Below are 57,671 nucleotides of genomic sequence, written 5' to 3'. Positions count from 1 at the left end.
CCGAGCACGATGGCCCCCGCCAGCATCAGGAACGCGCCCCACCAACCCGTCTCCAGGTGGATCAGCTCCACCCGGATCAGTTGCAGGGTCAGGCCGAGCAGCGCCCCGGTCAACGCGAGCAGCGCCACCGCCCGGTGCAGGCCCCGGGCCAGCGGGTGGGCGGCGCGCCAGCCGTAGGTGCCGAACACCGCCAGGCAGGGCAGCACCACCATGAGCGGCCAACCCCGCCCCATCACGCCGAACATCAGCAGTGCGCCCACAGCGAAGACCATCGTGCCGACACAGGCCAGCATGTACCCGGCGAAGGCCCGGCCGCCGCCGCGAGCGAGCAACGGCCCACCGCTGGCCGCGATCAACGCGGCCGGGATCAGGATGAACACCGCCCACCAGTGGAACTGACCGCTACCCTGAGCCGCCGTGGCGACGGTGGCACAGGCCAGCCCGGCGACGGCCAGGCTGGTCAGCCACGGCCGGCTGCTCCGGGAGTATGGCTCAGCCAACGACGTCCGCTCCGCTTCGACGCTCACGCCCACCAGCCTGGCCCGAGGTGGCCCGACCGGTCCATCCGGCCAGCCCTACCGCCGCGCGGGGGCTGGCCGGAACAGCGTCCCGCACGGCTGTCAGCTCGTCTCGCCAGCCACGCTGAACGAACGCAGGCGGTCGATGGCGAGCACTGTGAAGCCGACGCTGACCAGCGCGGTCATCACCGACGCCACCGGCACCGACACGCTGGTCTCCAGCAGCCCGGTGGGGGCGATCCGGTCGGCGAGGGCGATCACGTACTGCTGGATGGAGAGCACCTTGGTGCCGCTGACGAAGTTGCCCAGCAGCCCCTCCCAGATCAGCACGTAGACCAGCCCGAGCAGCACCGGCCGCCTGGTGACCAGGCTGAGCGCGAGGAACAACGCCGAGTACGCCAGCGCGCCGAGCGCCGCCGCGACCGCCAGCGCCAGTCCGAGGCGTACCGAATCGGCGAGCACGCCCGCGACGTAGAGCGGCACCGCCACGGTGACCGCGGTGACCCCGGCGGCCACCGCGAGCTTCGGCAGCACGATCTGCCAGCGCGGCAGCGGCTTGGTCAGGATGTGCACCACGGTGCCGTCGTCGATCTCGGCGCCCAGCACGCCGGTGCCGATGATCAGCGCGACCACCGGCAGCACCACGGCCAGCCCGAGGCCGACAAGCACCGGCGGGCCCCACTGGCCCGGGTCCACCCCGAGCGACCGGCAGAGCACGGCCAGCCCGAGCAGCACCAACGGCAGCGGTAGCAGCAGCAGGAACCGACGTCGGCCGAACAACCCGCGCGCGGTGATCCAGGTAACTGTCGACATGTCAGGCCTCCACCAGGTAGGAGAAGACGCTCTCCAGGGACTCGTCGGACGGCACCAGCTGGCGTACCCGAATGCCTTTGTTCAGCGCGATCCGGGGTAGCGCCCGGGTGAACGCGCCGTAGTCACCGGCCCGCACGGTCAGGCCGGTCGGGTCCAGTTCGACCCCACTGACCGACGCCTCGGCGATCAGCGCGACGGCCAGCGCCCGGTCGTCGGTGGAGCGCACCGCGAACACGTGCGGGCGGTTGGTCATCAACCGGCGGATGGTCCGGAAGTCGCCAGAGGCTGCCAAGCGGCCGGCCACCATCACCTGCACCGTCCCGGAGACCTGTTCGACCTCCTCCAGGATGTGCGAGCTGAACAGGATCGTCCGGCCGGCATCACCCAGGGTGTGCAACAGCTGCATCATGTGCAGCCGCTGACGCGGATCCATGCCGTTGAACGGCTCGTCGAGCAGCAACACCTGCGGGTCGTGCACCAGCGCGGCGGCCACCCGGGCGCGCTGGCGCATGCCCTTGGAGTACGTGCCGATCCGGCGGTCCTGCGCCGACTCCAGCTCCACCAGATCGATCGCCCGCCGGGCCGCCGCCGCCGGATCGGGCAGCCGGTGCAGCTTCGCGCTGGCCAGCACGAACTCGTACGCGGTGAGGAAACCCTGCACCGCCTCCCGCTCGCTGACCAGCCCCAGCCGCCGGTAGACGTCGGGGTTGCGCCAGGTCGGCTCGTCGTCGAGGGTGACGGTGCCACGCGACGGAGCGAGGAACCCGGCCATCATGTGCAGCAGCGTGGTCTTGCCGGCGCCGTTCGGGCCGAGCAGCCCGGTCACGCCCGGGCCGAGGGCCATGCTGATGTCGTTGACAGCGACCACGTTGCCGTACCACCGGGACACCCCGGTCAGGCTCAGCGTGCTCATCAGGAGGCGACCTTCCGGTAGCGGGCCAGCAGGAGGGCGGTCGCGCCGGCGACCAGCAGCACCGCGGCCAGGGCGTAGACCGGGCCGAACCCGCCGATCATCATCTCGCCCGGATCGCCCTCGACCAACAGGTCGCCCAGCGACCAGATGCCCACCCCCTGCACAAGCGTGGAGGGTGAGGCGAGCCCGGCCAGCTCGTTGGCGGCGCGCGACGGCAGGATGCTCAGCACGCCCACGATCGGGGTGGTCATCAGGAAGACAGCGACCACGCCGCCGGCGGCGAAGGCGCGCTTACCGGTCAGCGACGCGACCAGCAGGCCGATCGAGGCGAAGACCACCGCCCACAGCCCGGCGTAGAGCAGCCCGGGCAGCAGGTCGAGCAGCTCGTTCCACACCCCGCGCATGCCCTGCTTGGTGGTGAACGCGGCACCCAGGAACATCAGCAGCTGCGGCCCGCCGAGCAGCAGCCAGAGCGCCGTGACCAGCGCCAGCAGCTTGGCCAACGCGTAGTCGGTGCGCGGCAGCGGCCGGGAGAAGTACAGCGGCAGCACACCGCTGCGCAGATCCCGGGAGACCAGTTCCGGGGCGACGACCGCGACGAAGAAGATGACCAGCCAGCTCATCGCGTCGGCGAACTGGGCGTACGTGGCTACCGGCTCGCCGATCTGGCTGCGTACCGCGGCCAGGGCCACCGCGACCAGGGTGACGATGCCGACCACCAGCCACGGGAAGATCTTGGCCTTGGCGCTGCGCCCGAAACCGAACGCGGTGCGCAGACCGTGCAGGTAGAGCGCGCCGAAGACCTGCCGGCGGCCGAGCCTCGGGCCCTCGTAGCGTTGGTAGCCGATGTCGTGGATGACGCCCGTCGGCGTGGGGCGCACTGCGGCGGTGGACGGCTCAGGCATGAGTGAGCTCCCTCGTGGCGAAGAGTTCGGCCACCCGGTGCCGGCGCTGGTCCAGTCGGTGCAGTGGCAGGTCCAGTTCGGCGACCGCACCGAGGATCAGGTCGTAGGTGCCGTCGTCGGCGAGCGGCACGAGGAGTAGCCGCCCGTCCCGGGCGACAGGCAGTTTCAGTTCGGCGAGTCGGGCGGCGAGTTCCTCCGTGCCCTCGCTGACCTCCACGGCGAGCACGTCAGTGGCCGAGGTCATCGCGGAGATGTTGTCGGCGCGCAGCAACCGGCCGCCGTCGATGGCGATCAGCGTGTCGCAGATCCGCTCCACCTCGCCGAGCAGGTGCGAACAGACCAGCACGGAGATGCCGAACTCGGTGCCGATCCGGTGTACCAGGGCCAGCATGGCGTCGCGTCCGGCCGGGTCCAGGCCGTTGGTCGGCTCGTCCAGCAACAGCAGGTCGGGGTCGTGCACCAGCGCCTGGGCCAGCTTGACGCGCTGCTTCATGCCGGTCGAGTAGCCACCGACCGGGCGATAGCGCTCCTCGTAGAGCCCCACGTGCCGCAGCGCCTCCGAGGCCCGCTCACGAGCCGCGGTGCGGGGAAGGCCGCTCATGCGACCAAGGTGGGTGACCAGTTCGGCGGCGGACAGGTCCGGTGGGAGACAGTCGTGTTCCGGCATGTAGCCGACACGGTTGCGGACAGCCGCCGGGTCTGCGGTCGGGTCGATGCCGAGCACCGAGACCTGACCGCTGGTTGGTGCGATCAGGCCGAGCAGAATCTTGATCAACGTGGATTTGCCGGCGCCGTTCGCGCCCACCAGGCCGATGATCCCGGGCTCGACGGCGACGGTGAGGTCGGCCAACGCGGTGACCCGACCTCCGTACGTCTTGGTGAGCGACTGGGTCGCGATCAGTGTCACGGGCCCAGCGTAGGGAGTCGATGCCCAGCAGGGACACCGGCACGCCCCCGGCACTCCCCTGATCCTTTCCCGGCCGGACCCCTAAGGTCCCCGGCTGAGGCTCCCGCGACGTTTGCGCCGGTCCCGCGTTCGGCCCGACCCCGCCTTGGAAAAGACCCGTCCAAGGTGACACCATTCACCTCCCGTTCACCAGGCAGCGACAGGCCCGGTGATCGACCGACGACGCGGGAGGGATCCTGATGGCCGAGGTGGGCGTCCCCAAGGTGAGCGTCGTGGTGCCGGCGTACAACTCCGGCCGACACATCGAGAAGCTCGCTGCCTCGCTGCTGCGCCAGTCACTGCCCGCCGACGAGTTCGAAGCCATCTTCGTCGACGACGGCTCGACCGACGACACCGCGAAGCGCCTGGACCGGCTGGCCGCCGAGCACCCACACATCAGGGTGCTGCACATCGAGAACTCCGGCTGGCCGTCGCGTCCGCGCAACCTCGGCATCGACCACGCCCGCGGCGAGTACGTCTTCTTCGCCGACGACGACGACTGGTTCGCCGACGAGGCACTGGAGCGGCTCTACGCCTGCGCGACGGCGAACGACGCCGACATCGTGGTGGGGAAGATGGCCGGGTACGGACGCCCCGTGCCGCGGGAACTGTTCCGCAAGAACCGCTTCAACGCCACCCTGGCGAACGCGCCACTGATCGACAGCCTGACCTGTCACAAGCTGTTCCGGCGCGCGTTCCTCAACGAACACGGTCTGCGGTTTCCGGAGGGCGGCAAGCGTCGGCTGGAGGACCACGCGATGGTCGCGCGGGCCTACTTCCTGTCCCGACACACATCGGTGCTGTCCGACTACATCTGCTACCACCACGTCCAGAGGACCGACGCGCGCAACGTCACCGCGAGCCCGCTGGAGCCGTCGAGCTACTACCGCGCCGTGCGGGACGCGTTGGACATCGTCGACGCGCACACCGAGCCCGGTCCGCTGCGGGACCGGTTGCACCGACGCTGGCTGCGCAACGAGATGCTCAGCCGACTGCGCGGCAAGCGGCTGCTGGAGGCCCCCGAGGCGTGGCTGGAGGAGGTCGCGCTGGAGATCCAGAAGATCATTCAGGACCGCTTCGCCCCTGGCGTCGCCGCCGGGTTGCCGACCCTGCTGCGGGCCGTGGCTTACCTGGCGGAGCGGGGCCGCGTCGCGGACCTGCGCAAGCTGGCCCACTGGGAGGCGGGCATCGCCGCGCACGGCACGATCGACGAACTCCAGCACGCGGACCACGCCGTCACGGTGACCCTCGCCGCCGAGCTGCGCTCGGAGAACCAGCCGGTCGGCTTCCGCGCCGACGATGGTCGCGACGTGCTGGTGCTCCCGATGGACGAGATCGCCGCCGAGGTGCTTGACGCCACCGCGCAGGTGCGCAAGGCCCGCCTGGACCTGGTGGCCCGCCACAGGGAGACCGGCGCCGAGATCTTTCTTCCGAACACCTTCCAGACCGAGCGGATCACCGGTGGGACCGGAGCGGACACCGTCCACCTGGTGCACCGGGCCACCGCCACTATCGACTTCGCCGCCCTCAACGGCGGCCGGACCAGGGGCAGCTGGCAGCTCAAGGCCCGGATCAGCAACGTGGGCTGGACCGAGGACGCACGACTGCCGCTGGTGTTCATCTGCCGGGCCGACGGCTCGCGACCCCGGATCCGCGACGAGCGGAAGGTGTGGAACCGGGTGCGGTCGGCGGTAGGCCGACGGATCAAGCGCTGATCCGCCCGCTGGGGTCTTGGAGTGGCGCCCTCGACCGATCGGCGGTCGGCTGCGAAACTGTGTGCCGGTCAGCGAGTGGGGGGTGTGGATGAGCAACGGCTGGGTGCTGCCCGACGAGGTGCTACGGGACGCACCGGCGTACACGCCACGTCCCGGTGAGCTCGCGGATCTGGAGCTGCTGCTGACCGGCGCGTACGCCCCTCTGACCGGTTTCATGACCCGCGCCGACCTGGTGTCGGTCAGCCGACGCGCTCGGCTGGCCGACGGCACACCGTGGCAGGTCGCTGTCGTTCTCCAGGTGCCGGCCGCCCTGGCGCAGAGCTTCGATCCGCGCGACCCGGCCCGCCGGGCGCTCGTGCTGACCGACGGGGAGGGCGCCCCGGCGGCCGCCCTGGACGTGGCCGACGTCTGGCCGGTCCGCGAGGGTGTGGCGGGAGTGGGCGGCCAGGTTCGACGGCTGGGCGACGGTGGGCACGGTCCGTTCCAGCGACTGCGGCGTAACCCGGAGGAGGTCCGTGCGCTGCTGCCTCCGGGCCGGGTGCTCGGGGTGATCGCCGATCGGCCGCTGCATCGTCCACAGCTCGCCCAGATCGCTCACGCCGCCCGCACCCTCGCCGCCCATCTACTCGTGATGATCCCGGTCGGCGAGGGCGGCGCAGACGGGCTCCCGCCGGAGGCGCTGGTCCGTACGATCTTCGCCGCGCGGGACCGGATGCCACCCGCCACCCTGGTCGCGGTGCCGCTGTCGCACCGACGCGAGGAGATCAGCGACGCGTTGCTGCGCGCCCGGGTCTCGGCCGCGTACGGGGTCACCCACCTGCTCTCCACCGGCGAGATGCTCTCCGGCGCCGGGCTGCGTGTGCTGGTGCCGCGCGAACTCGCCTACGACAACCGGGACGGGCAGTGGCGTTGGCGGGAGGACATCCCTCCGCGCAACCGCCGGCTCGCGCTGACCCAGCCGGAGATCGACGATCTGCTCGACCGGGGCTTCCCGCTGCCGGAGTGGCACACCCCGCCCGCTGTGGCGCGGGAGTTGGCCCGGGCCCGGCCGCCGCGTCGGCAGCGAGGGCTGGTGGTCTTCCTGACCGGCCTCTCCGGCTCCGGCAAGTCGACGATCGCCCGAGGGCTGGCGGACGCGTTGCGGGAGAGTGGCGACCGCACGGTGACCCTGCTCGACGGGGACGTGGTGCGTCGGGAACTCTCCGCCGGGCTGGGCTTCAGCAAGACCGACAGGGATCTCAACGTCCGGCGGATCGGCTGGGTGGCCGCCGAGATCGCCCGGCACCGTGGGATGGGCATCTGCTGTCCGATCGCCCCGTACGCGGCGGCTCGGGCCACCGCCCGGGAGATGGCCCTCGCCGCCGGATCGGGTTTCGTGCTGGTGCACGTGGCCACCCCGCTGGAGGTGTGCGAGCAGCGGGATCGCAAGGGCCTGTACGCGCGGGCGCGCGCCGGCCTGCTCACCGGGATGACCGGCATCGACGACCCGTACGAGGAGCCGACCGACGCCGATCTGGTGCTCGACACCACCGACCTGAGTGTGGCGGACGCGGTGCAGGCCGTGCTGCACCATCTGACCGAGACCGGCTGGGTGGAGCTGAAGATCGCCACCGCCTGAGACGTCGCCGTACCCCGTTCCTTCCACCGCTGAGCGGCACGCGCTAGTGTTCATCTTTGTTGGAACACGTTTGACCGCGTGAGGGTACGTGGACGTCCGGGGAGGCACGGCGGATGCTCGCTCAGCAGCGGCAGGCGGCCATCCTGGAGCGGGTCCGCTCGACCGGCGGCGTCCGGGTCAGCGAGTTGGCAGGCGAGTTCGGCGTTTCCGACATGACCATCCGGCGTGACCTCGATGCGCTGCACGAGCGCGGCCTGCTGGCCAAGGTGCACGGCGGCGCGACCACGACCGGGCCAAGCTCGACCGACGAGCCGGGCTTCCGCGCCAAGTCGGTCCGCCAACTGCCGGAGAAGGCCGCCATCGCCGACCGGGCGGCCCAGCTGGTCCGGCCGGGAGCGGCGGTCGCTCTCTCCGCCGGCACCACCACCGCCGAGCTGGCCCGCCGGCTGGTGGACGTGCCCGAGCTGACAGTCGTCACCAACTCGCTGCCGGTGGCCGAGATCATGCACGCCGGCGGCCGCCCGGACCAGACGGTGGTGCTCACCGGCGGCGTACGCACACCGTCGGACGCGCTGGTCGGCCCACTCGCGGTCGGGGCCGTCCGGTCACTGCACCTGGATCTGCTCTTCCTGGGCGTACACGGGATCACCGAACGGGCCGGCTTCACCACCCCGAACCTGATGGAGGCGGAGACCGATCGGGCCCTCGTGGCGGCGGCGGACCAGCTGGTGGTCCTCGCCGACCACACCAAGTGGGGCACTGTCGGCATCTCCTCGATCGTCGGGTTGACGGCGGCCCACGTACTGGTCAGCGACGACCGGTTGCCTCCACCCGCACGACGGGTACTCGGCGAACACGTGGGCGAACTGATCATGGTCAAGGCGACAGGGGCGGGCCGCGCGACGCGCACGCCGACAACCGAGGGGACGGCGCCGTGAAGCGCACCGCGATCGACCTGGCCGACGGCCGGGAGCTGATCTACTTCGACGAGCGCGACGACGCGGTTCGCGACCAGCCGGACCGCCGGGACCTGCCGCCCCCTCCTCCCGCGTCGCAGCTGCGCTACGACCCGTTGACCGACGAGTGGGTGGCGGTCGCCGTACACCGGCAGACCCGCACCTTCCTCCCGCCAGCGAACGAGTGCCCTCTCGACCCGTCGGTGGGCGACCGGCTGACCGAGATTCCCGCACCCGACTACGACGTGGTGGTCTTCGAGAATCGGTTCCCGTCGCTGAGCGGTCGGGTGGCCGAGGAGCCCGGGGAAATCACCCCGTTCACACCGGTCCGGCCGGGCCTCGGCCGCTGCGAGGTGGTCTGCTTCACGTCGGACCACAACGCCTCCTTCGCCAGCCTGCCCCCGCGCCGGGTCCGCACCGTGCTGGATGCCCTCGCCGACCGCACCGAGGTGCTCGGCGCGCTGCCCGGCGTCGAGCAGATCTTCTGCTTCGAGAACCGGGGCGTGGAAATCGGTGTCACGCTGCACCATCCGCACGGCCAGATCTACGCGTACCCCTTCGTGACGCCGCGCACCCGCGCGCTGCTGGCCGCGGCACGCCGGCACGCCGAGCGGACCGGCGGGGGCAACCTGTACGCGGACGTGCTGGCCGCCGAGCGCGCCACCGGCGACCGGGTGGTCACGGAGAACGAGCACTGGACGGCGTTCGTCCCGGCGGCCGCCCGCTGGCCGTTCGAGGTGCACGTCGCGCCGCACCGCGTGGTGCCGGACATCCCGGCGCTCAGCGACAGCGAGCGGGACGCCTTCGGGCCGCTCTACCTGGATCTCCTGCGCCGCTTCGACGGCCTGTTCGACATGCCGATGCCGTACATCTCGGCCTGGCACCAGGCTCCCGTGCGGATCGACCGCGAGCTGGGCCACCTGCACCTACAGCTGTTCAGCATCCGGCGGGCCGCTGACAAGCTGAAGTACCTGGCGGGCTCCGAGTCCGGGATGGGCGTCTTCATCAACGACATCGCCCCGGAACGCGCCGCCGACCTGCTGCGCGCCGCCTGAACGCCCCCGGCCGCCAACCTCGGCCCGCTCCGGGCTCCGGGCTTGCGGGCGTTCGGGCTCGCGGGCGTTCGGGCTCGCGGGCGTTCGGGCTCGCGGGCGTTCCGCACGGCCGTGAGCGCGGCCCGACCTCGCACCCCACACGGCAGGAAGCGTGATGTCTGAGAGTCATCACGATGACTCACAGACATCACGCTCTCTGGAGTGTCCGCCGGCCGGCACCGTCGTGCTCTGCCACCAAACCTGGCCTCGGGGAACGGTCTCGGCGGTCGAGGCCAATCCCCGCTCGGCCGCCGCGGGGGACACGGGTCATGGCGGCGTCGCGCGCTGCCAAGACGGCATCAGCCCTGCTGTGCGCGTGCCCTGAGCTTGGCGCGGCCTGAGCTTGGTGGGAAACAGGGCGCGGGGGGCCCGGGACAGGGCCCCCCGCAGGGAAGGGACGGCTGGCTGTGCGCGGCACAGCCGGGAAGGCTGGCTGATCGGCGCACGGGTGCCGCGGGTCGACCGTGGTCAACCTTCCTGGACGCGACTGGCATCTCGTCCATCCTGGTCAACGAGGCGCGCCGGTCGCAGTGACGCCGATCGGCGCGGCGGCGCCGGACACGCCGAAGCCCGCCGGCAGGAATGCCGGCGGGCTTCGATGACGCGGTACGCCTGAATCAGGCGGCGATCTTGCGGGCCAGGTTCTCGTCGAGCGCGTTCATGAACTCGTCGGTGGTCAGCCACGGGGCGTCGCGCGAGATGAGCAGCGCGAGGTCCTTGGTCATCTGGCCACCCTCGACGGTGTCGACGATGACCTGCTCCAGGGTGTTGGCGAACTCGGTGACCGCCGGGGTGCCGTCCAGCTTGCCCCGGTGGGCCAGGCCCCGGGTCCAGGCGTAGATCGACGCGATCGGGTTGGTCGAGGTCTTCTCGCCCTTCTGGTACTGCCGGTAGTGCCGGGTGACGGTGCCATGCGCGGCCTCGGCCTCGACGGTCCGGCCGTCCGGGGAGAGCAGGACGGAGGTCATCAGACCCAGCGAGCCGAAGCCCTGCGCGACGGTGTCGGACTGCACGTCACCGTCGTAGTTCTTGCAGGCCCAGACGTAGCCGCCCTCCCACTTGAGCGCGGCGGCGACCATGTCGTCGATGAGCCGATGCTCGTAGGTGATGCCGGCAGCGGCGAACTCGGCCTTGAACTCGGTCTCGAACACCTCGGCGAAGATGTCCTTGAACCGGCCGTCGTACGCCTTGAGGATGGTGTTCTTGGTGGACAGGTAGACCGGGTAGTTGCGGTCCAGTCCGTACCGGAACGACGCCCGGGCGAAGTCCCGGATCGACTCGTCGTAGTTGTACATGCCCATGGCGATGCCGCCGCCGGGGAAGTTGGCGACCTCCATCTCCATCGGCGCGCCGCCGTCGGCCGGGGTGTAGGTGATGGTCACCGTGCCCGGGCCGGGGACGACGAAGTCGGTGGCCTTGTACTGGTCACCGTGGGCGTGCCGGCCGATGATGATCGGCTTGGTCCAGCCGGGGACCAGCCGCGGCACGTTGGACATGATGATCGGCTCGCGGAAGACGACACCGCCGAGGATGTTGCGGATGGTGCCGTTTGGCGACCGCCACATCTTCTTCAGGCCGAACTCCTCGACCCGGGCCTCGTCCGGGGTGATGGTCGCGCACTTGACGCCGACGCCGTGCTCCTTGATGGCGTTGGCGGCGTCGATCGTGACCTGGTCGTCGGTCTCGTCACGGTGCTGGATCGACAGGTCGTAGTAGTGCAGGTCGACGTCGAGGTAGGGCAGGATCAGCTGCTCCCGGATCTGCTTCCAGATGATCCGGGTCATCTCGTCGCCGTCGAGTTCTACGACCGGGTTGTTTACCTTGATCTTCGCCATCGGCCGGCGCTCCTCTCGGGGGACACGTGCTCAAGCAGTACGAGCGTACTGCAATTGGGCCGGCAGCCCCCAGCCGGCCTCGACCGGCCGGCGGAACCGGGCTGCGCGGAACAGGAATGCCCTGGAATCATCGTCCGATGCCACTGAACCGCACCCTCGGGTCTATCACGGTCACCGCACTCACCGACGGTGAGGGTGCCTTCTTCCAGCCCCGGGCGGACGCGTTTGCGCAGGCCACAGCGGCGCACTGGGCGGAGGCCGACCGGCGCGACCCCGGCTCCGTGACCGCCGACGGGCAGTGGTGGCTGCCGTTCCGCAGCTTCGCGATCCGCGCCGGCGACGGGCCGGTCACGCTGGTCGACGCCGGAATCGGCCCAGTCGACGCACCCGCCGCGAGCTGGGCGCCCGTGCCAGGGCGGATGCCCGCCGAGTTGACCGCCGCGGGCATCGACCCCGCCGATGTCGACACCGTCGTCCTGACCCACCTGCACAGCGACCACATCGGCTGGGCGGTCACCGGCACGCCGGGGCGGCCGTACTTCCCGAACGCGAGCTACCTGGTGCAACGCGCCGAAATCGACGCGGCGGAGACGCTCAACCCCGGGCTGCCGGCCGGGCTCGTCGCACCCTTGCGCGCCGCCGGCCAGCTCCGGGTGGTCGACGGCGAGACCGCCCTCACCCCAGCGCTACGTCTGCTGCCCACCCCGGGCCACACCCCCGGTCACCAGTCGGTGCTCCTGACGTCGGCCGACGAGCGGATGCTGCTCACCGGGGACCTGCTGGTGCACATGGTGCAACTCGTCGACCCCGACCTGGCGTACGCCCACGAGGAGGACCCGGACCTCGCCCGCGCCTCCCGGCTGAACGCCCTGCGCGCCCACTCCCCCACCATCCTGGCCACCCCTCACCTCGGCACCCCCTTCACACCCCACCCCAGCCCGGTTGATCACCAGTCGGCCAGTCAAGATCCCGCTCGATCCTGGATGTAGGGGCAACCCCAGCCCAGAAGACCACTACAACCAGGATCGAGCGCGATCTCGACCGAAGATCCGCGCCACATCAGCAAAAGCGCTGCCTCCGGAGCCCTCACCTGGTTGATCAAGAGGTTTGCGTCACCACAACCGCGATTCCTGACGTAAACCTCTTGATCAACCAGGGCGGGGGCGGGGCGGGTGGGTGGGGGTGGGTGGGTGGGGCCGGGTGGGGTGGTCAGGCCCGGCCGGGTGGGGCGGGGTGGGGCTGGACGGCGAAGGGCGCCCCGGCGAAGCCGGCGCGCCCTTCGGTGGTGCTGTGGTTCGGGGGAACTACATGCTGGAGATGTCGCCCTGCTTGGCGCGGACGGCCTCGGCGGCCTCCAGGAGGCTGGCCCGCTCGTCGGCGTCCAGGTCGGTCTCGACGACCCGCTTGACGCCCTCGGCGCCGATCTCGGCCTCGACCCCCAGGTAGACACCGGAGATGCCGTACTCGCCGTCGACCCAGGCGCAGACCGGCATGACCTCGCCGGAGTCCTCAGCGACGGCCTTCGCCATCCGGGCCGCGGCGGCGGACGGGGCGTAGTAGGCCGACCCGGTCTTGAGCAGCGCGACCACCTCGGCGCCACCGTTGCGGGTCTTGACGACCAGCTCCTCGATCTGCTCGGCCGGCATGGCGTCGCGCAGCGGCTTGCCGTTGACGGTGCTCTTCGACGGCACCGGCACCATGGTGTCGCCGTGCGAGCCCAGGGTCAGCGTGCGTACCGAGGCCACCGGCACGTTCAGCGCCTCGGCGACGAAGTTGCTGAACCGGGCGGTGTCGAGCATGCCGGCCTGGCCGAGCACCCGGTTCTTCGGGAACTGGGTGGCGAGCTGGGCCAGCGCGGTCATCTCGTCCAGCGGGTTGGAGACCACGATGACGACGGCGTTCGGGGCGTACTTGGCGACGTTCTCGGCGACCTGGCGGACGATCTTGGCGTTGGTCTCCAGAAGGTCCATCCGGCTCATGCCGGGCTTGCGCGGCAGACCAGCGGTGATCACGACGACGTCGGAGCCCTCGATGCTCTCGTAGCCCTCACCGTTGGGGCCGGTGGTCACGCCGACCACCTTGGTCTCGAAGCCCTCGATGGCCCGGGACTGGTTGAGGTCGAGCGCGAGGCCCGCGGGCTTGCCCTCCACGATGTCGGTGATCACTACGGTGTCGAAGACGTCGTACTCGGCCAGGCGCTGTGCGGTGGTGGAGCCGTAGAAGCCAGCCCCGACGACAGTGACCTTCTTACCCATGGTCGTCCCACTCCCTGATACCAGTCGGTTTTCCGGACCGTATCAGTCATCCTGGCACCGATCAGGCCAGGGGCGGCGGCCATCGCCGGGATGGGGCGAACGTCACCGCCGTCCTGGTTCGGCGCGGCCGAGGCGCGGGTCAGCCGCGCTCGGCGCGCTCGACGACGTTGGTGAGCAGCATGGCCCGGGTCATCGGGCCCACGCCGCCGGGCATGGGGACCAGCGCGCCGGCCGTCTCGGCTACCTCCGGGTCCACGTCGCCGGTGTAGCGGCCCTTGCCGTCCGCGCCGATCACGCGGGTGATGCCGACGTCCACCACCACAGCGCCAGGGTTGATCATGTCGGCGGTCAGCAGACCCGGTACGCCGGCCGCGACGATGACGATGTCGGCGGCCCGGGTGTGCGAGGCGAGGTCGAGGGTGCCGGTGTGGCAGAGGGTGACAGTGGCGTTCTCGCTGCGCCTGGTGAGCAGCAGGCCGAGCGGTCGGCCAACCGTGTTGCCGCGACCGACGACCGCGACGGTGGCCCCGCGCAGCGCCACGTCGTGCCGGCGGAGCAGCTCGACGATGCCGCGCGGCGTGCACGGCAGCGGCCCGTCGTAGCCGAGCACGAGCCGACCCAGGTTGACCGGGTGCAGGCCGTCGGCGTCCTTGTCCGGGTCGATCAACTCCAGCACCCGCTGGGTGTCGAGGTGGGCCGGCAGCGGCAGTTGAACGATGTAGCCGTGGCAAGCCGGGTCGGCGTTCAGCTCGGCCAGGACGTCGTCGACCTGCTGTTGGGTGGCGTCGGCCGGCAGTTCGCGGCGGATCGAGGCGATGCCCACCTCGGCGCAGTCGCGGTGCTTGCCGTTGACGTACGCCTGGCTGCCCGGGTCCGCCCCGACGAGGACCGTGCCGAGCCCGGGGATGATCCCGCGTTCCGCGAGTGCCTTCACCCGGATGCGCAGCTCGTCCTTGATCTCCGCTGCGGTTGCCTTGCCGTCCAGAAGCGTCGCCGTCACGACCAGATCGTCTCACGACCACCGCCTGCGGATCAGACGACCCAGCTCGGGCCGTCCGCCGCCCACCGCGTGTGAGGGGCCATCGGGCCGACCCGGCCACGATGGGGTGACCGCCCCGGGAGTAACCGTGTGTGAGGTGTTGCTAGTCACTTTCGGTGACAATCTGTGGATTCGATCACTGTCGAACCAGACAGACCTCACCGTCGTCATCGAGACGGGACGCCAGGCTCAGGCGGCGCCGCAGCGGCCGGGCGGCGCCATACGGGTCGTGAACCGGCGCGATTTCCGCAGGTCAACGTCGATAGATCCGGTTTGGATTAGCAGATTCTTTCGCCCCCGACAAGGGAGGCACCCCCGGACCGTTACCCACCCGCAACCGGGTCGTTGTCGAAGGCCAGTCGCCGACCTACCGTTACCGCTTGTTGCGCAGCGTAACCCAGCGTCGGGCCTGACTGCGCAGCGTGAGGAGATGAGGAGGCTCAATGCGAGTTCGTAGACTCGCCGCCTGGACCGCCCTCCCGCTCGCGGTGACGCTGGGCCTCGCGGCCTGCGGCAGCGGCGGAGACGGTGGATCCGGTGGCAGCGACAGTTCGGTGGTCAGCATTCAGATCGCCGAGCCGAAGCACCTGGTTCCCACAAACACCACCGAGACGTCCGGGTCGCAGGTGATCGCCGGCCTGTTCAGCCCGCTCGTCGACTACGACGCCCAGAACAAGCCGTACGAGGTCGCCGCTCAGTCGATCACCTCGTCCGACAACAAGGTCTGGACGATCAAGATCAAGGACGGCTTCACCTTCCACAACGGTGAGAAGGTCACGTCCCAGAACTACATCAACGCCTGGAACTACGGCGCGTACGCCCCGAACGGTCAGGACACCAACCCCTTCTTCGAGAAGGTCGCTGGTTACGCCGACCTGCAGGGCAAGGCGCCGAAGGCCAAGGAGATGTCCGGTCTGAAGAAGGTCGACGACCTCACCTTCACCGCGACGCTCTCCGAGCCGTACATCGACTTCAAGACGACGCTGGGCTACAACGCGTTCTTCCCGATGCCGGATGCCGCGTTCTCGGCTCCGGGCGTGCTCAAGGACTCCTACGAGCAGGCGCCGATCGGGCAGGGCCCCTTCAAGATGAAGGGCACCTGGCAGCACGACAGCAAGATCGACGTCGAGCGCTACGACGCGTACCCGGGCGAGAAGCCCAAGGTCAAGAACATCGAGTTCCGGATCTACCAGCAGCTCACCGCTGCCTACGCGGACGTCCTGGCGGACAACCTGGACGTGCTGCCCACGATCCCGACCGAGAGCCTGAGCACCGCGCCGAGCGACCTGGGTGACCGGTACAAGACCAGCCCGATGTCGTCGTTCCAGTTCCTCGCGTTCCCGACGTTCGACAAGGACTACAGCAGCCCGGACGTGCGCAAGGCCATCTCGATGGCGATCGACCGTGACGAGATCACCAAGTCGGTCTTCAAGGGTTCGCAGACGTCGGCGCGCTCCTTCGTCGCGCCGGTCCTGCCGGGCTACCGGGAGGACACCGCGGGCAAGGCCGCCGAGTTCAACCCGACCGAGGCCAAGAAGCTCTACCAGGCCGCCGGCGGTCCGTCGAAGATCGTCATCTCGTACAACGGCGATGGCGGGCACAAGGACTGGGTCGACGCCACTGTCAACCAGCTCAAGACCAACCTGGGCGTGGACGCGGTCGGCTCGGTCGAGCCGAAGTTCGCCGACCTGCTGACCAAGGTCGAGAAGAAGACGCCGGTGGGTGCGTTCCGGATGGGTTGGGTCATGGACTACCCGACCATGGAGGACTACCTCGGCCCGCTGTACAGCACGAACGGCTCGTCGAACTACTACGGCTACAGCAACCCGGAGTTCGACAAGCTGGTCAAGGAGGGTTCCGCCGCCAAGACGCAGGACGAGGCGATCGCCAAGTACCAGCAGGCGGAGGACATCCTGGCCAAGGACATGCCGGTGATCCCGCTCCGCTTCGGCGAGAACGTGTTCGGCCACTCGTCCAAGGTCAAGAACGTGGAGATGGACCTGTTCCAGCGGGTCAACCTCGTCAAGATCGAAGCAGCCAGCTGAGCTGACCATGGTGCGGGCCACCCGGGCGACGAAGCCCGGGTGGCCCGGACCGCACCACCGGGGCCGGGCCGCAGCAGCGGACCCGGCGTCGGTGGTGCCGGCTCCCCCGGGCCGGACGGCACGTCTCGGATATTTCGGGTACGACCAGAGATGCCGTCCTGCGACCCTTTCGCACATTTCCGGAGAGACTGCTAAGCATGTTCCGCTACATCCTGCGGCGCCTACTGCAGATGGTCCTGGCGTTCTTCGGGACCACCCTGATCGTCTACGCGCTGACATTCGCCGGACAGGGCGACCCGATCCAGGCGCTCGCCGGCGAGCGGCCGGTGACGCCAGCCCAACGGGCCTACCTGACCGAGAAGTACAACCTGGATCAGACGGGCGTCGGCGGCTTCTTCTACCGCTACTTCGACTACGTGAAGGACCTGCTCCAGGGCAACCTGGGCGAGTCGCTCACCGGTCGGAGCATCGGTGACATCCTCCAGCAGGCCTGGCCGGTCACCGTGCGCCTCGCGCTCATCGCGCTCGCCGTGGCGATCATCTTCGGCGTCACCGCCGGGGTGCTCGCCGGCATCCGCCGGGCCAGCATCTTCGACAACTCGACGCTGGTGCTGACCCTGCTGGTGCTGGGCATCCCGACCATCGTGCTGGCGCCGCTGGCGCAGTACTTCCTGGGCGTCAAGTGGCAGCTCTTCCCGCCCACCGCCGGCTCCGACCCGAGTTTCTACGCGCTCCTGCTGCCGGGCATCGTGCTCGGCTCGCTGTCGCTGGCGACCGCCCTACGGCTCACCCGGGCCTCGGTGGCGGAGAACCTGCGCGCGGACTACGTCCGGACCGCCCGGTCCAAGGGCCTGGTCAAGCGGCGCATCGTCGTCGTCCACGTGCTGCGCAACTCGCTGATCCCGGTGGTCACCTTCCTCGGTGTGGAACTGGGCAACCTGATGAGCGGCGCGATCATCACCGAGGGCGTCTTCAACATCCCCGGCGTGGGCTTCAACCTCTTCCGCGGCATCCGCACCGAGGACGGCCCCCTGGTGGTGGGCATCGTCAGCGTGCTCGTCGTGGTCTACCTGGTCTCGAACCTGGTGGTGGACGTCCTGTACGCCGTACTCGACCCGAGGATCCGCTATGAGTGAGCGCAGCGAACGAATCATCAGCGCAGCGTGCCTGGGCTCTCATGCCGGCGCCGAGCGCAGCGAGGTGGCGGCATGAGTGACTTTGAAACTGTGGCGGCCACCGAGAACCAGGCCGCGCGACGTGGCCCCTCGGGGGAGCCGGGCACGCCCAACCAGGTCGGCGCCGCGAACAAGCCCCGCAGCCTGGCCGGTGACGCCTGGCGGGACCTGCGCCGCAACCCGATCTTCTGGATCTCGCTGGCGCTGGTCGTCATCTTCACCCTGATGGCGCTGCTCCCCGGGGTCTTCACTGCCAACAACCCGAACGACTGCCTGCTCTCCCGGCAGCACGCCGGGCCGTCGGGCGGGGCCATCTTCGGGTACGACTTCCAGGGCTGCGACACGTACTCCCGGGCGGTCTACGGCACCCGGGCCTCGCTGCTGGTCGGTGCGCTCGCCGCGTTGGGCACGGGAATCATCGCGCTGGTGATCGGCATGTTGGCCGGTTACTTCGGCCGCTGGGTCGACGCTGTGCTCTCCCGGGTGATCGACGTGGTGCTCGGCATCCCGCTGCTGCTGGCCGCGATCGTGCTGCTCAAGCGCGTGTCCAGTGACAGCCAGTGGGCCCGGATCGGCGCTGTCGTCTTCGTTCTGGCTCTCCTCGGCTGGACCACCGCCGCCCGCGTGGTCCGGTCCTCGGTGATCACCGCGAAGGAGCAGGACTACGTCGCGGCGGCCCGGATGCTCGGCGCCGGCAACAGCCGGATCATGTGGCGGCACATCCTGCCGAACTCGCTGGCCCCGGCCATCGTCGTACTGACCATCGCGCTCGGCTCGTTCATCGCGGCCGAGGCGACGCTCTCCTTCCTCGGCATCGGCCTGAAGGCGCCCACCATCTCGTGGGGGCAGGACATCGACACCGGCCGGATCCACATGCGGGAGGCGGCCACCCCGTTGATCGTCCCGTCGGCCTTCCTGGCGCTGACCGTGCTGGCGTTCATCATGCTCGGCGACGCGATCCGTGACGCCTTCGACCCGAAGCTGCGGTGAGAACATCCGTGCGAGCGCGAGGAGTGAGCGGAGCGAGCCCCGCAGTCGCGAGCGAAAGGCAAGCACAGTTATGACTGTCAATCCAACTCCCGCCTCTGCCACACCCGAGGGCGGTCACCTGCTGGAGTTGCGGGACCTGCACGTCGAGTTCCGCACCAACGAGGGCGTCGCCCGGGTGATCAACGGTGTGTCGTACCACCTGGACGCCGGCGAGACCCTTGCCGTGCTCGGCGAATCCGGCTCAGGTAAGTCGGTCACCGCCCAGGCGATCATGGGCATCCTGGACACCCCGCCCGCGTTCGTCCGCTCCGGCCAGATCCTCTACCAGGGTGAGGACCTGCTGACCCGCTCCGAGGAGCAGCGCCGGCAGGTACGCGGCAAGGAGATCGCGATGATCTTCCAGGACGCGCTCTCCGCCCTCAACCCGGTCTTCCCGGTCGGCTGGCAGATCGGTGAGACGCTTCGCCAGCGCGCCGGCATGTCCCGGGCCGACGCTCGACGTCGTGCCGTCGAACTGATGGATCTGGTCAAGATCCCGGGTGCCGCCAAGCGGATCGGCGACTACCCACACCAGTTCTCCGGCGGCATGCGACAGCGCGTCATGATCGCCATGGCGTTGGCACTGGACCCGAAGGTCCTGATCGCGGACGAGCCCACCACGGCCCTCGACGTGACAGTGCAGGCCCAGATCATGGACCTGCTGGCCGACCTGCGCCGGGAACTCAACATGGCGATGATCCTGATCACCCACGACCTGGGTGTGGTCGCCGGTGTCGCGGACCGGATCGCTGTCATGTACGCCGGCCGGATCGTCGAGCACGCCGACGTCCGCTCGCTCTACAAGGCGCCCGCCCACCCGTACACCAAGGGGTTGTTGGAGTCGATCCCGCGCCTGGACGTTCGCGGCCAGGAACTGTCGACGATCAAGGGGTTGCCGCCGAACCTGATGCGCATCCCGTCCGGCTGCCCGTTCCACCCACGGTGCCCGTACGTCCAGCAGGTCTGCGTGGACGAGGTGCCGCACGACCTGGTCCTCGGCGATGGCCGGACCAGCGCTTGCCACTTCGCGCAGGAGGTCCGTGATGACAGCGTCGCCCGCTAACCCCACAAAGGTCCGCGGCGAGACCATCCTCTCCGTCGACAACCTGGTGAAGCACTTCCCGATCACTCAGGGCGTGCTCTTCCAGCGGCAGATCGGGGCGGTCAAGGCCGTCGACGGGGTGAGCTTCGAGCTGCGCCGGGGCGAGACGCTCGGCGTGGTCGGCGAGTCCGGCTGCGGCAAGTCCACCCTCGCCCGGTTGCTGATGCGGTTGGAGACGCCCACCTCCGGACGCGCGACCCTTGAGGGCAAGGACCTGTTCAAGGCTTCCGGGGGTGAGCTGCGCCGGCTGCGCCGCAACATGCAGATGGTGATGCAGGACCCGTACACGTCGCTGAACCCGCGGATGACCGTCGGCGACATCATCGGCGAGCCGTTCGAGATCCACCCGGACGCCGCGCCGAAGGGCAGCAAGGCCAAGCGGGTCCAGGAGCTGTTGGACCTGGTCGGGCTCAACCCGGAGCACATCAACAGGTACCCGCACCAGTTCTCCGGCGGTCAGCGTCAGCGCATCGGCATCGCCCGCGCCCTCGCGCTGAAGCCCGAGGTGATCGTCTGCGACGAGCCGGTGTCGGCGCTCGACGTCTCCATCCAGGCCCAGGTGATCAACCTGCTCAAGCAGCTACAGGGCGAGCTGGGGCTGTCGTACATCTTCATCGCGCACGACCTGTCGGTGGTGCGGCACATCGCCGACCGCGTCGCGGTGATGTACCTCGGCCGGATCGTCGAGATCGGCACCGAGGACGAGATCTACGAGCGGGCCACCCACCCGTACACCCAGGCTCTGCTCTCTGCCGTGCCGGTGCCGGACCCCGAGGCCCGCGACCAGCGCAACATGATCCGGCTGGTCGGCGACGTGCCGAGCCCGGCCGACCCGCCGAGCGGGTGCCATTTCCGGACCCGCTGCTGGAAGGCCCAGGACATCTGCGCCACCGAGGACCCGGCGACCGTTCCCCGGGCAGCGGACCCCCACCCGTCCGCCTGCCACTTCGCCGAACTCCGCCCCACCACCCCGGCCTAACCGACCCAGCCCCTGCGGTTGATCATGAAGTTATTGCCCTGACACGCCGACGTGCAGGGCAATAACTTCATGATCGACGGGGTCTGGCCCCCGGGGGTTAGTGGAAGAAGTGGCGGGTACCGGTTAGGTACATCGTTACGTTGGCCTTCTTGGCCGCTTCGATGACCTCTTCGTCGCGGATGGAGCCGCCGGGCTGCACGATGGCGCGGACGCCGGCGTCGATGAGGATCTGCGGGCCGTCGGCGAACGGGAAGAACGCGTCCGAGGCGGCGACCGAGCCGCGGACCCGGTCGGCGCCGGCGCGGCTGACCGCGAGCTGCGCCGAGTCGACCCGGTTGACCTGACCCATGCCCACGCCGACGGTGGCGCCGTCCTTGGCGAGCAGGATCGCGTTGCTCTTCACGGCGCGGACCGCCCGCCAGGCGAACGCGAGGTCCCGCAGCAGCTCCTCGTCGGCGGCCTCGCCGGTCGCCAACTGCCAGTTGGCCGGGTCGTCGCCGGGGGCGTTGACCCGGTCGGCGACCTGGGCCAACACGCCACCGGTCACCTGCCGCAACTCCACCAGCGCCGGCTTCCAGGCCGGTGCCCGCAGCAGCCGGATGTTCTTCTTGCCCTGCAACACCTCGACCGCGCCCTCGTCGAAGCCGGGGGCGACCACCACCTCGGTGAAGATCTCGGCGACCTGCCGGGCCAGCTCGACCGAGACCGACCGGTTGACAGCGATGACACCGCCGTACGCCGACACCGGGTCGCAGGCGTGCGCCCTGCGGTGGGCCTCGGCGACGTCCGCGCCGACCGCGATGCCGCACGGGTTGGCGTGCTTGATGATCGCCACCGCCGGCTGGTCGGCGAAGTCGTTGGCGGCCCGCCAGGCGGCGTCGGCGTCGACGTAGTTGTTGTACGACATCTCCTTGCCGTGCAGCTGCTCGGCCTGGGCCAGCCCGGCCGGGGCGTCGGGGTCGGTGTAGAGAGCGGCGGGCTGGTGCGGGTTCTCGCCGTAGCGCAGCGCTGTCGACTTGCGCAGCGCCAACCCCGCGAACTGCGGCCACGAGTCGTCGGCGGGTGCCAGCTCCTGGGCGCACCACTGGGCCACCGCGACGTCGTACTCGGCGATGTCGGCGAACGCCCGGGCGGCCAGCGCGCGACGCTGGGCCATCGTGAAGCCACCCTCGCTGAGCGCACCGATCAGCGCCGGGTAGCCGGCCGGGTCGGTGAGCACGGCAACCGAGGCGTGGTTCTTGGCGGCGGCCCGCACCATGGCCGGGCCACCGATGTCGATCTGCTCCACGCACTCCTCGACGCCGGCGCCGGAGGCGACGGTCGCCTGGAACGGGTAGAGGTTGGAGACCAGCAGGTCGAACGCCGCCACGCCCAGCTCGTCGAGCTGTGCCACGTGCGTGTCCTTGCGCAGGTCCGCGAGGAGACCCGCGTGCACCTTCGGGTGCAGGGTCTTGACCCGGCCGTCGAGCACCTCGGGGAACCCGGTCACCGTCTCCACCGGCGTCACCGGCACCCCGGCGGCGGCGATGGTGCCCGCCGTGCTGCCGGTGGACACGATCTCCACACCGGCCGCGTGCAGGGCCTGAGCCAGCTCGACCAGCCCGGTCTTGTCGTAGACGCTGACCAGCGCCCGCCTGATCGGGCGGCGCCCGTCCTGAGTGGGACTCACGGAACCGTGACCTTCCTTCCGGTGATGGTCCAGCCTTCGCGGACCAGCCGACCGACCTGCTCGACGAGCTGGCGTCGCTCGGCTTCCTTGATGCGCTCGGTGAGCGTGTCGACGTCGTCGTCGTCAAGCACCGGCACCGCTACCTGCGCGACGATCGGCCCGGTGTCCATGCCGGCGTCGACGAAGAAGAGGGTGGCTCCGGTGAGCTTCACGCCGTAGGCGAGGGCGTCACGCGGGCCGTGGATGCCGGGAAACGCCGGCAGCAGCGTGTTGTGGGTGTTCAGGTAGCGGTCGCCGAAGGCGGCGAGGAAGTGCGGGCCGACCAGCTTGAGGAAACCGGCGGAGATGACCAGGTCGGGTTGGTGCTTCGCGACGTGCGCGGTGAGCGCGCGGTCCCAGTCCTCCCGGGTGTCGTGGTCGCGGACCCGTTCGACGAAGGTCGGCACCCCCGCCGCGTCGGCCCGGTCCAGGCCCGCGATGCCGTCGCGGTCCGCGCCGACCGCGACGACCTGTGCGCCGTACGCGGGGTCGGCGGCGGCATCCAGCAGCGACTGAAGGTTGCTCCCGGAGCCGGAGATGAGGACGACGATGCGGGCGACAGGCGCGGGCTCGGTCACCGGGCCACCCTATCGGGCAGGTCAGGGACGCCCTTCGACTGGGCGGTGCGCCGATCTTCGACGGTGCCGACGTGCGTCGACCCGGTACGCTGCCGCTCGCTCGGGCCGAACGCCGCGCCGGCCCACACACCGCCCCTGATCCGGCACACGAAGCGGTCGACAAGGGCAAGTTTGCCTGCTTTGGGAGACATGTCGTCCTGTTGCTGTACTGGGCTTTGGGAGGACTGACCGCGATCATGGATGGAAATAAAGAGCACCAACTGACGGAACCAGTCCAAGGAGCTTCTCGAATGCAGCCCGGTAACCCCGGTCAGGACCCGTACGGCCAGCAGCCCAACCAGGACCCGACCGCTCCGCAGCCGCCGGCCGCCCCGTACGGCCAGCAGCCCACCTCCGGCCAGCCGTACGGCCAGCAGCCGCAGGACCCGTACGCCGCGCCGCAGGCCCCGTACGGCCAGCAGCCCACCTCGGGGCAGCCGTACGGTCAGCAGCCGCCGTACCAGGACCCGTACGCGCAGCAGCAGCCCCCGTACGGTGCCGGCCCGACCTACCCGAACGCCGGGTACCCGCAGGCACAGGGGCAGAACAACACCCTCGGCCTGGTGTCGATGATCCTCGGTATCGCGTCGATCCCGCTGATCTGCTGCCTGTACCTGGGCATCCCGGTCGGCATCGCGGGCATCGTGACCGGCTACCTCGCCAAGCAGAAGGTGGCCCAGGGCCAGGCCAACAACGCCGGCCAGGCCAAGGCCGGTCTGATCTGCGGCGCGGTTGGCGTCGGGCTGGGCATCCTGCTGCTCATCCTGAGCGTCGTGGCGCAGGTCAACCTGCCCACCCAGCCCTGACGGGCGCGGATTCGGCGGGGCGCTCCGGGTTCGCCCGGGGCGCCCCGCGCTCGTCTACGGCACGGGTCGGCAGGTCAGCGCCCGGGTGGCGGCGGCGCTACTGCGTGGGCCCGCGGGTCAGCGCCCGGGTGGCGGCGGCACCGAGCAGCGCGCCGACCGCTATGACACCGGCCGCCACCGCCCCGACCTGCCAACCCACAGGCCCGACCTGGGACAGCCGACCGGCGCCGAGCGGCCCGCCGGAAATCGCCGCGGCCGCGCCGAGCACCACGCCGGCCACCGGCCCGGCCAGCACCGCCGGCGCCAGCAACTCGGCCCAGCGCTGCGCGGCCCGCTCCGGGACGGCGAGTCGAGCCACCCGCCGGGCGAGCAGCCAACCGGCGACCATCCCGGCCAGCACTGGCACCGCGAGCAGCAGGGCGCCCAAGCCGTCCACCGGGCCACGCGGCAGGCCAGCGAGCAGCGGCACGGCCGGCAGCGCGCCGACCGACACCTCGCTGGTACGGACCGCGGTGTCGGTCCCGACCGCGAACCCCGGCCCGAGCAGGTAACTGGTCGACCAGACCGCCGCGTTGGGTGCGTACGCGGCGCTGACCAGGGTGATGCCGGCCTGCCCGGCGACCCCGGTCCGGTACGCCCCGATCATGTCGGCCGCGTCGCCGCCGCCGGTGGCCACCGCAAGGCCGGCCGCGCCCGCGCCCGCGCCGAGCAGCAGCAGCCCGGCCACCAGGCCGGTGCGAACGCCGTCGCGCACCGGCCCCGGAAGCCGGGTGACGAGCAGCCGGGTCACTGCGGTGATCCGGACCGCGCCGACCAGCGCGGCGAGTGTGCCGACCGCCGCGAACGTGGCGCCCGCCCGGATCAGCGACACAGTCGGCCCACCCGTGCCGACCAGCACCGCCGCGAGCGCGCCGAGCAGCGCGTACGCGATACCGACCGCTACCGCGGCGAGCAGTGCCCGGCGCGGTGAGCGGGTGTCGCGAGCACCGATCGCCCGGCTGACGTGCACGCCGGCGCGGGTCAGCCGCCAGAGTGCGAGCACTGTCAACGCCAGCGGCGCGAGCCCGAGCGGCCCGGTCTCGGTGTGCAGGGGCACGCCGTGCCCGAGCAGCCAGCCGGCCAGCGCGGTGCGCAGGGTGCCGGTCAGTGTGGTGGAGTCCGCGCCGAGCTGCACCAGGCCGAGCACTATGGCGACCGGCAGGTAGGAGGTGAGGGCGGCCCAGCAGGCGGCCACCCCGGCGGCGACGGGCAACGGTGCCCGCCCGCGCGGCGACCCGCCCGCGCGAGGCGCGGGCACCCGCCGGGCCGGTGCGGCGCGGTCGACCGGCCGGTCGTCGGCGCTCACACCGCCGGGACGGCTGGGACGGTCAGGGGTGACGGGGGACATCCGCTCTACTCTGGCACGTCGCGCGGGCCGTGGCAGTCCGTTAACCCCTCCTAAGGTCGGCGAGTTGACCGAACCGACGTCCTGCTCACCCGGGCCGGTCTAGCCTCGGCCCTGAGGGGGCGCGAGTCGCCGCCACCCGGGACGGGCCCGCCGGTCGCGGTCCAAGCCGGCACGTCGCCCACTACCGCTCGGAGGAAGCTGTGACGACGCCATACCCGCCTCCCCCACCACCACCGGCCCGAGGACGCGACCGCACCACCCTCTGGGGCGTGCTGGGCATCGTGCTGGGGCTGATCTGCTGCGGCGTCTTCGGCATCGTCTTCGGCTACCTGTCCATCCGCGACGCCCGGCGGTACGGGCAGTCGCCGCTGCTCGGTTACCTCGCCATCGCGTTCGGCGTGATCAACATCATCGGTGGGGCGATCCTGCGCTCGACCGGCAACTACCCGTTCTGGAACAACGACTGACGCGTACGCCGAAGGGGGTCGACCGTAAGCGGTCGACCCCCTTCGTGTTGCCCTGACCGGCTCAGCTGCCGGACATGATCTCCCGCATCAGCTTCGCGGTCTCGGTCGGCGTCTTGCCGACCTTGACGCCGACGGCCTCCAGCGCCGCCTGCTTCGCCTCGGCGGTGCCGGCGGAGCCGGAGATGATCGCCCCGGCGTGACCCATGGTCTTGCCGGGCGGAGCGGTGAAGCCGGCGATGTAGCCGACCACCGGCTTGGTGACGTTGGCCTTGATGAACTCGGCGGCCCGCTCCTCGGCGTCGCCACCGATCTCACCGATCATGACGATGGCGTCGGTCTCCGGGTCGGCCTCGAACGCCGCGAGGGCGTCGATGTGGGTGGTCCCGATGATCGGGTCACCGCCGATGCCGACGCAGGTGGAGAAACCGATGTCGCGCAGCTCGTACATCATCTGGTAGGTCAGCGTGCCGCTCTTGCTGACCAGGCCGATCCGGCCGGAGCCGGTGATGTCGGCCGGGATGATGCCGGCGTTGGACGCGCCCGGCGAGGCGATGCCCGGGCAGTTCGGCCCGATGATCCGGGTCCGCTCGCCCTGCGAGACGTTGTACGCCCAGAACGACGCGGTGTCGTGCACCGGGACGCCCTCGGTGATCACCACGGCCAGCGGGATCGCGGCGTCGATCGCCTCGACCACGGCGGCCTTGGTGAACTGCGGCGGCACGAAGATGACAGTGACGTCGGCCCCGGTCTCGGCCATCGCGTCCGCGACGGACGCGAAGACCGGCAGCTCGGTGCCGTCGAAGTCGACAGTCTGGCCCGCCTTGCGCGGGTTGACGCCACCGACGACGTTGGTGCCGGCGGCCAGCATCCGCCGGGTGTGCTTGGAACCCTCGGAACCGGTCATCCCCTGGACGATGACCTTCGAGTCCTTGGTCAGCCAGATAGCCATGATCAGACCCCCGCAGCTGCCAGCTCGGCGGCCCGCTCGGCCGCACCGTCCATGGTGTCCACCCGCTGCACGAGCGGGTTGTTCGCGCTGTCCAGGATCGCCCGGCCAGCTTCGGCGTTGTTGCCGTCGAGGCGGACGACGAGCGGCTTGGTGACCTGCTCGCCGCGCTGCTCGAGCAGGGCCAGCGCCTGGATGATGCCGTTGGCGACCTCGTCGCAGGCGGTGATGCCGCCGAAGACGTTGACGAAGACGCTCTTCACGGCCGGGTCGGAGAGCACGATCTCCAGCCCGTTCGCCATCACCGCGGCGCTCGCGCCGCCGCCGATGTCGAGGAAGTTGGCCGGCTTGACGTTGCCGTGCCGCTCACCGGCGTACGCGACCACGTCGAGGGTCGACATGACCAGACCCGCGCCGTTGCCGATGATGCCGACCTCGCCGTCGAGCTTGACGTAGTTGAGGTCCTTGGCCTTGGCGGCCTGCTCCAGCGGGTCCACGGCGGCCTGGTCGACGAGCGCCTCGTGGTCCGGGTGCCGGAACCCGGCGTTCTCGTCCAGGCTGATCTTGGCGTCGAGGAGCAGCATCCGGCCGTCGCCGTTCTTGGCGAGCGGGTTGACCTCGACCAGAGTGGCGTCCTCGGCGACGAACGCCTGCCACAGGCCGACGGCGATCTCGACCACCTGGTCGGCGACCTCGGCCGGGAAGCCGGCAGCGGTCACGATCTCGCGGGCCTTGGCCTCGTCCACGCCCTTCACGGCGTCGATCGGGGCCTTCACGACCTTGTCGGGGGTATCGGCGGCGACCTGCTCGATGTCCATGCCACCGGCGACGCTGGCGATGCAGAGGAAGGTGCGGTTCGCCCGGTCGAGCAGGTACGAGAAGTAGTACTCCTCGGCCACGTCCGCGGTCACCGTGATCATGACCTTGTGGACGGTGTGACCCTTGATGTCCATGCCGAGGATGTCGGTGGCCCGGGCCACCGCCTCATCCGGGCCCTCGGCCAGCTTGACGCCGCCGGCCTTACCTCGGCCGCCGACCTTTACCTGCGCCTTGACGACCACACGGCCGCCAAGACGTTCGGCGATCGCGCGGGCCTCTTCCGGGGTAGTGGCGACGCCGCCGGCCAGCACGGGCAAGCCGTGCCGCTCGAACAGGTCCCGCCCCTGGTACTCGTACAGGTCCACGATTGCGCGTCCCGTCCCGTCTCCGCGGCGCGCCGTCGCGCCGCCACCAGCGTTCAGAAAACAGTTTGACGCCTGTCATCAGTTGAAACAGGCCATTGGCCGCAGCCTAGCGAGGTCGGCACCACCGGCAACCGAGCGGGTGCACGGTGTGCGGTAATGCACAACCGGACATCAGGTGTGGCCGGTTTCCGGCCATGACTCGGGCGGCATCCACCGTCCGGGCGATGTTGTCCGGCTTGCGTAACCCTGTCGTGGGGGCGTCGTTGAGTCAGATGTCGGAGCGCTGAACAGCGCAAAGACGGGATACGGCCGATGCCCTGTCGGTCGAGGGGTGGCGGCGGGGCATCGTGCATAGAGGGGCCGGACGTGTGAGGGGTGCGTCCGGCCCCTCCCCCGTGCCCAAAATCGGTGGCGCAGCGGATCGGCGTGCCTCAGGAAACCGGCTGGGCCACGTTCTGTCGAACCCACTCGACAATCGCCTGGGTGGTGGCGCCCGGCGTGAAGATCTTCGCGACGCCCAGCTTCTCCAGCTCGGGAATGTCGCCGTTCGGAATGATGCCGCCACCGAACACGACGATGTCGCGGGCGTCCCGCTCACCGAGCAGTTCCAGCACCCGCCGAAAGAGCGTCATGTGCGCCCCGGAGAGCACTGACAGGCCGACCGCGTCGGCGTCCTCCTGGATGGCGGTCTCCACGATCTGCTCGGGAGTCTGGTGCAGGCCGGTGTAGACGACCTCCATGCCGGCATCTCGCAGGGCGCGCGCGACGACCTTCGCGCCCCGGTCGTGGCCGTCCAGGCCAGGCTTCGCGACGACGACCCGAATCCGAGAGCTCATCAGCGCACACCTTTCACCGGCTTGACCGCCTTCACCTTAACGAACGGTAACCCGGCGGGCCCGACCCGGGAAATCCGGGCTCGGCTACCGGCCGTTACCCGGCGTGTCGACCGCGCAACCCGGAGAGGTCCGGCCTGGCGCCGTCCCGGCCTCGTCGCCACCGCGCCGCTGGCAGGGCCGGGGACGCCATCCCGGCGCCGTCCGGAGTCAAGTCGGACGACTCCGCCGGAACGGTCACGCTCGGCGACGAACGGGCAGCGACGGGGGCACCGTTCGGCGTCGCGATGCATGACAATCATGGACGCAAACGGACAGATCGACACGCCAATTTTTCGGTCTAGCTTGTGACTCGCCTGGCGGTTGGCTAACGTGTCCACGGTTGTCATCAGGTCCATGGACGGGTGACGACGCGGTCAGCGGACGTCTCACTGGAGCTTCAGGGGACGCCCACCGGCCGCTTCGGAACCCCGACAACGGAGGGTGTGCGTGCGCCAGCGCCTGTCGTCTGAGCCCGATCGATATCGCGGTCGCCGCCGCGTACCCACCCCACCCCGCAGCCGTTACGCCGCTGTCGTCACCACCGCGTTCGTCGGTGCCGGCATCGTGGCCCTCGGCGCGAGCGCCCTGCCGGACGCCAAGGACGTCAGCCCGACGGTCCTCGACGAGCTAAAGCAGGCGTCGGTCACCAGCCAGGACGCCGCGGCCCGTGCGGACAACGCCGACCGCGCCTCCCGGGACAGCCGCAGCACTGACAACGCCGAGCCCGAGGTCTGGCTGCTGCCGCTGCAGGGCTACGACTTCAACTCCCCGTACGGCGTCCGCTGGGGCAAGATGCACACCGGCGTGGACCTGGTCGCCGGCGAGGGCACGCCCTACGTGGCGATCCACGACGGGTTGGTCACCAAGGCCGGCTGGTTCGGCGGGTACGGCAACGCGGTGATCGTCCAGCACGCCGACGGCAGCGAGGCCATCTACGGCCACTCCTCCGCGGTGAGCGTCAAGGAAGGCCAGCAGATCAAGGCGGGCGACCAACTCGGCCTCGTGGGTCAGACCGGCCACGCGTACGGCACCCACCTGCACCTGGAGATCCATGTCAAGGGGCAGCCGATCGACCCGGTGCCGTTCCTCCAGGAGCGCGGAGTGGACATCAAGCTGCAAGTCGAGGCAATTTACAGCGACGTAGCCGCCGGCTGACGGTGCGTGACGACCGTTGACCGCCCGGATCTGTTGATCCGGGCGGTTTTGCTTTGTGCGGTCCCGGCGGATGTATCCCGGGTCACAGCACCGAATGTGACCGACGACACGCGCCAACATGATCACTTTTCTGGATGTAGCGCCTCACAGCGGGTCATATCCGGGCACCCGACCGTCCGCTCTCTGTCCGAGGGTTCGGTCCCCGCGCCTGCCCTACCTCGGCCGGACACCAGTATTTCGAGGTCAAGTGCCCCTCGACTGTGAAGGTCCGCCGTGCAGGAAGACAGCCCCGTCCAGAACGAGAACACCCCCGACACCAGCGAGACCCCGCCGCCGCGGCGCACCGGCCGACGGAACCGCCTCATCGTGCTCGGGGCCGCCGCCCTGGTAGCCCTCGGCCTCGGCGGTGTCGCCGTCGCCACCAGCGGCACCGACCAGCCGGCACCCGCCGCCGTCTCCCTCGACGCCCAGGCCCGGGCCGACGCCGCGAGCCGGGCCGACCGCTCGGTTCGTGAGTCGAGCACCCCGGCCGCCCCCTCGCTCAGCCCGACGCCCAGCCCGTCCGCGATCAGCGCCAGCCCGGCCCCCGCGAAGACGGCCGCCGCGAAGGCCAAGCCGAAGCCGAAGAAGACCACCAAGCCCACGCCCGCCTGGGTCGACCCGATGCCGGGCGCGGCCGTCACGTCCTGCTACGGGCAGCGCTGGGGAACCCTGCACGCCGGTATCGACCTGGCGATGCCCTCCGGCACGCCGATCCACGCGGCGGCCGCCGGCACCGTGACCCAGGCCGGCGACGCCTCCGACGGGTACGGCAACTCCGTCTTCGTCGACCACGGCAACGGCTACCTGACGCACTACGCCCACCAGAGCCGCATCGCTGTCACCGTCGGCCAGAAGGTGAAGGCCGGCCAGCTCATCGGCTACGAGGGCGCCACCGGCGACGCCACAGGCCCGCACCTGCACTTCGAGGTGCACCAGGGCATGTGGAACCAGATCGACCCGGCCCCGTTCATGCGGGCCCACGGCGTCGACCTGGGCTGCTGAGGCGACATCCCGGCGCGGTCCCGGGCGCAACAGCAGGAGGGAGGGGCCCGAGGCCCCTCCCTCCTGCCGCAGTGCAATGGTGCGGGCGCGCCGGGTCAGAGCTTGTCGACCGGGGCGTGCCGGAGCACCAGCCACATGGTCTGGTCGCCGAAGTCGATCTGCGCGCGGGCACCCGGGCCGTGCCCCTCGACGGCGAGCACCCGCCCCAACCCGTACCGCTGATGGTTGACCCGGTCGCCCGCTGACACCTTCGGCCCCTGCGGCAGCTCGCTGGCGGTGGTCAGCCGGCTGGCGTCCACGCCGAGCCGCTGCGCCAACTGCGCCGCCTTCGGCGTACCCCCCGTGAAGTTGCCACGCACGCCGGGCGCGCGGTCCGCACGGCCACCGACGCCGCCGCCCCCGCCAGCCCACGAGGTGTACGACCCCTCGGTGCGCTCCCAGTGCACCAACTCGGTCGGCAGTTCCTCCAGGAAGCGCGACGGCGGGTTGTAGGACGGCTGCCCCCAGGCCGAGCGGGTCACCGCCCGGGACATGTAGAGCCGCTGTCGGGCACGGGTGATGCCGACGTACGCCAGGCGGCGCTCCTCCTCCAACTCCCGGGTGTCGCCCAGCGAGCGCAGGTGCGGGAAGACGCCGTCCTCCAGCCCGGTCAGGAAGACCACCGGGAATTCCAGCCCCTTGGCGGTGTGCAGCGTCATCAGGGTGACAACGCCCTGGTGGTCGGGGTCGTCGGACGGGATCTGGTCGGCGTCGGCGACCAGCGCCACCTGCTCCAGGAAACCGGCCAAGGTGGCCCGCTCGCCCTCCTCGCCCAACGCCTCGATCCGCTCGGTGTACTCGCGGGCGACGCTGACCAACTCCTGGAGGTTGTCCACCCGACCGGCGTCCTGCGGGTCCAGGCTCTCCTCCAGCTCGGTGAGGTAGCCCGAGCGGGTCAGCAGCGCCTCCAGCACCTCTTCCGGGGTGCCGGTCTCGGACAGCTCGCGGGCCCCGTCGAGCAGCGCCACGAAGTCGGCGATGCCATTGGCAGCCCGGCTGGAGATGCCCGGCGCCTCCCGGGCCCGCCGCAGCGCCGCGCCGAACGAGATCCGGTCGCGACTGGAGAGCGCCTCGACACACGCCTCGGCGCGGTCGCCGATCCCCCGGCGCGGAGTGTTGAGCACCCGCCGCAGGCTCACCGTGTCGTCGTCGTTGACCACCGAACGCAGGTACGCCAGTGCGTCGCGGACCTCCTTGCGCTCGTAGAAGCGCACCCCGCCGACCACCTTGTAGGGCAGGCCGACCCGGATGAACACCTCCTCGAAGACGCGGGACTGCGCGTTGGTGCGATAGAAGACCGCGACGTCGCCGGGGCGGGTCTCGTCGGCGTCGACCAGCCGGTCGATCTCACGGGCCACCCAGTCGGCCTCGGCGTGCTCGGTGTCGGCCACGTAGCCGACGATCTGCTCGCCGGCGCCGGCCTCGCTCCACAGCCGCTTCGGTTTGCGGGAGGTGTTGCGGTCGATCACCGCGTTGGCCGCGTTGAGGATGGTCTGGGTGGAGCGGTAGTTCTGCTCCAGCAGGATCGTCCGCGCGTCGGTGTAGTCCCGTTCGAACTCCAGGATGTTGCGGATCGTCGCACCCCGGAACGCGTAGATCGACTGGTCCGCGTCGCCGACCACGCACAGCTCGGCCGGCTCCACCCCCTCGGTGCCGGACACCAGCTCCTTGATCAGGATGTACTGGGCGTGGTTGGTGTCCTGATATTCGTCCACCAGCACGTGCCGGAACCGCCGACGGTAGCTCTCCGCGACGTGCGGGTGGGACTGGAGCAGGTGCACCGTTGTCATGATCAGGTCGTCGAAGTCCAGGGCGTGCGCCTCACGCAGCCGACGCTGGTAGAGCGTGTACGCCTCGGCCAGCGCCCGCTCGTTGGGGCCGGTGGCCCGTGCGGCGAACTGCTCCGGGTCGACCAGCTCGTTCTTGAGATTGGAGACCTGGGCGGCCAACCCCCGCGCCGGGTAGCGCTTCGGGTCGAGATCCAGCTCGCGGGTGACCAACTGCATCAACCGGCGGGAGTCGTCGGCGTCGTAGATCGAGAATGTCGACTTGAGGCCGGCGTGCTCGTGCTCCGCACGCAGGATCCGCACGCAGGCCGAGTGGAACGTCGACACCCACATCAGGCGGGCCCGGGGGCCCACCAGCGCGGCGACGCGTTCCTTCATCTCGCCGGCGGCCTTGTTGGTGAAGGTGATGGCGATGATCTCACCGGGGTGCACGTCCCGAGCGGCGAGGAGGTAGGCGATCCGGTGCGTGAGCACCCGGGTCTTGCCGGACCCGGCGCCGGCCACGATCAGCAGCGGCGAGCCGGCATGGCTGACGGCGTCGCGCTGCGGCCCGTTCAGCCCGGCGAGCAGCTGCTGCGGATCGAGGCGCGCGACGGCAGCCCCGGGTCGGTGCGGGCGGGCCGGCGCGGACTCCGGCGCAGGCGGGGACGCGGGGATGTCGAAGAGAGGATGCATCGCCCGACAAGTCTATGCCGCCGGCCGGACACTGCGCCTCTGGCGCTCAGCGGCTCGTGCCGACGGCACGCACCACCACCCGGCACGCCCACCGGCGAAAGGCGCCCTCCGCGACGCGGAATGCTTGCGCACCCGGCAACGACGTGGGCATACTCGACGGCGTGATCGCTGCGCGCTTCTACTTTTACTATGGCACCGGGAGTCCGGCTGCCGTAGGTCGCGCCTGATCGATTCAGACCTGCTAAAGCCCCGGGCTCCTGGAGTCCGGGGCTTTTTCCGTCCCAGGTTCCGGGCACCGGGCACCACAGTGCGAGAGGTACCCGATGATGACAGACGTGATGGAGCAGAGCGGCAGCCCGATCCGACCGGGGCAGCCCGCCGTGCAGGGCACTGAGCCGGCGGTGGCCACACCACCGGCCGGGGCGGACGCCGAGCCGGCCGAGCAGCAGACCGGCACCCAGGAGCCGTCCGCCTCGGCGCGGATCGTGCAGATCAGGGAACGGATCGACGCGATCGACCACGAGTTGATCACGCTCTGGCAGGAGCGGGCCGCGTTGTCCCAGGAGGTCGGGGTGACCCGGATGGCGTCCGGAGGGACCCGCCTGGTGCTCTCCCGGGAACGGGAGATCCTGGAGCGTTTCCGGGTCGCGCTCGGCGCCGACGGCACCCAGCTCGCCCTGCTGCTGCTCCGCGCGGGCCGCGGCCCGCTGTGAGCCGTCCCAGCCCGCGTCGAACCGGGCCACGGCCCCCTGGTGAGCCACACCGCCCGTCTGCTCACTGACGCCGCGTGGGCGGCCAGGCGCCGCGCTGCCGATCCGGGTCACTGACAGACGAAACCGCCTGCCGTCGTCGTGGTGACGGCGGCAGGCGGTCTCGGTGACTCACACCTCGTGGCTGGCGACGATCTCGCGCTTCTCGGCGAAGTGGCAGGCGCTCGGGTGGTCCGAGTCCCGTCGGATCTCCAGCAGCGGGACCTGCTCGGCGCAGACGTCCTGCGCCTTCCAGCAGCGGGTCCGGAACCGGCAGCCCGACGGCGGGCTGATCGGCGACGGCACGTCACCCGTGAGCCGGATGATGGTCTTGTTGTGCCGCTGCGTCGGGTCCGGCACCGGCACCGCGGAGAGCAGCGCCTGGGTGTACGGGTGGGTCGGTCGCTCGTAGATCTCGTCCTCGGTGCCGATCTCGACGATCTTGCCGAGGTACATCACCGCGACCCGGTCCGACAGGTGGCGGACCACCGACAGGTCGTGCGCGATGAAGACGTACGAGAGGCCGAACTCGCCCTGCAACTGCTCCAGCAGGTTCATGACCTGGGCCTGGATGGAGACGTCCAGCGCCGACACCGGCTCGTCGCAGACGATGATCTCGGGCCGCAGCGCGAGCGCGCGGGCGATGCCGATGCGCTGACGCTGACCGCCGGAGAACTGGTGCGGGTACCTGTTGATGTGCTCGGGGTTGAGCCCGACCAGGTCGAGAAGCTCGCGAACCTTGGCCCGGCGGCTGCCCTTCGGCGCCACCTCCGGGTGGATCTCGAACGGCTCGCCGAGCAGGTCACCGACGGTCATCCGCGGGTTCAGCGAGGTGTACGGGTCCTGCATGACCAGCTGGATCTGCCGGCGCAGACGCCGCAGCGCCCCACCGGACAGCTTCGAGATGTCCTGGCCCTTGTAGACCACGTTGCCGGCGGTCGGCTTCTCCAGGTTCATCAGCACCCGGGCAAGCGTCGACTTACCGCAGCCGGACTCGCCGACCACACCGAGCGTCTCACCGGCGCGCAGTCCGAACGAGACCCCGTCGACCGCCTTGACCTGGCCGACGGTCTTCTTGAACACCACACCCTGCGTGACGGGGTAGTGCTTGACCAGGTCATTGACCTCGAGGATGTTCTCAGACACGGTTCACCAGCTCCTCGGCGAAGTGGCAGGCGCTGGCCCGAGCGGGGCCGACCTGCAGCAGCGGCGGGACCTTCTCCCGGCACACCGGCTGAGCCATCGGGCACCGCGGGTTGAACGGGCAGCCCGGCGGGATGTTCATCAGGTTCGGCGGGAGGCCCTTGATCGTCCGGAGCTGCTGCCCCTTCTCGTCGAGGCGCGGGATCGAGTCGATCAGACCCAGCGTGTACGGGTGCGCCGGCTTGGCGTACAGCTCGTACACGTCGGCTTCCTCGACGATCCGGCCCGCGTACATGACAGCGATCCGGTCCGCGACGTCGGCAACCACGCCGAGGTCGTGGGTGATCAGGATCATGCCCATCTGCCGCTCGCGCTGAAGCTCGGCCAGCAGGTCCATGATCTGGGCCTGCACCGTCACGTCGAGGGCGGTGGTCGGCTCGTCCGCGATCAGCACCTCGGGGTCGAGCGCCAGCGACATCGCGATCATCGCGCGCTGCCGCATACCGCCAGAGAACTGGTGCGGGTAGTTGTTGAACCGGCCCTTGGCGTTCGGGATCTTGACCTGGTCGAGCATGTCGATCGCGCGCTTCTTGGCCTCCGCGCGGCTCATGCCCCGCCGGACCCGGAACTGCTCAGCGATCTGGAACCCGACGGTGAAGACGGGGTTCAGCGCGGAGAGCGCGTCCTGGAAGATCATCGCGATGCCCTCGCCGCGGATGCGGCGGCGCTCCTCGTCGGACATGCGGAGCATGTCCTTGCCGTGGAAGCGGACCTGCCCACCGGTGACGAAGCCGGGCGGCGTGTCGAGGATGCCCATGATGGTCTGCGCGGTGACGCTCTTACCGGAGCCGGACTCGCCGAGCACGGCGAGGGTCTCCCCCGCGTCGACGTGGTACGTGACCCCGTTGATGACCTTTGCGACGCCGTCCCGGGTGCGGAACTCCACCCGCAGGTCGTCGACCTCGAGCAGGCGGCCGGAGGGACGCCCGGACCCGCCGGGTCCCGGCGCTGACTGCTCGGACACGAGAATGTCGGACAACTGGATCTCCCCTAGCGGAGTTTCGGATCGAGGGCCTCGCGGACCGACTCACCGAGCATCACGAAGCTCAGCACTGCGGTGACGAGGAACGCGGCGGGGAAGAACACCAGCCCCGGCGCGACCCGGATGAACTGCTGCCCGTCGCTGATCATGATGCCCCAGGACACCACCGGCGACTTCAGACCGACGCCCAGGAACGACAGGGTGGCCTCGGCGCCGATGAACGAGCCGACCATGATCGTGCCGTACACCAGCAACGGGGCCAGGCAGTTCGGCAGCAGGTGCTTGAGGATGATCCGGCCGGTGCCGGCACCCAGTGCGCGGGCCGCCACGATGTAGTCGGCCTCCTTGGTGGCGAGCACCGAGGAGCGCATCAGTCGCATCACGACCGGCCAGCTCAGCACGATCAGGGACGCGGTCACCAGGCCCATGATCTTGTTCTTGCTGTTGCCGGCGCCCGAGCCGTTGAAGGTGGTCAGGATGACGATCGCGCCGAGCACGAAGGGCAGACCGAAGAAAACGTCGGCGATCCGGCTGAGCAGCGCGTCCACCCAGCCACCGCGGTAACCGGAGATGATGCCCATGGTTCCGCCGATGAGCAGGGTGCCCAGCACGGAGAGCACGGCGACCTGGATGGACGCACGCGCACCGTAGATGACGCGAGCGTAGACGTCACGGCCCTGCACGTCGTAGCCGAACCAGCCATTGGCCGACGGCTTGTCGAGGCTGCGGGACAGCGAGCCGTTGACCGCGTCGCCCGGGGCGAACAGCGCCGGGAAGGCCGCCATCAGCAGGAAAATCACGATCAGCGTGGCCGAGATCCAGAACAGCGGCTTGCGTCGCAGGTCCCGCCATGCGTCGCCGAGCAGGCCGCGCGGCTTGTCGTTGCTCTGCGGCTGGCCCGCGGTGGCGGGGGCGGCGGAGTCGGTGGGGTGTGCGCCAGGGGTGCTGACGATCGATGCGGTACTCGGGTCACTCATAACGGATCCTCGGGTCCAGGGCGGCGTAGAGCAGGTCAACCAGCAGGTTCATCACGAGATAGACCAGCACCAGGACGACCACGATGCCTACTACAGTGGCGCTTTCCTTGGTGATGATCGCTCGGAAGACCTGGCGGCCGATCCCGTTGATGCCGAAGATTCCCTCGGTGACGATCGCGCCGCCCATCAGGGCGCCGAGGTCGGTGCCGAGCAGGGTCACCACCGGGATGAGCGAGTTGCGCAGCAGGTGCACACCAACGACTCGGCGCATCGGCAGGCCCTTGGCGATGGCGGTGCGCACGTAGTCCGCGCGGCGGTTCTCCGCGATGCTCGTTCTTGCCACCCGTGCGATGTACGCCACTGACGCGCTGCCGAGCACGAAGCCGGGCACGATCAGCTCGGACCACCGCATCTCGGAGGAGACGGTCGGCTTGATGATGCCCCACTGCACACCCAGCAGCCACTGGAGCACGAAGCCGACCACGAAGACCGGCAGTGCGATCAGGAAGAGGGTGGAGACCAGGACCAGGTTGTCCAGGAAGCCGTTACGCCGCAGACCGCTCAGCACGCCGGCGCCGAGGCCGATCACGGCCTCGATGGCGAGCGCCACGACGGCCAGCTTCAGGGTGTTCGGGTACGAAGTCAGGATGATGTCGCTGATCTCGCGCTGCGAGAACGTCTGACCGAAGTCGCCCTGGAGCAGGTTCTTCATGTAGTTGGCGTACTGCACGAAGACGTTCTGGTCGAGGTGGTACTTCTCGGTCATGAAGGCGATGTACTGGTCCGGGCAGCGACGCTCACCGCACTTGCCGGCGAACGGATCGCCCGGAACGGCCCAGACGAGCCAGTAGATCAGGAACGTCGTACCGATGAAGACCGGCACGAGTTGGAGCAGCCGTCTCAACAGATAACGGCCCATGGGGTGGTCCTCCAGACAGGGGGCGCGTCGGACGGCCGACACGGTGGTGACAACGTGCGAGTGGAGTGTTGTAACACCCAATCGCGGAACGGCCCCGGGTCGGGCTCACCGGATGTGGCGAGCCCGACCCGGGGTCAGACCGTTCGGATCAGAGCTCGACCGAGGTGATGTCGATCTCGCCGACGTTGTTCAGCTCGAGCTTCTTGATCTTCTCCGAGTGGCCGGACTGCTGACCGTAGAAGTAGACCGGGATGCTCGGGACGTCCTGGTCGACCTTCTCGACCGCCTTGGCGAACGCCTCGTGCGAGGCCTCCAGGCTCGGAGCGCCGCTGGCCTGCTTGGCAAGGGCGTCGACCTCGGGGTTGCTGTAGAGGCCGTCGTTCGAGGAGCCGTTGGTGATGAACAGCGGGTTGACCCAGTTCTCGACGTCCGGGTAGTCCTGCTGCCAGGCAGCGCGGTACGGGCCGTTCATCTTGTGGGCGTTGATGTTCTGGCGGAACACCGCGAAGGTCGGCACACCCTCGGCCCGTGCGTTGATGTTGAGGTTGGTCTTGATCTGCTGCGCGACGGCGTCCATCCAGTCCTTGTGGGCGGAGTCCGCGTTGTAGTAGAAGACCATCTCACCGCTGAAGCCACCGGCCTCGGCGAGCAGCGTCTTGGCCGTGGCCGGGTCGAACTTGCAGGCGGTGCAGTTGCCCGGCTTGGCGCCCGGGGTCAGCGGGTTCGCCCAGCTGTCGGCCGGCTTGCGGGTGCCGAAGAAGATCTTGTCGGAGATCTCCTGCCGGTTGACCGCCAGCGACACCGCACGACGCAGCTTCGGGTTCTGGAAGCGCTTGTCGTAGATCGGGAACGCGATGAACGCGGTCGACGGCGTGACGGTCGAGCGGCCCCGGTCACCGAGGTCGGTCTTCCACTTGTCGCCGGCGAGCGCCGAGGTGGGGACAACCTCCATGAAGTCGAGGTTGTTGGCCAGCAGATCGGCGTAGGCCGCGTTGTCGTCCTGGTACAGCTTGACGTCGACGTCCTTGACCTTCATCTTGTCGCGAAGGTTGTAGTCGTCGAAGCGCGTCAGCTTGATGAGGGAGTTGTCCTCCCACGACACGAACTTCACCGGGCCGTTGGCGATCGGCTTGCGGCCGAACTCTTCCGGCTTCATGGTGAAGAACACGTCCGGCAGCGGCATGAAGGCGCTGTAGCCGAGCTTGGTCGGGAAGACCGCGGTCGGCGCCGCCAGGGTGACCTCGAAGGTCTGGTCGTCGATGACCTTCAGGCCGGACATCTTGTCGGTCGTCGGCGTCGGGGCCTTCTTCGGGCCGTCCGCGCCATCCGGGTCCGTGGTGTAGGTCTGGTCGAAGCCCGCGATGTCCGCGAAGAAGGTGCCGTTCTGCGCACCGTTCGGCGAGTAGGCGGCCCAGTTCCAGGCGTCGACGAAGTTCTTCGCCTTGACCTCGGTACCGTCGTGGAACTTGGTACCGGCCTTGATCTTGATCGTGAAGACCTTGGAGTCCGTGGTGTTGATGGACTCCGCAAGCGCGTTACGCGGGGCCCCACCGTCGTTCGGGTACTCGACCAGGCCAGTGAAGAGCCAGTCGATGATCTTGCCGCCACCGGTCTCCGTGGTGTTCGACGGGACCAGCGGGTTCTCCGGCTGGACGCCGTGAACAACGATCGAGCCATCCGCGCTGGCGGCAGTTTCGTCGCCGCCGCCGCTCGAGCAACCGCTCGCGACAAGCGCGGCAGCCGCGCTGAGCGCGATGGCGCTCGTCGCCCGCTTCGAGACTCTCATTCCGAGGGGCCTCCTCTTTCTAACCAGGTTCCGTCGTGGGTTTCACGCACGTTTGGGGGTGACACCGCCCGACCACCCCGGGGGCGCGGGTCGCCGGGACCACAGGGAAGTTGGGGACACCCCTGATGTTCCGATCCGCCGGGCTCCCCCACCAACGAGGCTTGGCACGACGCAATCGACACAGCCACGGGCCGCCGAGATCGGCGGAATCGTGGTCGTGGGGCGTACGGAGTGCCACACACCGATGGTGAGGTGCTGCCACTGTGACACCCACTGGCCTCTTCCGTGAAGGTGCCGTTATCAAGCCGTTAGTTGCCCGCCACGTTGCCGATACTTGAAAAATGATCATAAAACGCCCGACACGGGCGGCACTGAGCAGGAAATACGTTGCGCCACCCGAACAGTCGGCCTCGGCCCCTGCGTGAGCCCCGAGGTCACCCGAGCCCGGTGGGACGTCCGTCACCACTCACGTTTCGAGCCATCCGGATGAGGGCCCCCACGGCTACCCGGACACGATCATCGGCTGGGTGTACGAGGGCGCGCCGGACGTTTCTCTGATCCTCGCCGGTGCCGACGCGCCGTCTCCTCGCCGGTAACGACGCGCTGTCTCCTCGCCGGTGCCGACGCGCCGTCACACGAGGCGGCGATCCGCCGCCCAACGGGAGAGCTCGTAGCGGTTGGACATCTGAAGCTTGCGCAGCACGTTCGACACGTGCGTCTCCACAGTCTTGATGGAGATGAACAGCTCCTTGGCGATCTCCTTGTACGCGTACCCCCGGGCCAGCAGCCGCAGCACCTCACGCTCACGGTTGGTGAGCTGGTCCAGCTCCGGGTCGGCCACCGGCGCGTCCGGCCGGGCCGCGAAGGCGTCCAGCACGAACCCGGCCAGCCGTGGGCTGAACACCGCGTCCCCGTCGGCCACGCGACGGATCGCGGCAGCCAACTCGTCGGGGGAGATGGTCTTTGTGACGTACCCACGGGCGCCGGCACGGATCAACCCGATCACGTCCTCCGCCGCGTCGGAGACGCTCAACGCGAGGAACTTGACCTGCGGGTGCGTACGCCGCATCGCCTCCAGCACCGCCCGACCGCCACCGTCGGGCATGTGCACGTCGAGCAGCACCACGTCCGGGCCGACGGCGGCGATCCGGGTGACCGCCTCGGCCACGGTGCTCGCCTCGCCCACCACCTCGACGTGGGCGCCCAGCTCCGCGCGCACCCCGGCTCGGAACATGGCGTGGTCGTCCACCAGGAACACCCGCAGCCGCTCGGGGCGGGCATCCGCCGGGTCGAGGTGCTCGGTCGACTGCTCGGCCATGGTCATCTGTTCCTCTCCGCTGCGGACGAGTCCCGGGAGATCGGCAGGATCAACCGGACCTCGGTCCCCTCCCCCGGGCCGGACCGTATTTCGGCCCGTCCGCCGTGCCGCTTCATCCGCCCGATGATCGAGCCGCGTACGCCGTGCCGGTGGTCCTCCACGGTATCCGGATCGAAGCCCTTCCCCCGGTCACGGACGAAGACACTGACCTGATCCGGCTCCACCTCGGCGTAGAGCGACACGGTCTGCACGCCGGCGTGCCGGGCCGCGTTCACCAACGCCTCCCGCGCGGCCGCGACCAGCGCCCCGACCTTCTCGTCGGTCTCCCGGTCCCCCACCACCACCGTCTCGACGCTGATCGCGAAGGTGTCCTCGACCTCGGCGGCGGCCTGTTCCAGAGCGGCGGCGAACCGCTCGCTCGGCGAAGCGGTCGGCTTGTAGAGCCAGTTGCGCAGGGAACGCTCCTGCCCTCGGGCCAGCCGCTGCACCGTCTTGACGTCGCCGGCGTTGCGCTGGATCAGGGCCAACGTGTGCAGCACCTGGTCGTGCACCATCGCTGCCAACTCGGCCCGCTCCTGCTCGCGGATGCGCCCCTCGCGCTCCGAGCGGAGCTGGCTGTACGTCCGCCAGAGCACCGGCGCGGCGACCACGCCGACGCCCGCCAGCCCGACCAACGCGAAGATCACGCCATTGATCACCGCGTCGAAGTTCTGTGCCGGTGAGTAGACGGCCGCGACGCCGATGATGCCGACCGCGACCAGCACTCCCCCGCCGATGAACCGCAGCACGAAGGCCCGCCGGTCGCTCTCCTCGACGACCGCGCCGAGCCAGGGCACCGGCATGGCCTCGCCCCACTGTCGCCGCCGTTCGGGCGCGGACTGGTGCCAGATGACCCCGGCGCCGACCGCGATGATGGCCACCAACCAACCGGCGGTGCCCGCCGCGCCGACCGAGTCGAAGACCATCACCTGGATCAGCAGGACACCGAGCCCGATCCCCACGAACGGCAGAAGTTGGGCGACGTCCCGCCGGGGCGGCACCGCCGTGTCACCGGGACGCAGCGGCACCACCGCCCAGAACGCCGCGTAGAGCAGCAGGCCGAGCCCGCTCAGACCGAGCAGGACCATGAACGCGACGCGCACCCGCAGCACCGAGATGCCGAGATGGTCGGCGATACCGGCGGCGACGCCGGCGGCCATCCGGTGCTCCGGGGCGCGGTACAGGCGCGGGGGCGAGGTCACGGTGCTGATCGGAGGCTCCCTGGTCACTGTGGCGGACAGGTGGAGGTCGGTGACTCGATCGTCACACGCTGCGGCGTCCGCGACCACGGGGACGCCCCCGACATTCCGGCCGCCGGATCTCAGGGTGGGGTCAGGGTCGGGTCCTGAGGCCGTTCGGGTGGACCGGGCAGCAGGATCGAAGCATGACCGAGGAAGCTGCCCCGCCGCCCCGACCGGGGTCGGCACAGTCGGGCGGTTCAGCACCGCCCCCGCCCACCACCACGCCGACCGAATGGACCGAGCCCAGCACGTTCGGTCCGCACGCCGGCATCGACGCGACCGCCGGCACCGCGCCCGGCGAGCCGGCCGACGGCTACGCGCCCTCCGCGGCGGGCTACGGCCCAGGCCCGGGGTTCGCGGCGGGCACCGGCTACGGCCCGGGCGGCACACCACCCGGGCCGGGTGGTCCCGGGCCGTCCGCGCCGCCACCGCCGCTGGGCGGCACCGGCTTCACCTCGCGGTACGGGCTGGTCCGGCCGCGCGAGGGGCGGTACCTGGCCGGTGTCTGCGCGGCGATCGGGCGCGCCACCAACACCGATCCGGTGCTCTGGCGGGTGTTGCTCGCGGTCCTCGGGTTCTTCGGGGGCATCGGCATCCTGGTGTACGTCGCCGCCTGGCTGATCATCCCGAACGAGGGCGACACCGCGTCCCCCGTCGAGTCCATGCTCGGTCGCGGTCGCTCCAGCATGTCCCCGGTGACGGTGATCGTCCTGGGCATCCTGGTCGCGGCCAGCTTCGCGTACATCGTCACCGACGCCTTCCGCGCGGTGCTGCTCGGCGCGGCCATCCTGGTCGCCGGCGCGCTCCTGCTCAACCGGGACGGGCGCAATCCACGGCCCGGCACCCCGGGTGGTCCGGCGCCCGCCGCACCGTCCGGCGCGGTCGTCCCACCGGTGACCTGGCCGTCGTACGGCGCGGCGCCGTCGACCGGCCCAGCGGCGACGCCGCCGATGTTCGGCACCGGTCCGGGGTACGCCACCGCGACGACGGGGGCGGCGCCCACAGTCACCATCCCGGCGTACGACGCGCCGCCGACCAGCGCGACGCAGCCGTTGCCCGGGGTCGGCCCGGTGTCCGGGTATCCGGCCGGCACGACGGCTGCCCAGCCTGGCTGGCCGAGCACCGCGATGCCCAGCGCCGGTTGGCCGTCGGCACCCGTGAGCAGCACACCCGCTGCCCCGGCCGGCTATCCGACAGCCCCGCCGCCCTCCGGTTACCGCCCTCCGTTCGCGCCGCACGGCCCGTACGCTTCGCCGACCCCGGCTCCGCCTCCTCCGCCCAAGCCGCCGAAGCCGCCGAAGCGGCCCAAGGAGCGCTCGCCGCTCGGCGCGGTGACCTTCTCGCTGATCTTCCTGGTGCTCGGTCTGGTCGCCCTACTCGACCTGCTGGACGTCTTCGCCATCAGCGCCTCGGCGTACTTCGCGGCCGCGCTGGCCACGATCGCCCTCGGCCTGCTGGTCGGCACGTGGTTCGGGCGGGCGCGCTGGCTCATCGCGCTCGGTCTGGTGACCGCGGCGGCGCTGGGCACAGCGACCGTGGCCGAGTCCTACGACCGGATCCGGGGGGTCGACGGCGCGGTGACCTGGGCGCCCACCGACTACCGCGACCTGGCGGACCGGTACGAGAACAGCTTCGGTGACGCCGTGCTCGACCTGCGCGGGATCGACTTCGCGAAACGGGACAGCCAGGTGACAGTGGCCGTCAACTTTGGCCAGGCGACAGTGGTCGTGCCGCCGAACGTGGACGTCACCACAGTGGCCGACGTCAACGCGGGTGACGCCACTGTCTTCGGCAACCGCTCGGGCGGGCTGGACGGCCGCTTGCGGGAATCCACCGACGTCGGCGCGGACGGGCCCGGCGGCGGGACCCTGCGCCTCTACATCCATGTCAATGCCGGCAACCTGGAGGTGACCCGGTGAAGGCTCACCGCACGGATCTGGTGTCGTTCGCCTTCGGGCTCGTGTTCCTGGCGCTGTCCGCCTGGTGGCTGCTCGCCCAACTGCTCGGGCTCGCGCTGCCGCCGGTCGGCTGGTTCCTGGCCGGCGCACTCATCCTGATCGGGGTCTTCGGGCTGGTCGGCGCGCTGCGCTCGGGTCGACCGAACCAGCCGGAGCCGATTGCCGAGGCCGGTGCCGCCGAGGCGGTAGCGCCCGTCTCCGGCACGTCCGTCTCCGGCGCGCCCGTCTCCGGCGCGCCCGTCTCCGGTGCCGCCATGTCGACGTCCGGCGCGGCCCTGCCGGCCTGGGAAGCCGAACGGTCCACCTGGGACACTCCCGCCTCCGACCCGACGCTCATCTCCGACCCGACGCCCTCCTCAGACCCGACGCTCTTCGCGGACCGGACGTTGGAGACGCCGACCACCGAGGTGCGGGCGTCCGACGTGCCGGCCACCGACGTGATCCACCCGGCCTGGCTGGCTCATCCGCCGGCGGAGCCGCCGACCGAGCCCTTCCCCGGCAACGGAGACGACGAGCCGACCACCGGGAACCTCGCCCGCCCGGCCTCGTCGGAGGGGGACGAGCCGACCAGATCCGACCAACCAGTCGAGGCCGTCGGCGACCGGCCGGGTGACGAGCGGGAGGGTCCGCGCAGGGAAGCCTGACCTCGGGCGGCCGTCCGCGTCGATCCACCGCATCCCCACGGCGGTGCGGCCGGCGCGGACGGACGCATATGCTGGCTGGTGGAGATCTCGCCTCCGCCGGCCGGCCCGTCCCGCCCATGCCGGTCCCGCCGCGATTCCCGTCTCTACCCCCGTCAGGAGCCCGCCCGACATGACCCAGTCCCCCGCCGTGCGTACCACCGGCCGGTCCGGTCCGGTCCGCATCGGCGAGCGAGCCGCCCGTACCCTCGTCGCCGAGCTGGCCCGGATCAACGACCCCAAGGCTGCCCTGCTGGTCGGGGTGACCCCGGACTCCGCGGTGCTGGCCGCGGCGGTCGATGCGCTGCTCCCCTGTGACCGGCTCACAGTGGTGCCCGCCGAGCCGTTCGGCGCTGCGGCGCTCCGCGAGCACGTCACAGCCCAGGGCCGCTGGGTCGCCGACCGGGTGAGCGTCGTCGACTCGCTGGCCGAAGCCGAGGCCGCCGTCGTCGTCATCGCCGGTGAGGCGTTCACCGGCACCGCCGAGGCAACCCGCGGCGGCGTCGAGGGGTTGGCCAAGTACCTGACCGACGGGGCGGTGCTGAGCGTGGCGACCGTCGCCACCCCCGGCCGGACCGAGGGTGCCGCCGCCGAGCTGGCCCGACAGGACGCCCTCTACGGCGTCGGCGCCGATCTGGTGCTGCGCAACTCGCCACCGGTGCGGGTCTACCGACTGCGGTTCACCCCGGCCAGCCCGGCCGCGGCCGACAGCCTGGCCCCCGCGTACCGGCCGTCGAGCGTGCCGGTGACCAGGGGCATGCACATCGACTCCAACGGCGTGGCGGCCGCGGGCATCGCGCTGGGCCTCGCGGCGCTGGCCCGGGTGGCGCGCCCGTCGTCCAAGCTGTGGCTGCTGCCGGCCCTGGCCGCCGGGCCGGTCGCCGCGTTCTTCCGGGATCCCGAACGGGACGTGCCGGAGGACCCGAGCGCCGTGGTCGCCAGCGCGGACGGGAAGGTCCTGTCGGTGCAGCGGCTGCACGACGAGCGCTTCGGCGACGGCGAGTGGCTACGGATCGCCGTGTTCCTGTCGGTGCTGGACGTGCACGTCAACCGCGCCCCGGTCGCCGGCAAGGTGGTGGACTACTTCGTCGCCGATGGCGGCTTCGTCAACGCGATGAAGCCTGACGCCGAGCACAACGTCGCCGCGTACACGGTGCTGGACACCGCTCGCGGCACTGTTGTGGTCGCGCAGCGGACCGGGCTGATCGCCCGCCGGATCGTGCAGCGCGCGCCGATCGGCGCGCTGCTGGCCAAGGGCGAGCGCTTCGGGCTGATCCGGTTCGGTTCCCGGACCGACGTCTACCTGCCCGCTGAGGCCGCGGACCCACTGGTCGGGCCGGGCGACAAGGTGGTCGGTGGGTCAACGGTCATCGCCCGCTGGCGCTGACCCGCGAACGAGGAACGGGGCGCCGCTGTCCGCGGCGCCCCGTTCTGTCTGCTCAGATCAGGCGGTACGACGTTGCCGCAGCCAGAGAACCGGCCCGCTGACCAGGTAGCCCACCACGATCAGGGCGAACGTGAGCCGGATGTCGACCAGCGCGCCGATCACCGGGGCCAGCCAGAGCCACGGCGGCAGCTTCACCAGGCGGGCGAGCTTGGCGTACGGGAAGCTCGACACCATCGCGAAGGCCAGCAGCGCCACCCCGGCGACCAGCACGGCACCGGGCACCGGCAGGCCGATCGCCACTGTCACGGCGAGCACAGCGGCCGCCATGGTGGTGGGCACCCCGCAGAAGAACCTGCCGTCCTTCGGCGAGACGTTGAAGCGGGCCAGTCGGATCGCGGCACACGCCGCGACCAGGGCACACGCCACTGCCGCCGCCGCCGTGGAGACGGAGCCGGCGAGCGAGGCGTAGACCACTACCGGCGCGGCGAGACCGAACGAGCACATGTCGGCCAGTGAGTCCATCTGTGCGCCGAACGGGCTGGCCACCCCGAGCCGTCGGGCCAGCGCGCCATCCAGACCGTCGAAGCCGACGCACGCGATCAGGCAGAGCGCCGCCATGCGCACCTCGCCCTGCATGGCCAGGAAGATGGCCAGCATGCCGAGCATCAGGCTGGCCAGCGTGCAGGCGTTGACCAGGGCGAATTTCATCCGGCGCGCCATGGTGCGCTCGCCGGGGAGCAGTGGGATCGAGTGGGCCTCGTCGGTCTGCGTCATCGGCGGCATCGCCGGGCTGACCGGCATGACCGCGTCGACGTGGGCTCGGTCCAGGCCCAGTGTCGGGTCCACGCCCAGTGTCGGCCGGCTGAGCCGGTCCAGGCCGTAGCGACGGCGCTGCCGATCGGCGTACCGGTGCTCGGTCGGGGCCAGGTCGGCCGGGTGCAGGTCGCCGTCACGGCGACCGACTCGGACCAACAGCACCTGGCGGGCGAACGTGCTGCTGCGGCGCAACCGGCCCGCCCAGCGACGCCCTGCGGGGCGCGGACTGTCAGTAGTACGACGCCGGCGCCATGGGGCTCTCGGCACGTTTCCTCCATCACCGGATCTGCTGACCGCCACGTGGCGGGTGTCCGGCTGTCTCGTGCCGGACCTTGCATGGCCCGGCAGCCGTTTTGCGGAGTACACCATCGCATAGGGGAACATGGCTTGGCGATAGCTGCCGGCGGTACTTATATCTGGTCAAACCGCTCGAACCGCTCGCTTGTTCCCATCCCGGGCTTCATCGCCCGTTTCCTCCATCATTCCCGCCTTTGACTGTACCGGAGGGTCACCAAGTCGGCTCACCGAGCGGGGTGCTATCGGCCACTCTGTCCGGTTGCCACGACGGCGATGTCGCTCAACGGCAGGTCAGTCGCCTCGTCGCGGGTGAACCACCCCGCCCGCGCCGTCGAGCCTCCGGCGGACTCGGTGACCACCGCGTCGGTGGGTACGTCCACCAGCACCCGATAGATCACCCGTACGCCGTGCCAGTCCAGAGGACGGCCCTCCGGGCCCAGCGCGGCGGGGTTGTGCAGGTTGTTGACGCCGAGAAGCTCGACGACCCGGCCGACCTGCCCGCCCTCCTCGACCAGCTCCCGCAGCAAACCGGTGGCCGGCTGCTCGCCGTGATCGGTGCCACCGCCGGGCAGATGCCACAGACCGGCCCCCGGGTAGCCCTCCGCGATCTGAGTGAGCAGGATTCGCCCAGCGGGGTCGGTGACCAGCCCGTACGCCCCGAAGCGCAGCCGGCGGTCGGGGTGCTGCGGCGGGAACGGGTCCCGCGACCGGTGCGCCGTCGGCGGCAGTGGGGTGACCGGCAGGCCGAGCGCCTCGGCGGTGAACGGGGTCACCGGCAACTGCGCCACCTCTGCCAGTGAAAGCCAGCAAGCTTGATCAACCAGCCCAGCCCCGACGCCCCGCACCCCGTCCCCGGGCCGGGCACTCTCAGGCCCCGAACCGTCGGACGATGCGCCGTGGGGAGTGCTGAGCTCGAACAACAACCGGTCGGTGTGCAGCGTGCCCTTGCCCTCCGGAAAGGTGGCAACATCGGCGACCACCGCGAGTAGTCGCGTCACCGCGACCGTCAGCCCGGCCTGCTCGGCGACCTCGCGGACCACGGCGCGCTCCGGGTCCTCGGCATGTCCGAGGGCACCGCCCGGCAACCGCCAGGCCCCGGGAAACTCGCCCTCGGCCCCGTCCCGAACCACCAAGACCCGACCCGAGTCCCGCACAAGCCCATAAGCCCCGACTCGACGCGTGAATTGCACCTTTGCCCGCCCCCCGCTTCGCACCCACAGTCTGTTGATCATGAGGTTGTCGCCGTCCATCTCGCGTTCCGACAATAACTTCATGATCAATGCGAGACAGCGCGCGGGAAACCCGCGGAGCTGGTGAGCCGGGGCGTTCAGGCCGAGGTAGCCGACTCTTCACGACGACCGATCAGCCTCTTACCGACCCCTTCAGCCTGCTTCGCGACCGACCCGCTCCACCCCATTTACCCTCATTGTGGCGGCCATTCGCGTCACGGCAGGTCGAGACCAACGCTGATCAACTCGGGTTCAAGGAAGGCGCGGTATTCCAGCGCGCCCGAGATACCGCGCGCCTTCACGGAAACCCGAGTTGATCACAGGCTGGAGCCACCGACACACCCAAGCCGGACGACCCCTGGGCGGCGCCGAGGACCCACTGCCCGGGACGTCCGAGGAGATCCCTCAGCGGGTGTCCCCGAGCTCAAGATCGCGCAACATCCAGGGTGTAGTGGCATCGGCGCGTCGGTGACGCCACTACATCCTGGTTCGAGCACGATCTTGGCGGGGTGGGGCGTGGTGCGTGAGGCGTCGCGCGTGGGGCGTGGGCGTGGGGCGTGATGCCACGCGCGACGCCCCGGAACTCGCTCAGGTGAGTTGGGCGGCTTGGACTGCTTCGGCGGTCACCTCGGTGAGGCGGTCGGTGGGGAGGGCGCCCAACTCATCGCGGCCGAACCAGCGGGCCTCACAGGTGGAACCGCCCACGTCGGTCACGGTCAGTGGGTTGGGCTGGTCGACGACGACCCGGTAGAAGGCGCGTACGCCGTGCCAGTCGATCGGGTAGCCCTCGGGGCCGAGTGAGGCGGCGTCACGGTGGCTGGCGACGCCGAGCAACTCGACGAGGCGGCCGGCCTGGCCGGTTTCCTCGATCAGCTCTCGGATGAGTGCCGCGCCGGGCTGTTCGCCGTAGTCGGTGCCGCCGCCGGGTAGGTGCCAGCAGCCGGCGCCGGGGTAGCCGTCGGAGATGCGGGTGAGCAGCACTCGGCCGGCGGGGTCGGTGCAGACCGCGTACGCGGCGAAGCGCTGGGCCCGGTGCAGACCGTCGGGGCCGGGCACGGCGTAGAAGGAGGGGAACTCGGGTGCCTCGTCGGGCACCACGTCGGCCGAGGAGGCGGGCAGCCCGAGGGCGCGTGCGGTGAACGAGCGCAGCGGCAGCTCGCGCGCCTCGTCGAGGGTGTACCACCGGGCCAGGTCGGTGGGGCGCTCGCCCACCCGGTCGGCGAGGGTGCCACCGCGCACGGCCACCCGGTAGATCAGCCGGTCGGTGTGGATGGTGATGCCGCGGTCGGGGAGCGCCCGCATGTCGGCGAGCACGTCGGCCAGGCCGGAGACGGCGACGGAGAGGCCGGTTTCGGCGGCGGTCTCGCGGACGACAGTGTGGTTCGGGTCCTCGCCGTGGTCGACAGCCCCGCCGGGCAGTGACCACGCGCCGGGGGTGCCGGAGCGCTCCGATGCGCGGACCAGCAAGACTCGGCCGCTTGAATCAGCACAAACTGCGTATGCCGCGATCCTGCGGAGCGGCTTGAGCAAGGTGGTCACGGAAGCAAATTCTCCCCGCGCCGGGTTACCGGAACGGAAAAGAGTCGGATTCCTGACTATCTGGCACCGGTCAGGGATTGGTCAGGGTAAGGATCCGGGCGGTCACCGAGGGCGGGCGGGGCGCCAGCGCGGACCGTGGGGGTATGACATCGACCACCGCTCCCCGTGCCCCGTACAAGCAGCTTCGGCGACCCACCACCGACCGCATGGTCGCCGGGGTCGCCAGCGGCGTCGGCCGCTACTTCGCCGTCGATCCCACACTGGTCCGCGTGATCTTCGCGGTCACCGGCCTGCTCACCGGCGGGCTCGCGCTGTTCGCGTACCCGATCATGTGGTTCCTGATGCCGGAGGAGCCCACCGGCGCGCCGGCCTGGCCGCACGCCTCGGGCGTCGCGCCGCAGAACGGCCCGCCGCCCACCGCCGGGCCCGCGCCCGGCGGGCCACCGCAGGGGTACGGCCCGACGCCGTCCTACCCGCCGACGACCCCGTCCAGCCCGCCGCCGGCGGCCTGAGCGGCGCTCACTCCCACTCGATGGTGCCCGGCGGCTTGCTGGTGACGTCCAGGACCACCCGGTTGACCTCGGCGACCTCGTTGGTGATCCGGGTGGAGATCCGGGCCACCACGTCGTAGGGCAGCCGGGACCAGTCGGCGGTCATCGCGTCCTCGCTGGAGACCGGGCGCAGCACCACGGGGTGCCCGTAGCTGCGCCCGTCTCCCTGCACACCGACGCTGCGCACGTCGGCGAGCAGCACCACGGGGAACTGCCAGACACCCCGGTCGAGGCCGGCGGCGGTCAGCTCCTCGCGGGCGATCAGGTCGGCCTGGCGGAGCAGGTCGAGGCGTTCCTGGTCGACCGCGCCGATGATCCGGATGGCCAGGCCGGGGCCGGGGAACGGGTGCCGCCAGACCATCGCCTCGGGCAGGCCCAGTTGGAGGCCGAGCGTCCGAACCTCGTCCTTGAACAGGGTGCGCAGCGGCTCGACCAGCGCGAACTTCAGGTCCTCCGGAAGGCCGCCGACGTTGTGGTGGCTCTTGATGTTGGCGGTGCCGGTGCCGCCGCCGGACTCCACCACGTCGGGGTAGAGGGTGCCCTGGACGAGGAACTCGACGTCGCCGTGTGCGGCGATCTCGCGGGCAGCGGCCTCGAAGACCCGGATGAACTCCCGACCAATGATCTTGCGCTTCTGCTCCGGGTCGATCACGCCGGCGAGCGCGCCGAGGAACCGGTCGGTGGCGTCGACCACCTTCAGCTTGATGCCGGTGGCGCTGACGTAGTCCTTCTCCACCTGCTCGGCCTCGCCGGCGCGCAGCAGGCCGTGATCGACGAAGACGCAGGTGAGCTGGTCACCAACCGCCTTGTGCACGAGCGCCGCGGCGACCGCCGAGTCCACCCCGCCGGAGAGGCCGCAGATGACCTCCTTGTCGCCGATCTGGGCGCGGATCCGGGCGACCTGCTCGTCGATGATGTTCTCGGGAGTCCAGGTCGGCTCGATGCCGGCGATGTCGTAGAGGAAGCGGGTCAGCATCTCCTGGCCGTGCGCGGTGTGCCCGACCTCGGGGTGGAACTGCACGCCGGCCCGACGACCGGCCAGGTCCTCGAAGGCGGCGACCGGCGCGCCCGCCGACTCGGCGGTCACCGTGAAGCCCTCGGGCGCCTCGGTGACGCAGTCGCCGTGGCTCATCCAGACCGGCAGGTCCGCCGGCAGGTCACGCAGCAGCACACCGGGGTCGAGGAGCCGCGGACGCAGCGGGGTGCCGCCGTACTCACGGTTGCCGGTCCTGGTGACAGTGCCCCCGAGCGCCTGGGCCATCGCCTGGAAGCCGTAGCAGATGCCGAAGACCGGCACGTCGGCACTGAAGACGCCCGCGTCGATCTGCGGCGCGTCCGGCGCGTAGACGCTGGCCGGACCACCGGAGAGGATGATCGCGGCGGGGTTCTTCGCCAGCATCTCGGCGATCGGCATCGAGTGCGGCACGATCTCGGAGTAGACCTTCGCCTCACGGACCCGGCGGGCGATGAGCTGGGCGTACTGGGCTCCGAAGTCCACCACGAGGACGGGGCGAGGCAGGCTCATGTGCACGAAGCCTACCGACAGTCACGGCCCTTCCCGGCACCGGCTCGCCGACAACCCACTCTCCCCGCGATCTTGCACTTTCCGTCCCGGCAAAAGACGCAGAAGCCACAAGACGACGACCGAAACTGCAAGATCGCCGGGATCAGGGTCGCAGCGCGCCCGGGGCGTCCGGCGGGACGGCCGGGTTTCTTGGCGGTACGGCGGGCAGGCTGCGGTACGGGGCGCCGAGCGCCGGGCGGGGGTCCGGCTCGCCCTTGTTGGGCCAGAAGGACATCGCTCGTTCCGCCTGTGCCGTGATCGTCAGAGACGGGTTCACGCCCAGGTTGGCCGAGACCGCCGCGCCGTCGACCACGTGCAGCCCGACGTGCCCGTACACCCGATGCCAGGGGTCGATCACCCCGTCGGCCGGGGTGGCGCCGATGACCGCACCGCCCAGGATGTGCGCGGTCATCGGGATGTCGAAGGGTTCGGTGAGGGAGCCGCCGGGGGTCCCACCGATCTCGTCGGCGAGCATTCGGGCGGCGGTGTTGCCGGCCGGGATCCAGGTGGGGCTGGGCGTGCCGTGGCCCGGGCCGGTGACCAACCTGCGACCGAGCGGGCCACGCCGCCACCGGGTGGTCAGCGAGTTGTCAACGGACTGCATGACCAGGGCGATCACCGTCCGTTCCGACCAGCCGCGTACCGACAGCATCCGTGCGGCCAACCGGGGCTGCCGCACGATGCTGCCCAGCCAGCGGCGTACCCGGTGCGGGCCGCCGTCGACAAGCAGCGACTGGAGCAACCCCATCGCGTTGGAGCCCCGCCCGTAGCGGACCGGCTCGATGTGCGTCTGCGGGTCGGGGTGGAACGAGCTGGTGATGGCCACCCCCTCGGTGTAGTCCAACCGCTCGGACCGGGCCCGCTGCCGTGGCACCGAGGCACCGAGGATGGCCTCCGAGTTGGTCCGGGTCAGCTCGCCGAGGCGGGGCGAGAGCCCGGGTAGCGCACCGTCGGCCCGCATCCCGTGCAGCAGTCGCTGGGTGCCGAGCGCCCCGGCGGCGAAGACCACCTGGTCGGCGTGGATGACCTGCCGCCTCTTGCGCAGCCAGGCGCCGGTGCGTTCGGTGTGCACCTCGTACCCACCGCCGTCGGCGGGCCGGACGGCGGTCACAGTGGTCAACTGACGGACCGTGACCCCGAGCCGTTCGGCGAGCCACAGGTAGTTCTTCACCAGTGTGTTCTTCGCACCATGTCGGCAACCGGTCATGCACGAGCCGCAGTGCAGGCAGCCGGTGCGTTCCGGGCCGGCACCGCCGAAGTACGGGTCGGCGACCCGCTGGCCGGGCCGGCCGATGTGCACGCCCACCGGGGTGGCGTGGAAGGTGTGCCCCACCCCCATCCGCTCGGCCACCGCGCGCATGGCGCGGTCCGCGCCGGTGTGCACCGGGTACGTGGTGACGCCGAGCATCCGTTTCGCCTGGTCGTAGTGGTGGGCCAACTCGTCGCGCCAGTCGGTGATGTCCCGCCACTGCGGGTCGCTGTAGAAGGCCGGCAGGGGCTCGTAGAGGGTGTTCGCGTAGACCAGCGAACCGCCGCCCACCCCCGCGCCGGAGAGCACCAGCACCCCGCCGCCGGATCGTCTGTCGGCCGGGCGGAGCAGGGTGAGCCGTTGGATGCCGTAGCAACCCAGCTTCGGTGCCCAGAGGAACCGGCGGACCCGCCAGGACGTCTGCGGAAACTCGTCGTCGGCGAAGCGGCGGCCGGCTTCCAGCACCGCTACCGAGTAGCCCTTCTCGGCCAGTCGGAGCGCGGTGACGCTGCCACCGAAGCCGGACCCGATGACGACCACGTCGTACCGCATGGACGCATCATTACTCGCGAGTAGCGCTCGCGCCAGCGGCACTTTTCGCGCGATCATGCTCCGGCCGACCGACCCGGCGTCTTCCGGCCGCAACCCGGAGCACCCGTCGGAGCGTTGTTCACCAGACGGGTGGAAGGAATCCAACATGGTTCTCGGGTCGATGGCGCCGCGCCGACGGTGGCTGCTGCTGGGGTTGGCGGCCCTCGCCGTCGTCGCGCTGATCGCGGCCGGCACTGTGGTGATCACCCGGCTGACCGGCGACAACAAGCCGGGTGGCGGTCCGGTCGCCGGCTCACCGACCCCGTCGCCGGTCGGCACGCCGACGCCGAGCCCCAGCGGCCCACCGCCGGGCGCTGACATCACCGGCCCGCTCAACCTGCTGCTGGTCGGTGTGGACACCCGGGTCAGCGTGCCCGGGTGGGAGCCGCACTCGGACGCCGTGCTGGTGCTGCACGTACCCAAGGGGTTGGATCGGGCGTACCTCTTCTCGCTCCCCCGCGACCTGGTGGTGGACATCCCGGCGTTCCCGAAGGCCGGCTACAAGGGCGGCAAGACCAAACTCACGCACGCGATGAGCTTCGGCAGCCGGGTTCCGGGCAAACCCAAACAACCCAGCACCGCCCAGGGGTACGAGCTGCTGCGCAGCACTGTCAGCGGTTACACCGGGCTGCGCATCGACGCGGGCGCGGTGCTCACCTTCAACGGGTTCGATCGGCTGGTCGACGCCCTGGGTGGGGTGGACATCTACGTCGACCAGCGGGTCGAGTCGCTGCACCGCCGACCGGACGGCAAGTACCGGGAGAGCGCGCCGGGCGGCTACAAGGGGCCGCAGCAGGTTTACGAGAAGGGCGAGCAGCACCTCAACGGCTGGCAGGCGCTGGACTACTCGCGGCAGCGCTACATCACCGGCGGTGACTACGCCCGGCAGCGCCACCAGCAGCAGCTGATCCGGGCGATGACCCGCAAGATCCTGGACGAGGGTCTGGCCCGGCAACCCGAGCGCGTCGACCAGGTGGTCTCCGCGCTGGGCGACACGCTGGTCTACGTGGGCGGGCGTCGGATCGTGGACATCGCGTACGCCCTCAGTGGCCTGCCGGAGAACCGTTTCACGCTGGTCGGGCTGCCCGGTTCCGGCGTCGGCAAGGGCAGTGCCTACCGGGGTGAACAGCTGACCACCGAGGGCCGGAAGTTCCTCACCGAACTCCGCGCCGGCCGCGCCGACGCCTACCTGGCCGCCCACCCCAAACTGGTCGTCAAGAACTGAACTAGCCCTCCCCACCTCCGCGATCTTGCACTTTCGGTCCCCGTTTCACGCGACTTTGCCCCGTTTCGCGACGACAGCAACTGCAAGATCGCGGGGAACCGGGAGGGGTCAGAGCCGCTTGGGCAGGGCCGGCTTCTTGGTGCCGTAGAGCCAGGCGTCGAAGATCGAGTCGAGCTGCTTGCCGGAGATCCGTTCGGCCAGGGCAACGAACTCGGCAGTGGTGGCGACGCCGTCGCGCTTCTCCGCCGCCCAGGTCTTGACGATCTCGAAGAACACCTTGTCGCCGACGGCCACCCGCAGGGCGTGCAGGGTCATCCCGCCGCGCTGGTAGACCGACTCGCTGAACAGCTTCTCCACGCCCGGCTTGCCCGGCGGTGTCTGCCACACCTGCGCGGACATGCTGGCGTACCGGCTGCCGAACGCCTCCTTGGCGGTGTACGCCCTGGTGTGCTCGGCCCAGAGCCACTCCGCGTACGTCGCGAAGCCCTCGTTGAGCCAGATGTCCTCCCACTTGGCCAACGCGACGCTGTCGCCGAACCACTGGTGGGCCAACTCGTGCGCGACGACCTCGGTGTTCTCGCCCTGCCGGAAGAAGCTCGCCGCGTACACCGGTCGGCTCTGCGTCTCCAGGGCGTAGGAGATCCGGCTGTCGGAGATCACCACCCCGCCGTACGCGTCGAACGGGTACGGCCCGAACACACTCTCCAGGTAGTCGGCCACGGCGACGGTCTGCGCGATCGACGCGTCCGCGTTGCCCTTGGCCTCGGTGGTGGTGACCGCGTTGTAGACCGGGCGGCCCTTGTGCTCGCCTGTGGTGATCCGGAACTTGCCGATCACCAGCGTGCTCAGATAGCTGGCCATCGGCGACTTCTCCGACCACTTCCAGGTGGTCCAGCCGCCAGTGCTGGTCTTCCCGCCGGGAATGCCGTTGCTGATCGCGGTCAGGCCGTCCGGAACGGTGACCTCGAAGTCGTAGGCCGCCTTGTCCGACGGGTGGTCGTTGACCGGGAACCAGGTGCTGGCCGACTCGGGTTGACCGAGCGCGATGGCACCGTCGGCGGTGTGCAGGAAGCCGCCGTCACCGAGCGTCTCGTTCTTCAGCGGCTTCGGCTTGCCCGCGTAGGTGATCTCGGTGACGAACCCGTTGCCGTTGATGAGGCCGGAAGCCGGCTTGATCACCAACTCGTTCCGCTTGCGGCTGTGGGTCGCCGGTACGCCGTCCACGGTGACCGCGCTGACGGTCAGGCCGGCCAGGTCGAGGTTGAACGTCGACAGGTCGGCGGTCGCGGTGGCCCGCACTGTTGTCGTACCGGTCAACTGGTCCTTGGCCGGGTCGTAGCGCACCTTCACCGTGTAGCGCCCGACGTCGTAGCCGCCGTTGCCGTAGGTCGGGAAGTAGGTGTCGCCGACCCCGTCGGCGCCCGCTGTGAACGTCCGCGTCGGCGTGGGGGACGCGCTCGGTGGTGGCGCCGCCTCCGGGCCCGCCGAGTCGCATCCGGACAGTGTGAGCGCACCGGTCACCAGCAGGCCGGCAGCCACTCGCAGTCTGTGCCGCGTCCCGCGCATCCCACACCCTCTCCGCACGGTGGCCGGTCCCGGCCTCCGCCATCCCGCGCGAACGGGCGCCTACCCGCCGTTCGCAGGCGGCAGCATATCGACCGGTCGGCGGCGCCGGGTCACGGCAGTGTGGGGGCCGATCCACCCACCAACCAGGCGTCGAAGAGCGGACGCAGTTGCCGCCCGG

At 70.4% G+C, this 57,671-nt stretch carries 49 protein-coding genes and 1 pseudogene (2 of these 50 running past the window's edge); 20 read left to right on the top strand and 30 right to left on the bottom strand.

Features of this window, described 5'->3' with window-relative positions:
- From OG992_RS25285 to OG992_RS25265, 5 genes are all read right to left on the bottom strand, one after another.
- A protein-coding gene (locus OG992_RS25285) for a hypothetical protein (RefSeq protein ID WP_238687738.1) crosses the window boundary here: on the bottom strand, nt 1-527 show its 5' portion. It extends 118 nt beyond the left edge of the window; the window shows 527 of its 645 coding nt (coding positions 1-527); its start codon is at nt 525-527; its stop codon lies beyond the left edge, outside the window.
- Between the two features lie 93 nt (nt 528-620).
- On the bottom strand, nt 621-1,331 hold the full coding sequence (locus tag OG992_RS25280; RefSeq protein ID WP_112583758.1) for an ABC transporter permease subunit: 711 nt from the start codon (nt 1,329-1,331) through the stop codon (nt 621-623).
- 1 nt (nt 1,332) lies between these two features.
- A complete protein-coding gene (locus OG992_RS25275) occupies nt 1,333-2,244 on the bottom strand; it encodes an ABC transporter ATP-binding protein (protein WP_091406310.1) in 912 nt (303 codons plus the stop codon).
- A complete protein-coding gene (locus tag OG992_RS25270; protein ID WP_238687740.1) occupies nt 2,244-3,149 on the bottom strand; it encodes an ABC transporter permease in 906 nt (301 codons plus the stop codon). The genes OG992_RS25275 and OG992_RS25270 overlap by 1 nt, the downstream gene beginning before the upstream one ends.
- Nucleotides 3,142-4,056 carry an ABC transporter ATP-binding protein gene (locus OG992_RS25265; protein WP_091406315.1) on the bottom strand — a complete coding sequence of 305 codons (915 nt, stop codon included), beginning with the start codon at nt 4,054-4,056 and terminating at the stop codon, nt 3,142-3,144. Before OG992_RS25265 ends, OG992_RS25270 begins: the two co-directional genes overlap by 8 nt.
- A 239-nt stretch (nt 4,057-4,295) precedes the next feature.
- Here OG992_RS25265 and OG992_RS25260 point away from each other — a divergent pair, with 239 nt between their 5' ends.
- From OG992_RS25260 to galT, 4 genes are all read left to right on the top strand, one after another.
- Nucleotides 4,296-5,810: a glycosyltransferase family 2 protein gene (locus OG992_RS25260; protein ID WP_266304448.1), complete on the top strand. Its 1,515-nt coding sequence runs from the start codon at nt 4,296-4,298 to the stop codon at nt 5,808-5,810.
- A gap of 88 nt (nt 5,811-5,898) precedes the next feature.
- Entirely contained in the window at nt 5,899-7,428 is a 1,530-nt protein-coding gene (gene cysC, locus OG992_RS25255; RefSeq protein WP_238687742.1) for an adenylyl-sulfate kinase, read from the top strand.
- Nucleotides 7,429-7,541: 113 nt separating this feature from the next.
- Nucleotides 7,542-8,366 (top strand): DeoR/GlpR family DNA-binding transcription regulator, encoded by an 825-nt coding sequence (locus tag OG992_RS25250; protein WP_266304447.1) that lies wholly within the window; start codon nt 7,542-7,544, stop codon nt 8,364-8,366.
- On the top strand, nt 8,363-9,439 hold the full coding sequence (gene galT / locus OG992_RS25245; protein WP_266304446.1) for a galactose-1-phosphate uridylyltransferase: 1,077 nt from the start codon (nt 8,363-8,365) through the stop codon (nt 9,437-9,439). Before OG992_RS25250 ends, galT begins: the two co-directional genes overlap by 4 nt.
- A gap of 656 nt (nt 9,440-10,095) precedes the next feature.
- On the opposite strand, the gene OG992_RS25240 is transcribed toward galT, so the two are convergent.
- The gene (locus OG992_RS25240; RefSeq protein ID WP_124773753.1) at nt 10,096-11,313 is read right to left on the bottom strand and encodes an NADP-dependent isocitrate dehydrogenase; all 1,218 of its coding nucleotides are present in this window, start codon (nt 11,311-11,313) and stop codon (nt 10,096-10,098) included.
- A 137-nt stretch (nt 11,314-11,450) separates the two neighbouring features.
- Here OG992_RS25240 and OG992_RS25235 point away from each other — a divergent pair, with 137 nt between their 5' ends.
- On the top strand, nt 11,451-12,302 hold the full coding sequence (locus OG992_RS25235) for an MBL fold metallo-hydrolase (protein ID WP_266304445.1): 852 nt from the start codon (nt 11,451-11,453) through the stop codon (nt 12,300-12,302).
- Between the two features lie 315 nt (nt 12,303-12,617).
- Here the strand turns inward: OG992_RS25235 and OG992_RS25230 are convergent, their stop codons facing one another.
- Complete coding sequence (locus OG992_RS25230) at nt 12,618-13,568, bottom strand: malate dehydrogenase (protein WP_112583765.1); 951 nt, start codon at nt 13,566-13,568, stop codon at nt 12,618-12,620.
- A 139-nt stretch (nt 13,569-13,707) separates the two neighbouring features.
- A complete protein-coding gene (locus OG992_RS25225) occupies nt 13,708-14,568 on the bottom strand; it encodes a bifunctional methylenetetrahydrofolate dehydrogenase/methenyltetrahydrofolate cyclohydrolase (protein ID WP_238644677.1) in 861 nt (286 codons plus the stop codon).
- 482 nt (nt 14,569-15,050) lie between these two features.
- Between OG992_RS25225 and OG992_RS25220 the strand changes: the two genes are divergently transcribed.
- From OG992_RS25220 to OG992_RS25200, 5 genes are all read left to right on the top strand, one after another.
- Complete coding sequence (locus OG992_RS25220) at nt 15,051-16,652, top strand: ABC transporter substrate-binding protein (protein WP_238687747.1); 1,602 nt, start codon at nt 15,051-15,053, stop codon at nt 16,650-16,652.
- 197 nt (nt 16,653-16,849) lie between these two features.
- Nucleotides 16,850-17,788 (top strand): ABC transporter permease, encoded by a 939-nt coding sequence (locus tag OG992_RS25215; protein WP_238687748.1) that lies wholly within the window; start codon nt 16,850-16,852, stop codon nt 17,786-17,788.
- 72 nt (nt 17,789-17,860) lie between these two features.
- Nucleotides 17,861-18,817: an ABC transporter permease gene (locus OG992_RS25210; protein WP_124778295.1), complete on the top strand. Its 957-nt coding sequence runs from the start codon at nt 17,861-17,863 to the stop codon at nt 18,815-18,817.
- A gap of 70 nt (nt 18,818-18,887) precedes the next feature.
- Entirely contained in the window at nt 18,888-19,919 is a 1,032-nt protein-coding gene (locus tag OG992_RS25205) for an ABC transporter ATP-binding protein (RefSeq protein WP_112583768.1), read from the top strand.
- Nucleotides 19,900-20,937: an ABC transporter ATP-binding protein gene (locus OG992_RS25200; protein WP_238687749.1), complete on the top strand. Its 1,038-nt coding sequence runs from the start codon at nt 19,900-19,902 to the stop codon at nt 20,935-20,937. Before OG992_RS25205 ends, OG992_RS25200 begins: the two co-directional genes overlap by 20 nt.
- A 97-nt stretch (nt 20,938-21,034) precedes the next feature.
- Here OG992_RS25200 and purH read toward each other — a convergent pair whose 3' ends face one another.
- Genes purH through OG992_RS25185 form a run of 3 tightly spaced genes read right to left on the bottom strand, consistent with a single transcriptional unit; the run spans nt 21,035 to nt 23,501 of the window.
- Nucleotides 21,035-22,606, bottom strand: a complete 1,572-nt coding sequence (purH, locus tag OG992_RS25195; protein WP_238687750.1) for a bifunctional phosphoribosylaminoimidazolecarboxamide formyltransferase/IMP cyclohydrolase — start codon at nt 22,604-22,606, stop codon at nt 21,035-21,037.
- A complete protein-coding gene (gene purN, locus OG992_RS25190; protein ID WP_091406347.1) occupies nt 22,603-23,223 on the bottom strand; it encodes a phosphoribosylglycinamide formyltransferase in 621 nt (206 codons plus the stop codon). Before purN ends, purH begins: the two co-directional genes overlap by 4 nt.
- A complete protein-coding gene (locus tag OG992_RS25185; RefSeq protein ID WP_238687751.1) occupies nt 23,220-23,501 on the bottom strand; it encodes a hypothetical protein in 282 nt (93 codons plus the stop codon). Before OG992_RS25185 ends, purN begins: the two co-directional genes overlap by 4 nt.
- Before the next feature lie 12 nt (nt 23,502-23,513).
- Here OG992_RS25185 and OG992_RS25180 point away from each other — a divergent pair, with 12 nt between their 5' ends.
- Nucleotides 23,514-24,068 carry a DUF4190 domain-containing protein gene (locus OG992_RS25180; RefSeq protein WP_210783383.1) on the top strand — a complete coding sequence of 185 codons (555 nt, stop codon included), beginning with the start codon at nt 23,514-23,516 and terminating at the stop codon, nt 24,066-24,068.
- Between the two features lie 97 nt (nt 24,069-24,165).
- Here the strand turns inward: OG992_RS25180 and OG992_RS25175 are convergent, their stop codons facing one another.
- Nucleotides 24,166-25,455, bottom strand: coding sequence for a DUF6350 family protein (locus OG992_RS25175; RefSeq protein WP_238687753.1), 1,290 nt, complete (start codon nt 25,453-25,455; stop codon nt 24,166-24,168).
- A 200-nt stretch (nt 25,456-25,655) separates the two neighbouring features.
- On the opposite strand from OG992_RS25175, the gene OG992_RS25170 reads away from it, so the two are divergent.
- Nucleotides 25,656-25,922, top strand: coding sequence for a DUF4190 domain-containing protein (locus OG992_RS25170; RefSeq protein ID WP_266304444.1), 267 nt, complete (start codon nt 25,656-25,658; stop codon nt 25,920-25,922).
- A gap of 61 nt (nt 25,923-25,983) precedes the next feature.
- On the opposite strand, the gene sucD is transcribed toward OG992_RS25170, so the two are convergent.
- The 3 genes from sucD to OG992_RS25155 form a co-directional block, all read right to left on the bottom strand.
- A complete protein-coding gene (gene sucD, locus OG992_RS25165; protein WP_238687755.1) occupies nt 25,984-26,871 on the bottom strand; it encodes a succinate--CoA ligase subunit alpha in 888 nt (295 codons plus the stop codon).
- Between the two features lie 2 nt (nt 26,872-26,873).
- Nucleotides 26,874-28,052, bottom strand: coding sequence for an ADP-forming succinate--CoA ligase subunit beta (sucC, locus tag OG992_RS25160; protein WP_238687756.1), 1,179 nt, complete (start codon nt 28,050-28,052; stop codon nt 26,874-26,876).
- Between the two features lie 431 nt (nt 28,053-28,483).
- Nucleotides 28,484-28,888 (bottom strand): cobalamin B12-binding domain-containing protein, encoded by a 405-nt coding sequence (locus OG992_RS25155; protein ID WP_030491849.1) that lies wholly within the window; start codon nt 28,886-28,888, stop codon nt 28,484-28,486.
- 486 nt (nt 28,889-29,374) lie between these two features.
- Here OG992_RS25155 and OG992_RS25150 point away from each other — a divergent pair, with 486 nt between their 5' ends.
- A complete protein-coding gene (locus tag OG992_RS25150; protein WP_238687757.1) occupies nt 29,375-30,082 on the top strand; it encodes a M23 family metallopeptidase in 708 nt (235 codons plus the stop codon).
- A gap of 273 nt (nt 30,083-30,355) precedes the next feature.
- Entirely contained in the window at nt 30,356-31,126 is a 771-nt protein-coding gene (locus OG992_RS25145) for a M23 family metallopeptidase (protein WP_238687758.1), read from the top strand.
- A 95-nt stretch (nt 31,127-31,221) separates the two neighbouring features.
- On the opposite strand, the gene pcrA is transcribed toward OG992_RS25145, so the two are convergent.
- On the bottom strand, nt 31,222-33,627 hold the full coding sequence (pcrA, locus tag OG992_RS25140) for a DNA helicase PcrA (RefSeq protein WP_266304443.1): 2,406 nt from the start codon (nt 33,625-33,627) through the stop codon (nt 31,222-31,224).
- 323 nt (nt 33,628-33,950) lie between these two features.
- Between pcrA and OG992_RS25135 the strand changes: the two genes are divergently transcribed.
- Complete coding sequence (locus OG992_RS25135) at nt 33,951-34,340, top strand: chorismate mutase (RefSeq protein ID WP_266304442.1); 390 nt, start codon at nt 33,951-33,953, stop codon at nt 34,338-34,340.
- Between the two features lie 168 nt (nt 34,341-34,508).
- Here the strand turns inward: OG992_RS25135 and OG992_RS25130 are convergent, their stop codons facing one another.
- The 7 genes from OG992_RS25130 to OG992_RS25100 all read right to left on the bottom strand — a co-directional run bounded on the left by OG992_RS25130 (nt 34,509) and on the right by OG992_RS25100 (nt 42,829).
- Nucleotides 34,509-35,522 carry an ABC transporter ATP-binding protein gene (locus OG992_RS25130; protein WP_210783364.1) on the bottom strand — a complete coding sequence of 338 codons (1,014 nt, stop codon included), beginning with the start codon at nt 35,520-35,522 and terminating at the stop codon, nt 34,509-34,511.
- On the bottom strand, nt 35,515-36,543 hold the full coding sequence (locus tag OG992_RS25125) for an ABC transporter ATP-binding protein (protein ID WP_238687860.1): 1,029 nt from the start codon (nt 36,541-36,543) through the stop codon (nt 35,515-35,517). Before OG992_RS25125 ends, OG992_RS25130 begins: the two co-directional genes overlap by 8 nt.
- A 26-nt stretch (nt 36,544-36,569) precedes the next feature.
- Nucleotides 36,570-37,538, bottom strand: coding sequence for an ABC transporter permease (locus OG992_RS25120; protein WP_238687761.1), 969 nt, complete (start codon nt 37,536-37,538; stop codon nt 36,570-36,572).
- A complete protein-coding gene (locus OG992_RS25115; RefSeq protein ID WP_238677478.1) occupies nt 37,531-38,457 on the bottom strand; it encodes an ABC transporter permease in 927 nt (308 codons plus the stop codon). The genes OG992_RS25120 and OG992_RS25115 overlap by 8 nt, the downstream gene beginning before the upstream one ends.
- Nucleotides 38,458-38,605: 148 nt before the next feature.
- On the bottom strand, nt 38,606-40,243 hold the full coding sequence (locus tag OG992_RS25110; RefSeq protein ID WP_238687762.1) for an ABC transporter substrate-binding protein: 1,638 nt from the start codon (nt 40,241-40,243) through the stop codon (nt 38,606-38,608).
- A 631-nt stretch (nt 40,244-40,874) separates the two neighbouring features.
- Complete coding sequence (locus tag OG992_RS25105; RefSeq protein WP_030337843.1) at nt 40,875-41,561, bottom strand: response regulator transcription factor; 687 nt, start codon at nt 41,559-41,561, stop codon at nt 40,875-40,877.
- Between the two features lie 2 nt (nt 41,562-41,563).
- Nucleotides 41,564-42,829 carry an ATP-binding protein gene (locus OG992_RS25100; protein ID WP_238687763.1) on the bottom strand — a complete coding sequence of 422 codons (1,266 nt, stop codon included), beginning with the start codon at nt 42,827-42,829 and terminating at the stop codon, nt 41,564-41,566.
- A 155-nt stretch (nt 42,830-42,984) separates the two neighbouring features.
- Between OG992_RS25100 and OG992_RS25095 the strand changes: the two genes are divergently transcribed.
- The 3 genes and pseudogenes from OG992_RS25095 (at nt 42,985) to OG992_RS25085 (ending at nt 46,866) form a co-directional block, all read left to right on the top strand.
- On the top strand, nt 42,985-44,760 hold the full coding sequence (locus OG992_RS25095) for a PspC domain-containing protein (protein ID WP_266304441.1): 1,776 nt from the start codon (nt 42,985-42,987) through the stop codon (nt 44,758-44,760).
- A pseudogene (locus tag OG992_RS25090) lies at nt 44,757-44,939 on the top strand (hypothetical protein); the annotation flags it as partial. The gene OG992_RS25095 and the pseudogene OG992_RS25090, both read left to right, overlap by 4 nt.
- A gap of 673 nt (nt 44,940-45,612) precedes the next feature.
- Complete coding sequence (locus OG992_RS25085) at nt 45,613-46,866, top strand: phosphatidylserine decarboxylase (RefSeq protein ID WP_266304440.1); 1,254 nt, start codon at nt 45,613-45,615, stop codon at nt 46,864-46,866.
- Nucleotides 46,867-46,923: 57 nt separating this feature from the next.
- Here OG992_RS25085 and OG992_RS25080 read toward each other — a convergent pair whose 3' ends face one another.
- The 3 genes from OG992_RS25080 to OG992_RS25070 form a co-directional block, all read right to left on the bottom strand.
- A complete protein-coding gene (locus OG992_RS25080; protein ID WP_238687766.1) occupies nt 46,924-47,874 on the bottom strand; it encodes a phosphatidylcholine/phosphatidylserine synthase in 951 nt (316 codons plus the stop codon).
- 344 nt (nt 47,875-48,218) lie between these two features.
- On the bottom strand, nt 48,219-49,211 hold the full coding sequence (locus tag OG992_RS25075; protein WP_266305272.1) for an NUDIX hydrolase: 993 nt from the start codon (nt 49,209-49,211) through the stop codon (nt 48,219-48,221).
- A 585-nt stretch (nt 49,212-49,796) separates the two neighbouring features.
- Nucleotides 49,797-50,747, bottom strand: coding sequence for an NUDIX hydrolase (locus OG992_RS25070; RefSeq protein ID WP_238687767.1), 951 nt, complete (start codon nt 50,745-50,747; stop codon nt 49,797-49,799).
- A 143-nt stretch (nt 50,748-50,890) separates the two neighbouring features.
- Here OG992_RS25070 and OG992_RS25065 point away from each other — a divergent pair, with 143 nt between their 5' ends.
- Entirely contained in the window at nt 50,891-51,259 is a 369-nt protein-coding gene (locus OG992_RS25065; RefSeq protein WP_238687768.1) for a PspC domain-containing protein, read from the top strand.
- Nucleotides 51,260-51,266: 7 nt separating this feature from the next.
- Here the strand turns inward: OG992_RS25065 and guaA are convergent, their stop codons facing one another.
- A complete protein-coding gene (gene guaA, locus OG992_RS25060) occupies nt 51,267-52,823 on the bottom strand; it encodes a glutamine-hydrolyzing GMP synthase (RefSeq protein WP_238687769.1) in 1,557 nt (518 codons plus the stop codon).
- A 142-nt stretch (nt 52,824-52,965) separates the two neighbouring features.
- Complete coding sequence (locus OG992_RS25055; RefSeq protein ID WP_266304439.1) at nt 52,966-54,663, bottom strand: FAD-dependent oxidoreductase; 1,698 nt, start codon at nt 54,661-54,663, stop codon at nt 52,966-52,968.
- Between the two features lie 145 nt (nt 54,664-54,808).
- On the opposite strand from OG992_RS25055, the gene OG992_RS25050 reads away from it, so the two are divergent.
- Nucleotides 54,809-55,927, top strand: coding sequence for an LCP family protein (locus OG992_RS25050; RefSeq protein ID WP_266304438.1), 1,119 nt, complete (start codon nt 54,809-54,811; stop codon nt 55,925-55,927).
- 108 nt (nt 55,928-56,035) lie between these two features.
- Here OG992_RS25050 and OG992_RS25045 read toward each other — a convergent pair whose 3' ends face one another.
- The gene (locus OG992_RS25045) at nt 56,036-57,493 is read right to left on the bottom strand and encodes a M1 family metallopeptidase (RefSeq protein WP_266304437.1); all 1,458 of its coding nucleotides are present in this window, start codon (nt 57,491-57,493) and stop codon (nt 56,036-56,038) included.
- A gap of 110 nt (nt 57,494-57,603) precedes the next feature.
- Nucleotides 57,604-57,671 carry the 3' end of a M1 family metallopeptidase gene (locus tag OG992_RS25040; RefSeq protein ID WP_266304436.1) on the bottom strand. The gene runs 1,336 nt beyond the window's last position, so only the last 68 of its 1,404 coding nucleotides appear in the window; its start codon lies beyond the right edge, outside the window; it ends in the stop codon at nt 57,604-57,606.

The organism is Micromonospora sp. NBC_00362 (assembly GCF_026342155.1).
GTDB classification, from domain to species: domain Bacteria; phylum Actinomycetota; class Actinomycetes; order Mycobacteriales; family Micromonosporaceae; genus Micromonospora; species Micromonospora hortensis.
This window is presented reverse-complemented; position numbering and strand designations above follow the sequence as displayed.

Coding starts and splice junctions, on each gene's coding strand:
- OG992_RS25270 (WP_238687740.1), bottom strand. CDS start 3,149: ATGCCTGAGCCGTCCACCGCCGCAGTGCGCCCCACGCCGACGGGCGTC.
- pcrA (WP_266304443.1), bottom strand. CDS start 33,627: ATGCATCCTCTCTTCGACATCCCCGCGTCCCCGCCTGCGCCGGAGTCC.
- guaA (WP_238687769.1), bottom strand. CDS start 52,823: ATGAGCCTGCCTCGCCCCGTCCTCGTGGTGGACTTCGGAGCCCAGTAC.
- OG992_RS25175 (WP_238687753.1), bottom strand. CDS start 25,455: ATGTCCCCCGTCACCCCTGACCGTCCCAGCCGTCCCGGCGGTGTGAGC.
- OG992_RS25230 (WP_112583765.1), bottom strand. CDS start 13,568: ATGGGTAAGAAGGTCACTGTCGTCGGGGCTGGCTTCTACGGCTCCACC.
- OG992_RS25055 (WP_266304439.1), bottom strand. CDS start 54,663: ATGCGGTACGACGTGGTCGTCATCGGGTCCGGCTTCGGTGGCAGCGTC.
- OG992_RS25105 (WP_030337843.1), bottom strand. CDS start 41,561: ATGGCCGAGCAGTCGACCGAGCACCTCGACCCGGCGGATGCCCGCCCC.
- OG992_RS25120 (WP_238687761.1), bottom strand. CDS start 37,538: ATGAGTGACCCGAGTACCGCATCGATCGTCAGCACCCCTGGCGCACAC.
- OG992_RS25115 (WP_238677478.1), bottom strand. CDS start 38,457: ATGGGCCGTTATCTGTTGAGACGGCTGCTCCAACTCGTGCCGGTCTTC.
- OG992_RS25215 (WP_238687748.1), top strand. CDS start 16,850: ATGTTCCGCTACATCCTGCGGCGCCTACTGCAGATGGTCCTGGCGTTC.
- OG992_RS25155 (WP_030491849.1), bottom strand. CDS start 28,888: ATGAGCTCTCGGATTCGGGTCGTCGTCGCGAAGCCTGGCCTGGACGGC.
- OG992_RS25045 (WP_266304437.1), bottom strand. CDS start 57,493: ATGCGCGGGACGCGGCACAGACTGCGAGTGGCTGCCGGCCTGCTGGTG.
- OG992_RS25135 (WP_266304442.1), top strand. CDS start 33,951: ATGATGACAGACGTGATGGAGCAGAGCGGCAGCCCGATCCGACCGGGG.
- cysC (WP_238687742.1), top strand. CDS start 5,899: ATGAGCAACGGCTGGGTGCTGCCCGACGAGGTGCTACGGGACGCACCG.
- OG992_RS25275 (WP_091406310.1), bottom strand. CDS start 2,244: ATGAGCACGCTGAGCCTGACCGGGGTGTCCCGGTGGTACGGCAACGTG.
- OG992_RS25110 (WP_238687762.1), bottom strand. CDS start 40,243: ATGAGAGTCTCGAAGCGGGCGACGAGCGCCATCGCGCTCAGCGCGGCT.
- OG992_RS25085 (WP_266304440.1), top strand. CDS start 45,613: ATGACCCAGTCCCCCGCCGTGCGTACCACCGGCCGGTCCGGTCCGGTC.
- OG992_RS25180 (WP_210783383.1), top strand. CDS start 23,514: ATGCAGCCCGGTAACCCCGGTCAGGACCCGTACGGCCAGCAGCCCAAC.
- OG992_RS25260 (WP_266304448.1), top strand. CDS start 4,296: ATGGCCGAGGTGGGCGTCCCCAAGGTGAGCGTCGTGGTGCCGGCGTAC.
- OG992_RS25075 (WP_266305272.1), bottom strand. CDS start 49,211: ATGATCAACAGACTGTGGGTGCGAAGCGGGGGGCGGGCAAAGGTGCAA.
- sucD (WP_238687755.1), bottom strand. CDS start 26,871: ATGGCTATCTGGCTGACCAAGGACTCGAAGGTCATCGTCCAGGGGATG.
- OG992_RS25095 (WP_266304441.1), top strand. CDS start 42,985: ATGACCGAGGAAGCTGCCCCGCCGCCCCGACCGGGGTCGGCACAGTCG.
- OG992_RS25210 (WP_124778295.1), top strand. CDS start 17,861: ATGAGTGACTTTGAAACTGTGGCGGCCACCGAGAACCAGGCCGCGCGA.
- OG992_RS25065 (WP_238687768.1), top strand. CDS start 50,891: ATGACATCGACCACCGCTCCCCGTGCCCCGTACAAGCAGCTTCGGCGA.
- OG992_RS25205 (WP_112583768.1), top strand. CDS start 18,888: ATGACTGTCAATCCAACTCCCGCCTCTGCCACACCCGAGGGCGGTCAC.
- OG992_RS25280 (WP_112583758.1), bottom strand. CDS start 1,331: ATGTCGACAGTTACCTGGATCACCGCGCGCGGGTTGTTCGGCCGACGT.
- OG992_RS25235 (WP_266304445.1), top strand. CDS start 11,451: ATGCCACTGAACCGCACCCTCGGGTCTATCACGGTCACCGCACTCACC.
- OG992_RS25220 (WP_238687747.1), top strand. CDS start 15,051: ATGCGAGTTCGTAGACTCGCCGCCTGGACCGCCCTCCCGCTCGCGGTG.
- OG992_RS25250 (WP_266304447.1), top strand. CDS start 7,542: ATGCTCGCTCAGCAGCGGCAGGCGGCCATCCTGGAGCGGGTCCGCTCG.
- OG992_RS25200 (WP_238687749.1), top strand. CDS start 19,900: ATGACAGCGTCGCCCGCTAACCCCACAAAGGTCCGCGGCGAGACCATC.
- OG992_RS25240 (WP_124773753.1), bottom strand. CDS start 11,313: ATGGCGAAGATCAAGGTAAACAACCCGGTCGTAGAACTCGACGGCGAC.
- OG992_RS25050 (WP_266304438.1), top strand. CDS start 54,809: ATGGTTCTCGGGTCGATGGCGCCGCGCCGACGGTGGCTGCTGCTGGGG.